Below are 56352 nucleotides of genomic sequence, written 5' to 3'. Positions count from 1 at the left end.
CGTGGCTCTTTATCGGCCTTTCGGTCGCCTTGGCTTATTCTGTCGAGCCGTACCCCGAGTAACTTTTCAACAATTCAGGAGATCGAATCCGGGGCGGAATTCGCAGGTGCCTCCCCGAACCGGGCCAGCGCCAGCGCCCCCGCGACGGCCACGGCGAAGCCCAGCACCGCCACCCACCCCAGCCCCTCCCGCGTACGGTCCCCGAGCCACACCACTCCCACCAGCGCGGGCCCGATCGTCTCCCCGATCACCATCCCGGCGGTCGCCGCGGTCACCGACCCCCGCTGCAACGCCGAGGTCAGCGACAGAAAGGCCGCGCCCCCACCGACGAGAAGCGCGTAGGCCGCCGGATTGGCGATCAGGTCCGGCAGGGCGAGCGAGTCGATCAGCCGCACCGCCACCTCGACCACCCCGAACCCGAACCCCGCCCCCAGCCCGAGCGCCAACGCCCGCCCCCGCTCCGGCAGTCGCCCGCCCAGCAGCCCCAGCCCCAGCACCGCCAGGGCCGTCCCGAGCAGCGCGTACTTCAGGGCCGCGGGCCCGCCCCGGTCACCCTCCGTGCCGGACGCGATCCCCAGCAACGCCATCCCGGCGCACACCACCCCGACGGCGCCCCACTCGCTCCCGCTCAACCGCACCCGCAGCAGCCGCGCCGAGACCACCGCCGTCACCGCAAGACTGGACGCGAGCGCCGCGCCCACCGCGTAGATGGGGACCGACCGCAACGCGGCGATCTGCAACAGAAATCCCAGCCCGTCCAGCGCCAACCCCGCGATGTACCGCCACTGCCGCACCGCCCGCAGCAGCAGCGTCACCGCGAACGCCGCTCCCTCGCCGGCACCGTCGCCTTCGCCCGGACCCGCCTCTCGCGTCGCCATCGCCTGCAACACGGTGGCCGTACCGAAGCAGACCGAGGCGCCCAGGGCGCACACCATTCCAAAGAGCACAAAGCGACCTTAGGCGAGGCGGTGAGGGCGGGCCTGCCTCGGGGTGCACTCTTACTGATCTCTAGGCTGTCCGCCGGACAACTGCACACCAGGCCCACGGCCTGACCAACGGGGAGACACCACCATGGCGGACACACGCCGGCAACTTCGCTCGGGCACGGTCGCACTCGGCGGGGTAGGGCTGCTCGCCGCGGCCCTCACCGCCTGCTCCTCCGACCCCGACAAGCGGTGCGTCGACCGCGACAGCTACACCCTCGGCAAGGGCTACCAGGTCGTCGCCGACAAGAACTGCAAGTCCTCCACCGCCACCAAGGGCTCCTACTACTACGGCGGCAAGAAGAAGGGCAGCTGGGTCTCGGGCGGCTCCTTCAGCAAGAAGTCCGGCAAGGGCTCCGGCAGTTCCTCGACCAGCGGCGGCAGCGGGAGCGGCGGCGTCGACCGCGGCGGCTTCGGCAGCAGTGGCGGCAGCGGTGGTAGCGGCGACAGCGGCATCAGCAAGGGCAGCTCCGGCGGCTGACCATCATGCGGCGACACACCATCACCCCACGTCCTGGCTGGCAGCAGACCGTCGAGGCCCAGGGCCTCGTCTACCCGCTCACCCGCCACCCCGACGACTCCCTGCGCCCCTACTGGGACGAGAGCGCCTACTACGCCTTCACGCTTCCCGAGGTGGAGGCGCTGGCGGAGGTCGTCGAGGACCTCCACCGCAGGTGCTTGGCGGCCGCCGAGCACATCGTCACCGAGAACCGCTTCGCCGACCTCGGCATCACCGACCCGCGCGTGGCCGAGGCGGTCGCCGAGGCCTGGCACCGGCGCGCCGAACTCCCTTCCGTCTACGGCCGCTTCGACCTCCGCTACGACGGCACGGGCCCGGCCAAACTCCTGGAGTACAACGCCGACACCCCCACGTCCCTCGTCGAGGCCGCCTCGCCCCAGTGGTTCTGGATGGAGGAGCGCTTCCCCGGCGCCGACCAGTGGAACTCCCTCCACGAACGCCTGGTCACCTCCTGGAAGAAGCAGGCCGCCCTCCTCCCGCCCGGCAGCCCCCTGTACTTCGCGCACTCCTCCGCCGACGAACTCGGCGAGGACCTCATGACGGTCGCCTACCTCAAGGAGACCGCCGAACAGGCAGGCCTGGACACCGACTGGATCTCCATGGAGGAGATCGGCTGGGACCCCCTCTCCGGCCGCTTCGTCGACAACCAGCTCCGCTTCATCCGCAGCTGCTTCAAGCTCTACCCCTGGGAGTGGCTCACCACCGACCGCTTCGCCGACCACGTCCTCGACACCCTCGACAACGGCGGCGGCACCGGCAGCACCCTGTGGATCGAACCCGCCTGGAAGATGCTCCTCAGCAACAAGGCCCTCCTCGCCATCCTCTGGGAGCTGTACCCGGACCACCCCAACCTCCTCCCCGCCCACCTGGACGGCCCCCGCGACCTGGCGTCGACGACCGGTTACGTCTCCAAGCCCCTGTTCGGCCGGGAGGGCGCGGGCGTGACGGTCCACGCCCCGGGCTCGGCCCCCGCGCTTCGCGAAGAACCCTGCTGCTACCAGGAGTTGGCGCCCCTTCCCGACTTCGACGGCAACCATGTCGTCCTCGGCGCCTGGGTGGTGGAGGACGAGTCGGCGGGATTGGGGATCCGGGAGTCGTCCGGATTGGTGACGGATGAGTACGCGCGGTTTCTGCCGCACGTGATCCTTTAGGCGGGGTGGCTCCAGGGGCAGTCGGGACGGCTCCAGGGGGCGGCGGCCCGCCGCTGAAAACACGTTGCCCCGCCCCCACCCACCCCGCTACGTTCCCCTCACTCTGAAGCACACGCTCTCTGGAACCATCGCCGCAGAACGGGAGCAGGTCCGCGCACAGCGCGTGGCACCACGGAGGGGCGGCACCGGATCCGGCCGACCGGCGGATCCCGTACGCCCTCCGGAGGACACTCCCCATGAACATCGGCCTCGGCCTTCCCGTCGACGACCCCGCCCTGCTGCTCACCTGGGCCCGGCGCGCGGACGCGGCCCCTTTCCGCACCCTCGGTCTGCTCGACCGCCTCGTCTACGACAACCCCGAACCCCTCGTCACCCTCGCGACGCTGGCCGGTGCCACGTCCCGCATCCGCGTCCAGACCGAAGTGCTGCTCGCGCCCCTCCACAACACCGCCCTGCTCGCCAAGCAGACGGCGACCCTCGACCGCCTCTCGGGCGGCCGCTTCACCCTCGGCATCGGTGTCGGAGGCCGCGAGGACGACTGCCTCGCCGCCGGTATCGACCTCCACCGCCGGGGCCGCCGCCTCGACGAACAGCTGGCCCTGCTCCGCCGCACCTGGTCCGGCGAGCCCTACGGCGAACACGTCGGCCCCATCGGTCCCGCCCCCGCGACCCCCGGCGGCCCGGAGATCCTGTTCGGCGGCTTCGCCCCCGCCGCCCTCGAACGGGTCGGCCGCTTCGGCGACGGCTTCCTCGGCGCCGCCCTGCCGCCCACCTACATGGCCAACCTGTTCCACGACGCCGAAAGGGCCTGGGAGAAGTACGACCGCCCCGGCCGCCCCCGCCTCGTCGCCCAGGCGAACGTAGCCCTCGGCCCGGACAGCACCCTGCACCGGGCCCGCCGCAACCTCCGCGACTACTACGCCTTCAGCGGCCACGTCGAGTACATGGAGGCCGGCCTGCTCACCACCCCGCGAGAGATCCGCGAGGCCACCGACGCCTACTTCGGCATCGGCGCCGACGAGGTGATGCTCTACTGCTGGGCCTCGGACCCCGACCAGATCGACCGCCTCGCCGACGTCCTCTTCTGACATCGCCCGCATCGCCCGCACCGCCCGCATCGCCCGCACCGACCGCCTCGTCCGCCGACGCGCCCGTCTGTCCTGACCACCAGGTCCGTCAGCTCGCTCGCCCGTCCCGCTGCCCGTCCGCCATGCCCACCCGTCCGCTCCGAGGCCCGGAACCCTGAGCCGGGCCTCGGAGCCCGGCTCGCATGGTGGACTCGCCCCAGCCGCCACCGGGCGTGCCCGGTACGCTGGCCGGCAGGCCGTGACTGGCGCGCTGGGATGGGACGGACCATCGGGGAGCGGCCTGTGAATGACCGAGTGCCGTGCGCCTGGGCCGAACCGTGAACCCGTGACCGCTTCAAGCCACGCAGCCCGGAGGCCGCCATGTCAGAGCAGCAGCCCCTGTCCACCGAGTCCACGGCCTTCCGCGCCGCCCTCGACGTGATCCGTGCCGTCGAGCCGCGCGTCGCCGACGCCATCGGCCAGGAGGTCACCGACCAGCGCGAGATGCTCAAGCTGATCGCCTCGGAGAACTACGCCTCCCCGGCCACCCTCCTCGCGATGGGCAACTGGTTCAGCGACAAGTACGCCGAGGGCACCATCGGCCGCCGCTTCTACGCCGGCTGTCGCAACGTCGACACCGTCGAGTCGCTGGCCGCCGAGCACGCCAAGGAGCTCTTCGGCGCCCGCCACGCCTACGTCCAGCCGCACTCCGGCATCGACGCCAACCTGGTCGCCTTCTGGTCCGTCCTCGCCCAGCGTGTCGAGGTACCCGCCCTGGAGAAGGCCGGTGTCCGCCAGGTCAACGACCTCTCCGACGCCGACTGGGCCGAGCTTCGCCAGGCCTTCGGCAACCAGCGCATGCTCGGCATGTCCCTGGACGCGGGCGGCCACCTCACCCACGGCTTCCGCCCGAACATCTCCGGCAAGATGTTCGACCAGCGCTCCTACGGCACCGACCCCGCCACCGGCCTGGTCGACTACGAGGCCCTGCGCGCCTCGGCCCGCGAGTTCAAACCGATGATCATCGTCGCCGGCTACTCCGCCTACCCGCGCCTGGTGAACTTCCGGATCATGCGCGAGATCGCCGACGAGGTCGGCGCCACGCTCATGGTCGACATGGCCCACTTCGCCGGTCTCGTCGCCGGCAAGGTCCTCACCGGCGACTTCGACCCGGTGCCGCACGCCCAGATCGTCACGACCACGACCCACAAGTCGCTGCGCGGCCCGCGCGGCGGCATGGTGCTGTGCGACGACTCCCTCAAGGACCAGGTCGACCGCGGCTGCCCGATGGTCCTCGGCGGCCCGCTCCCGCACGTCATGGCCGCGAAGGCCGTCGCCCTCGCGGAGGCCCGTCGCCCCTCGTTCCAGGACTACGCGCAGCGCATCGTCGACAACTCCCGCGCCCTGGCCGACGGCCTGATGCGCCGCGGCGCCACCCTGGTCACCGGCGGCACCGACAACCACCTCAACCTGATCGACGTCACCTCCTCCTACGGTCTCACCGGCCGCCAGGCCGAGGCCGCCCTCCTCGAGTCGGGCATCGTCACCAACCGCAACGCCATCCCGGCCGACCCCAACGGCGCCTGGTACACCTCCGGCATCCGCATCGGCACCCCCGCCCTCACCACCCGGGGCCTCGGCACCGCCGAGATGGACGAGGTCGCCGCCCTCATCGACCGGGTCCTCACCACCACGGAGCCCGGCACCACCAGCAAGGGCGCCCCCTCCAAGGCCCAGCACGTCCTCGACCCGAAGGTCGCCGACGAGATCTCCCACCGGGCCACCGACCTCGTGGCGGGCTTCCCGCTCTACCCCGAGGTCGACCTGGGCTGATCCACGCTCTCTGTTGAGTTGTCAAAGACCGGCGACTCTCAAAGATCGATGAGTTCCTGTCGTGGCTCCTCCCGCGGCGGTCCGGCTCCCGGCCGGGCCGCCGCGCGGCGTATCAGGCGGGTGCCGCCGACCCCGGCCGCGAACCCCACGGCCAGCCCCGGCACGGCCCACCAGGCGCCGCGCCCCAGTCCCGCAGGGCCCTCGGCCGCCCCGTCCCGCTCCTCGTCGGCGCCCAACAGCCCCAACCGGTCCGCCCGGTCGAAGACCGCTCTCGGTGCCCGGTGCCAGCGGATGTCGTCGTCCTCCGACTCCGGCGCCGGATCGGTACGCACCCACGGTGTGCCGTCCTGAGCCAGGACCAGCTGGTCCTGCCGCTCCACGGCCACGTCACCACCCGGCGCCTTGTTCGTCTGCGGCCAGCCCCCGACACCCGTCAGTCCCCACATCACGGTGACCCGCACCGACGGATACCGGCCCTCCTCCCAGGCGTCCGGCACCCGCTCCGTGCCCAGGTACATCGGCTGGAACAGCTCCCACAACCGGGCGAACTCCGGATCGCCGGAACGTACCGCCGCCGTCCGGCCCGCGACACCGGTGACGACCATCGCCAGATCGGGCCTGTCGACGCCCACCGCCCGCACCGGCTCCACCGCGGCCTCGGCCCCCGGAGCGCCGGGCACGGTCACCGCCGCTGCCACCGCCAGCGGCGCGAAAACTGTGACCGCCCTGAACGCCGCGACCACCCCAAGAGCTGTAACCACCCCGAGCCGCGGCCCTGCACGTCCCTTCCGCACTGCCATCCCCCTCCGACCTCGACCCCGTCTCACACGTCGCGCAGTTCCTGCCGCGGCCCCGACTCCCCGCGCAGCTGCCCCCAGCTCAACCGCAGCGCGAACGGCCGCAGCACCAGCGCCAGTACGGCCCCGGCCGCCAGGCCCGGCAGGGCCCACCACCACTCGGTGCCGTCGTCCGCCGTTGCAGCGGTGACCGCGGGCGCCGGAACCTCGGAGGGCCCGGCGGTCTCCCTCTCCACCGCGCCCGCGTCGGGCACCGCCTCCTGCTCCGGTGCCGGGAAGACGGCATGCCCTTCGCCGGAGACCTTGCCCATCACTCCCAAGTCCTTGAGTAGAGCGCGTAGTTGGGCCGGATTCTTGGTGCGGTGCCAGGTGCCGTTCATCGACTCCGGCATGTTGTTCGTGGTGTGTATCCACACCGCGTTCCCCTCGCTCAGCGGGAAGACCTGGTCCAGCCGCCAGGGCGAGACGTCATGGACCAGCCACGTGACGTTGATCTGGCGCGCTACCTGAAGATTCGCCTCGGGCGGCTTGACACGGGTGCCCACGCCCAGCGGACCGAGCAGCCGCTCCAACTCGCCGTACTCCTCGTCGGAGAAGTAGAGCGACGCCGTCTCCCCGCTCTCCGGCGAGACCACGAGCACGCTCGTCGGTCCGCCGGCCGACGCTGCGGGCGCGCCCCACACCATCAGGGAGAGCGCCGCCGCCAACGCGCCCGCCCCTGCTGTCAGTTCACGACATCGACTCCTGCCACCGGTCCCATGCCTTGTCATCCGAACCCCCAACAGACGATCCCCGTGCGGCCCGTCCGCGAGCCGCTTGTCACTTCTGGTACACCGCCCGGCCCGACGGGGTTCCCACCCCGCGCGCACTATTTCGGGGACTCCTCCGCCGGGTCGCCGAGGGACCTCGCGATCTCCAACGCCCGCCCCTTCGACGCCACGCCCTCCAGCCGGAGCGTCACATCCGGCACGCCGGACACCCCCGCCCCGTGCATCCACAGCAGCGTCGGCCCGGCGGTGCGCTGCTCACGCGTGTACTGGGAGCCCTCCGCGTCCACCAGCCAGAAACTCAGCAGATGCGGCCGGGGAAACCACAGAGCCGTGTCATTGACCCCACCGAGGTCCGAGGAGTCCCCGCTCAGCGAGAGCCACTCCGGCTTCTCCCGCACGGTCTTGGTGAAGCCGATGTCCAGTCGGGCCGAGTACTCGTCGAGCCGGATCGTGTCCCCGCGCTCCCGCCAGCACAGGCTCACCAGGGACCGGCCCCGGGGCTCCGCCGACACCGTCACCACATCCGGAGTGCCGAGCGCCGACGGCACCAGAGGCGCGAACCCCGCCCGCCGCTCGGCCTGCGCCGACGACACCGAGCGCCCGCAACCAGGCACCTCGGCGCCCGGAGAGGGCACCGCCGTGGGGTCGTGGCGCACCTCGACCCCGCCGAAGTCGAACCAGTCCAGCACTGCCGCCCGCACCGGAGGCGTGAGCGCGAGGACCGTCAGCAGCCCGCACAGCGTCGCGGTCAGCGAACGCCACCGCACTCGTACCCACCGCCGCGCAGCCCGCAATCGCTCACCGGCACCCGGCGGCTCGGCCACCGGCACCGGCACGTGCTCGGCCAGTATCTGGCCCAGCACCCGCTCGACCATCGTCTCCGAGTCCACGGAACCCTCGGCGCCCCCCAGGGACCGGCCCAGCGTCCGCAGCTCGTCCGGCAACCCGGACTCACCGCCCCCGCGCGCCCTCCCGCGCTCACGTCCCCGCGCTCCCGGACCCCGGTCGCCTCCCGAACTGCCCCGGCCGCGCGGCCCCCGCCCTCCGGCGCCCTCAGGACCCCGGCCGCCCTCACCCTCGTACGGACTCCTCCCGTCACCCACGCTCCTCACCCCCTCTCCCGGGCTCGAAATCAGGCAGCAGCTTCTCCAGCTTGCGCAAGGCGCGGTTCAGCCGGGACTTCACCGTGCCCCGGGGCCAGCCCAGCGCCTGCGCCGTCTCCGGCTCGTCCATCTCCAGCAGATAGCGGTAGGTGACGACCAGGCGGTGCTCCTCGCTCAGCTTCTCCAAGGCGGACTCCAGTGCGGCGCGGCGCTCTATCTCCACGGCCGCCACCGCCGGGTCCGCCGATTCCGGTATGAGCGGCTCGGCCTCCACGAAGGCCGCCTCCCGGCCGGCGAGCGTGCGCTGGCGCGCCGCCGTCCGCACTGTGTTCCTCGTCTCATTGGCCACGATCGACAGGAACCACGGCTTGAACGCCGAGCCCTCCTTGAAGCGGCCCAGCGCGCAGTACGCCTTGACGAAGGCCTGCTGCACCACGTCCTCCGCGTCCGCCCCCGCCCCGAGCGCGGTGGCCGCTCTGATCGCGATGCCCGTATGGGCCCGCACCAGCTCCGCGTACGCCTCCGGCTCTCCGGCGCGTACGCGTGCGATCACCGCGGCCTCATCGACGATGCGGCCCCCCTCCCGCGTCCTCACACGATTGGTACACCGCCCGGACCGAATCGGTTCCCACCCGTGGCACATCTGTTTCCGACTGGTTCCGGATCGGCCGCCGACACCTGAGAGAATGGTGAGCATGGCCTCTGATCGACCCCGTGTGCTCTCCGGAATCCAGCCCACCGCAGGCTCGTTCCACCTCGGCAACTACCTCGGCGCCGTCCGCCAGTGGGTGGCCCTCCAGGAGTCCCACGACGCGTTCTACATGGTCGTGGACCTGCACGCGATCACGGTTCCGCAGGACCCGAAGGAGCTCACGGCCAACACCCGCCTGGCCGCCGCCCAGCTCCTCGCCGCCGGTCTCGACCCGGAGCGCTGCACGCTCTTCGTCCAGAGCCACGTCCCCGAGCACGCCCAGCTCGCCTGGGTCATGAACTGCCTCACCGGCTTCGGCGAGGCCTCCCGCATGACCCAGTTCAAGGACAAGTCCGCCCGGCAGGGCGCCGACAGCGCCAGCGTCGGCCTGTTCACGTACCCGATCCTCCAGGTCGCCGACATCCTGCTGTACCAGGCCAACGAGGTCCCGGTCGGCGAGGACCAGCGCCAGCACATCGAGCTGACCCGCGACCTCGCCGAGCGCTTCAACGGCCGTTTCGGCGCGACCTTCACGATCCCGAAGCCGTACATCCTCAAGGAGACGGCGAAGATCTACGACCTTCAGGACCCGACGATCAAGATGAGCAAGTCGGCGTCCACGCCGAAGGGCCTCATCAACCTCCTCGACGAGCCCAAGGCCACCGCCAAGAAGGTCAAGAGCGCGGTCACCGACACCGACACCGTCGTCCGCTACGACACCGAGAACAAGCCGGGCGTCAGCAACCTCCTCACCATCTACTCGACGCTGACCGGCACCGGCATCCCGGAGCTCGAGCAGCAGTACGAGGGCAAGCTCTACGGCGCGCTCAAGACGGACCTCGCCGAGGTCGTCGTCGACTTCGTGACGCCCTTCAGGGAGCGCACCCAGCAGTACCTGGACGATCCGGAGACGCTGGACTCCATCCTGGCGAAGGGCGCGGAGAAGGCCCGCGCGGTCGCCGCGGAGACCCTCTCCCAGACGTACGAGAGGGTGGGCTTCCTGCCCGCCAAGCACTGATCGTCGCCGCGGACCGGCGGCCCCGGCCGCCGAGGCGTACCACCGCACACGAGCACCACCGGGCAGAGCGCTGCACATCACTACGCCTGCGCCTGCCCACAGCACAGCCGTGGCCGTACAGTCGATAGCCGGACGGCTGGGAACGAATCCGACAGGACGACAGGGACGAACAGGAGACGACGTGGGGACCGTAACGATCGGCGTGTCGATCGCGGTCCCGGAGCCTCACGGCAGCCTGCTCCAGGAGCGGCGCGCGGGCTTCGGCGACGCCGCGGCTCACGGCATTCCCACCCATGTCACCCTGCTGCCGCCGACCGAGGTCGAGGCCACCGCGCTGCCGGCCATCGAGGCGCACCTCACCGAGGTCGCCGCGGCCGGCCGGCCCTTCCCGATGAAGCTGTCCGGCACCGGCACCTTCCGGCCGCTGTCGCCGGTCGTGTTCGTCCAGGTCGTCCAGGGCGCCGAGGCCTGCACCTGGCTCCAGAAGCAGGTCCGTGACGCCTCCGGGCCGGTGGCGCGCGACCTCCAGTTCCCGTACCACCCGCACGTCACGGTGGCGCACGGCATCGAGGAGGCGGCCATGGACCGCGCCTTCGCCGAACTCGCCGGGTTCGAGGCCGAGTGGCCGTGCACCGGCTTCGCGCTCTACGAGCAGGGCCCCGACGGGGTGTGGCGCAAGCTGCGCGAGTTCACCTTCGGCGGGTCGGTCGTGCCGCCCCAGGCGGGGCATGTGGAGCGCGGTTCGCTGCCGACGGGCCAGCTGTAACCGCGGCCACGCAGTCTGTACCTGTAGTTACAGGCCGCCGTACCTGCAATCACAGCTCGCCGTACCTGTAGTTACAGCTCCTTGTACCGATAGTTACAGCGGGCCGCCGTCACACGTCACAGCGGCAGCCGCCGGAACAGCCCCCGCGGCACATGCCGCACCGCCGACATGACCACCCGCAGCGCCCCCGGCACCCACACCGTCTCGGAGCGCCGTCGCAGCCCCAGCTCGATCGCCGTCGCGACGGCCTCCGGAGTGGTCGCGAGGGGTGCCTCCTCCAGTCCGGCCGTCATCCTCGACCGTACGAACCCGGGGCGTACGACCATGACGTGCACACCGGTGCCGTGCAGGGCGTCGCCGAGGCCCTGTGCGAAGGCGTCGAGGCCTGCCTTGCTGGAGCCGTAGATGAAGTTGGCGCGGCGGGCGCGCTCACCGGCGACGGAGGAGAGCACGACCAGCGAGCCGTGCCCCTGGGCCTGCAACGCGCGCGCGGAGACCAGTCCGGCCGAGACGGCGCCCGTGTAGTTGGTCTGGGCGACCCGCACCGCGGCGACCGGCTCGCGCTCGTCGTGGGCCTGGTCGCCGAGGATCCCGAAGGCCATCAGCACCATGTCGATGTCGCCCTCGGCGAAGACCTTGCCGAGCACGGCCTCGTGGGATTCGGGGTCCAGCGCGTCGAAGGCGACGGTGTGCACGTCCGCCCCCAGGGCGCGCAGTTCCGCGGCGGCCGTCTCCAGAGCGGGGCAGGGGCGCCCCGCCAGCCACACCGTGCGGGTGCGGCGGACGACGAGGCGGCGGGCGGTGGCCAGCGCGATCTCGGACGTGCCGCCGAGGACGAGCAGGGACTGGGGGATGCCGAAGGCGTCCTTCACGAGCAGCTCCTGGGGTGATCTAGAGGTTGAGTCGGCGGGCCAGGTCGGACACGAACACCCCGCGCGGGTCCAGCTCCGCGCGCAGCGCACGGAAGTCGTCGAGCCGCGGGTACATCGCGGCCACCAGCTCCGGCCGCAGCCGCGAGTCCTTGGCGAGGTAGACCCGCCCGCCGGCCGCGGCGACCTCCTCGTCCAGTTCGTCGAGGAGAGCGCCGAGGCCGGGCAGCGCGGCCGGGACGTCCAGGGCGAGGGTCCAGCCGGGCACCGGGAAGGAGAGCCAGCCAGGGTCGGCGTCCCCGAACCGCTTGAGGACGGCGAGGAAGGACGGGCACCGGTGCTCCGCCACCCGCCGCACGATCCGGTGCAGGGCTTCCTCGTGGCCGTACCCGACGACGAACTGGTACTGCACGAAGCCGCCGCGGCCGTAGACCCGGTTCCAGTGCGGCACGCCGTCCAGGGGGTGGAAGAACGCGGAGATCCGCTGGAGTCGGCCGGTACGCGCGTGGGGCGCCTTCCGGTACCAGAGCTCGTTGAACAGCCCCACGGTCGTGCGGTTGACGAGCCCCTCGGGAAGGAGCGCGGGCGGGGCGGGGAACTGCCGGGTCCGGAACGCCAACGGGTTCCCGCGCGCACGCGTGCCGCCCTTGAGCGCGTCCAGCGGTGCGTGGTCCCCCCGCGTCAGCACCGCCCGTCCCGTCGCGGCCCCGCGTGCCGTCAGGTCGATCCAGGCGACCGAGTACCGGTACCGGTGGTCGCCGGCCTTCAGACGGGCCATCAGATCGTCGAGGTCACGCGCTCGTTCCGTGTCGACCGACATCAGCGACGTCTCGACCGGCAGCAGCTGGACCGTCGCGGTGAGGATCATCCCGGTGAGTCCCATGCCTCCGCAGGTCGCGTCGAACAGCGGCGTGCCGCGGCCCACGGTGCGGATCTCGCCGTCGGCGGTGAGGAGTTCGAAGGACAGCACATGGCGGGAGAAGGAGCCGGACCCATGGTGGTTCTTGCCGTGGATGTCCGCGCCGATCGCCCCGCCGACGGTGACATGGCGGGTGCCGGGCGTCACCGGCACGAACCAGCCGAGCGGCAGCAGCACCTCCATCAGCCGGTGCAGGGAGACGCCCGCGTCGCACAGCACGATCCCGTTGTCCGCGTCGACGACGTGCAGCCGGTCCAGGCCGGTCATGTCGAACACCGCGCCGCCCGCGTTCTGCGCCGCGTCCCCGTACGCCCGCCCCAGGCCCCTGGGGATGCCGCCGCGGCCCCCGCAGCCCCGGACGGCTGCCACGGCCTCCTCGTAGCTCCGTGGACGGATCAGACGGGCCGCTGTGGGCGCGGTGCGGCCCCATCCGGTGACGGGAACGGTGTCGGCAGACATGCCCGTGACCGTATCGCCGCTTTGATCACGATTAGTTTTGAAACATCCTCACTCTCCCCGAAATGGGTGATTAATGGGATGTCGCTCAATATGGGCGGAGATCCCGTCACGCCGCCGTGAACAGTGAGTCCCCATGGATCGCATGGACCACCAGCTTCTCTCGGCACTCCGGGCGTACGGCGGCGAGCCGTACGTCGCCGGGGCCGCGCGCGCCCTGTCCCGGGCCGGTGAACACGGTGCGCTGTGGCTCGCGGCGGGGCTCGCAGGAGCCGCCGTGGACGGCGCGCGGCGCGGTGCCTGGTTGCGCGGTACGGCGCTCACCGCTGGCGCGCACCTCGTGAGCATGGGCGTGAAAAGGGTGGTGCGGCGCCCCCGCCCCGCGCATGTCGAGCCCCTGGTGCGCACGGCGGGTCGGCACTCCTTCCCGAGCTCCCACGCGACCTCCGCCGCCGCGGCGGCCGTCGCCTACGGCACGCTCGGCGCGCGCGTGGTCCCGCCGCTCGCCGCCGCGATGTGCCTCTCCCGTCTGGTCGTCGGCGTCCACTACCCGTCGGACGTCGTCGCGGGCGCGGCCCTTGGCGCGCTCACCGCGCGTGTGGGAGCGCGCTGGATGACCGACGACATGCAGCACTGGACGACCGATGGCGTAGGGCGCCGGACGACCGATGGCGTAAGGCGCCGGACGACCGGCGACGTACAGCACTCGACGGCCGACGCAGTACGGGACGACAGGAGGCGCGCATGACGGAGACAGCGCCCCTCACCAACAACGCCCGCCCCGCCCTCCTGGAACAGCGCACACCTCCCCGCCCCACCCCGCCACCGGCGCCCGGCACCCTCACCGGCGTCCTCCAGGGCCTGCTCAGGACCGCCCGCCCCAAGCAGTGGGTCAAGAACGTCCTGGTCATCGCCGCCCCCGCCGCCGCGGGCCGGCTCTTCGACCCGCACGCCCTCACCCGACTCGCCCTCGTCTTCGCCCTGTTCACGGCCTGCGCCGCCGCCGTCTACCTGATCAACGACGCGCGCGACGTCCACGCCGACCGCGCCCACCCCGTCAAGCGCCACCGCCCCGTCGCCGCCGGACAGGTCCCCGTCCCCGTCGCGTACGCCGTCGGCGGCGCTCTGGGCGTCCTGGCACCGGCCGCCGCGCTCTGGCTGGCCTCCCCGGTCGTCGCGGCGCTCCTCGCGGCGTACATCGGCATGCAACTGGCCTACTGCGTCAGCCTCAAGCACGTCCTCGTCGTCGACCTGGTCGTCGTCACGACCGGCTTCCTGATGCGCGCCACCGCGGGCGGGCTTGCGCTCGGCATTCCGCTCTCGCGCTGGTTCCTGATCACGACCGGGTTCGGTGCGCTGTTCATGGTGTCGGCCAAGCGGTACTCCGAAGCCGTCCAGATGGCCGGGAAAGCGGGCGCCACGCGCGCGTTGCTCACCGAGTACACCACCGGCTACCTCCGCTTCGTCTGGCAGCTTGCGGCCGGTGTCGCCGTGCTCGGCTACTGCCTCTGGGCCCTCGAAGCGGACCACGACACGCCCGCGTGCCCGCTGCCCTGGCGGCAGCTCTCCATGGTCGCCTTCATCCTCGCGATCCTGCGCTACGCCGTCTTCGCCGACCGAGGCACCGCGGGCGAACCCGAGGACGTCCTCCTGCGCGACCGCGCCCTCGCCCTCATCGTGCTGACCTGGCTCGCGATGTACGGCCTGGCGGTGGCCCAGTGGTAGCAGGTCACCGCGAACCCGTCGGCACGGCCTACGCCACCACCCCGGGTTTTCGGGGTACCCGTACATCGGTCTTCCGCACGGAGGGCAAGATCCGATCATGGACTGGCTGAAGAGACTCCCCGTCGTCGGGCCCCTCTGGGTGCGCCTGACGGCCACGCACGCGTGGCGGTCGTACGAGCGACTGGACCGCGTGAAGTGGACCAGGCTGGCGGCGGCGATGACGTTCACCAGCTTCGTCGCGCTGTTCCCGCTGCTCACCGTGGCCGCCGCCGTCGCCGCGGCCACGCTCAGCACCGAGCAGCAGAACGAGCTCCAGGAGAAGATCGCCGACCAGGTGCCCGGCATCTCCGAGCAGTTGAACATCCACGACCTGGTCCAGAACGCCGGCACCATCGGCCTCATCGCCGGTGCCGCCCTGCTGTTCACCGGCATCGGCTGGGCCGGCTCCATGCGCGAGTGCCTGCGCGCGGTGTGGGAGCTGCCCGACGAGGAGGAGAACGCGGTCCTGCGCAAGGGCAAGGACCTGGGCATCCTGATCGGCCTCGGCGGCGCGGTCCTGGTCACCCTCGCCATCTCCACCGTCGCCTCGGCGCTGGTCGACAGGATCGGCGGCGAACTCGGCCTCCAGGAGGGCGGCGCGGGCCGCGTCCTGCTGCGGATCGCCGCGTTCGCCATCGCCGTACTCGCCGACTTCCTGCTCCTGCTGTACGTCCTGACCCTGCTGCCCGGCGTCGAGCCGAGGCGTCACCGGCTGGTCGTCGCCGCGCTGATCGGCGCGGTCGGCTTCGAACTGCTGAAGCTGCTGCTGAGCGGCTACATGCAGGGCGTCGCGACGAAGAGCATGTACGGCGCGTTCGGCGTCCCCGTCGCCCTGCTGCTGTGGATCAACTTCACGGCGAAACTGGTGCTGTTCTGCTCCGCCTGGACGGCGACGGGGAGCAAGGAGCAGGAACTCACTGACGAGTCGAGCGACGACGTACCAGATCCGGCAGCGGCCAACGGCGGTTGACGAGGAACGCGGCGCCCGCGAGCAGCACCAGGAGGCCGCCGGTGACGGCGAGCGCGGTCCCGACGCCGCCGGAGCCGCCGTTCGCCGTCGAGGACGCCACCGGCTTCGCCGAAGACCCCGCCCCCGAGCCGCCGGAGCCGCCCCCCCCCTCGCCCGCCTCACCGGAGGCACCCGGCTGGGCACTGGCCCGATCGGCGCCCTTGGGCGGCACCAGCTCACCCACCGGCTCCACCTTGCCGGCCGCCTTGAAGCCCCAGTCGAAGAGCTTCGCGGTCTCCTTGTAGACCTCGTTGTGCTCTTCCTTGGAGGGGTTCATCACGGTCACGAGCAGCACCCGGCCATTGCGCTCGGCGACCCCGGTGAAGGTCGAACCGGCGTTGGTGGTGTTGCCGTTCTTGACGCCCGCGATGCCCGGGTACTGCGAGATGTCGTAGTCGCCGCTCAGCAGCCGGTTGGTGTTCTGGATCTCGAAGGGCTTGCGGACGGTCTTGCCCTTCTTGTCCTTCTTCGTCTCGCCCGGGAACTTCGCGGTGACCGTGGAGCAGTACTCGCGGAAGTCCTTCTTCTGGAGCCCGGAGCGCGCGAACAGGGTCAGGTCGTAGGCGGAGGAGACCTGCCCGGGGGCGTCGTAGCCGTCCGGGCTGACCACGTGCGTGTCGAGGGCCTGGAGCTCCTCGGCGTGCTCGTTCATCTCCGTGACCGTCTTGGCGACGCCCTTGTTCATCGCCGACAGGACGTGCACGGCGTCGTTGCCGGAGCGCAGGAACACCCCGAGCCACAGGTCGTGCACGGTGTATGTCTCGCCCTCCTTTATGCCGACCAGGCTGGAGCCGGCGCCCATGCCCGCGAGGTCGGAGGGGACGACCTTGTGTGTCTCGGTCTTGGCGAACTTCGGCAGCACGGTGTCCGCGAAGAGCATCTTCATGGTGCTCGCCGGAGGCAGCCGCCAGTGCGCGTTGTGCGAGGCGAGCACGTCACCTGACTCGGCGTCGGTGACGATCCAGGAGCGCGCGGTGATGTCCTTGGGCAGTACCGGCACGCCGTTCGCGAGATTGACCTGCGTGCCCGCCTGGCCGAGCCGCGCGCCGCCCACCTTCGACATGTTCGCCGGGGGAGTGGCCGAGGGACTGGTGCTCGGCGACGGACTGGGGGCCGCGAACGCGACGGGCGTGGTCAGCGCGAGGGACGACAGAGCGGCGGCGGAGGTGACCAGCAGGGATCGCCCGGCGGTCTTCTTGTGGGGTGCGGACACGCTCAGGAACGTACATGCCGCCGGGTGCGAAGTCCCACCGCCCTCCCCACCCCGGCGGCCGAAGCGGACAACGGTCCGCGATACTGGACCCATGAAGCTCAGCCGCCCCGTCTCCTGGTTCCTGCTCGCCTTCGGGGTGTGGAGCTGGATCATCTGGGTCACTTTCGTCAAAAATCTAGTCGCGGACGCCAGCGGGCTCGCCTTCGACGACGCGGGCGACCCGACGGGGTACTTCTGGGTGCACCTGCTGCTGGCCGTCGTCTCCTTCGTATTGGGGACGGTCGTCGGGCTCATCGGGTTGCGTGGAGTGCGCGCACTGCGTGGGAACTCATAGCCGACCGCGGGAGTTGGCACATCGTGATCGTCGTCTTCGCGCTGCTCGCCCTGGCCGTCCTGGTGACGGCCAACTGGTACCTGTGGCGCCGCCTGTTCCGTGACACCACCCGCGGTCCAGGACGGGCCCGCAGGGTGGGCGCGGCCGTCATCGGCGGCGGCTGGGTGCTGGCGATCGGCGCCCTGGTCGCGGAGCGCGCGCACGCGCCCTTCTGGCTCCAGCGCGTGCTGGCCTGGCCCGGCTTCCTCTGGCTGGCGCTGTCGGTCTACCTGCTGCTCGCGGTCGTGGCGGGTGAGGTCGTACGACCCCTGCTGCGCCGTTTCCTCGAACGCCGGGACGGGCGCGGCGAGCCGGCGGCCGTGACCGCCGTACCGCATCCGGAGCGGGTACCGGCGGGAGCGCCGGCGGAGGAGCGCCAGGAGGCCGTGAGCCCGACCCCTGGGCCCCATGAGCCCGGCGGGGCCGGACCGCAGGGGCCCGCTGCGCCCGCCCTCGCGAACGGCCCCTCCCGCCGTCTGTTCGTCTCCCGCGTGGTCGGGGGCGCCGCCGCCGTGCTCGCCGCGGGGACCGTCGGCTATGGCACCTACGGCGTGCTGCGCGGGCCCAGGGTCAAGCGGGTCACCGTGCCGCTCGCCAAGCTCCCGCGCGCGGCGCAGGGCTACCGGATCGCGGTCGTCAGCGACATCCACCTGAGCCCCGTGCTCGGTCGCGGCTTCGCCCAGAAGGTCGTCGACACCATCAACTCCACCCAGCCCGACCTGATCGCGGTCGTCGGCGACCTGGTCGACGGCAGCGTGAAGGACCTCGGCCCGGCTGCGGCCCCCCTTGCCCAGCTCCGGGCCAGGCACGGCTCGTTCTTCGTCACCGGCAACCACGAGTACTTCTCCGGCGCCGAGCAGTGGGTCGACGAGGTACGGCGCCTGGGCCTGCGCCCGCTGGAGAACGACCGTACGGAACTGCCGTGGTTCGACCTCGCCGGTGTCAACGACATCGCGGGCGAGAGCGAGGGCCAGGGCCCCGACTTCGCCAGGGCCCTCGGTGACCGGGACACGGCACGCGCGTGCGTGCTCCTCGCCCACCAGCCGGTCCAGATCCACGACGCGGTCGACCACGGCGTCGACCTCCAGCTCTCCGGCCACACCCACGGCGGCCAGCTCTGGCCAGGCAACTTCTTCGCGGAGGCGGCGAACCCGACCGTCGCAGGCCTGGAGCGCTACGGCGACACCCAGCTCTACGTCAGCCGCGGCGCCGGCGCCTGGGGCCCGCCCACGCGCGTGGGTGCCCCGTCGGACATCACGGTGATCGAGCTGGCGTCGAAGCAGGCCTGAACACGAGACCTTCGGCGGGAGACCCTGTGGAAGCCCTGTGAAACATGGCCGAAACTCCTTGCGGTAACGTCTTTCCCAACTCGACAAATCCCTCTTCCCCCAGGTGAAACACCTGTGGTTAGGTGATCCGCGCCACTAGGGGGTGGCATGTGCACTGGGACCCGTAGGGGTCCGGGGAGGGCAAACCGATGCGATCGGTTCGCATGCGGATTCTCGCGACGCTGCTCGTTCTGGGAGTCGTGGGGGTGGGCGGCTGGCAGCTGCTGCCGTCGCAGGAGGACACCGGGAAGACGATCAAGGTGGGGACGACGGACGCCGTCACCTCACTCGATCCGGCGGGCGCCTATGACGCCGGCTCCTGGGCGCTGTTCAACAACGTGTTCCAGTCGCTGCTGGCCTTCGAGCCGGGCAGTGCCACTCCGGTGCCCGACGCGGCCGAGAGCTGCGGTTTCGAGGGCACCGACCTGCGCACGTACCGCTGCGAACTGCGCCAGGGCCTGAAGTTCCCGAGCGGCCGCGAGATGACCGCCCAGGACGTCAAGTACTCCTTCGACCGGGTCAAGAAGATCAACTCCGACGTCGGCCCGGCCGCCCTGCTGGACACCCTCCAGTCGGTGAGCGCCAGCGGCCGTGACGTCACCTTCCGGCTCTCCTCGCCCGACGCCACCTTCCCGTTCAAGGTGGCCACGGGCGCCGGCTCCATCGTCGACAGCTCCAAGTACCCGGCGAACTCCCTCCGCAAGGACAGCGGTGTCGACGGCACCGGACCGTACGAGCTGACCTCGTACACCAAGGAGAAGAAGGCGGTCCTCGCGCCCAACGGCAGCTACAAGGGCATGATCAAGAGCGCCGGACGCCCGGTCGAACTCGACTACTACACCGACTCGACCAAGCTGAACAACGCCTGGAAGGGCAAGCAGCTCGACGTCGCCTACCGCCAGCTGCCGCCGGACGTCCTCGCCGGACTCAACCCGAGCGACCCGGGCCAGCGCGTCTCGGAGGCCGACAGCTCCGAGATCCGCAACCTCTACCTCAACACCCGCGCGGGCAGGCCGCTGCACGAGACCAAGGTGCGCCAGGCCATGGCCTGGCTGATCAACCGCGAGCAGCTGGCCGCCTCGGTGTACGAGGGGACCGTCGACCCGCTCTACTCGCTGATCCCGACCGGCATCACCGGCCACACCACGTCGTTCTTCGACACCTACCCGGAGCCCAGCGTCAAGAAGGCGCGCGCCCTGCTCACCGAGGCCGGTGTGACCACGCCGGTCAGCTTCACCTACGGCTACGGCCTCAACAGCGGGTCCGCCGAGGCCGAGGCGAAGCAGCTCAAGAAGCAGCTGGAGGCCGGCGGCCTGTTCAAGGTGACACTCAAGGGCTACGAGTGGACCGACTTCCAGAAGCGCTGGGCCTCCGGGAAGCTGGACGCGTACGCGGTCGGCTGGGTGGCCGACTACCCCGACCCGGACACCTACGGCGGCCCGCTCGTCGGCACCGAGGGCACCATGAACACCGGCTACAGCAGCCCCGAGGTCGACCATCTGATTCAGGACAGCCAGCGGTTCGCCGACCGTGGTGAGGCCGAGCAGGACTTCCGCGATCTCCAGGCGTCGGTCGCCAAGGACGTCCCGGTCATCCCGCTGTGGCAGGCCAAGGACTACGTCGTGACCAGTGAGGACGTCGGCGGCGGCCAGTACCTCTCGGACGGCACCGGGGTGTTCCGGCTGTGGCGCCTCGACTGGATCTGATCCCGACGCGATCGCGCCGTATCTGACGCATTTCCATGGAACTGACATTCGCCCGAGTGACGCCGGGCAGCCACTCAACGCAGCACCATGTGACGGAGGTGTGCGCGGGGTGAGGAGTAAACGTGTTGAGACGCAACTCCTTTCGGCTGCCGCGGCACCCGGCCTCCGTCGGCCTGGCCCGGCGCCGGGTCCGGGACCATCTGGCCGACTGGGGGCACGGGCCTGACGATCAGGCGTTGGCCGACGCGGTGCTGCTGGTGTCGGAACTGGCCACCAACGTGGTCCGCCACGGACCGCTCCTGGAGCGCGAGTTTGAGGTCGCGGTGACCGCCCTCGCCGACGGCTCCTGCCTCATAGAGGTCTCCGACGAGGGCCGGCTGGAACCCCGGCTGCGGGTGGTAGGGGAGTGGGAGGAGACCGGCCGGGGCCTGCATCTCGTGGAGAACATCGCGGCCGCGTGGGGGGTGTGGAGCCGCGGCCGGCACGGCAAGACCGTGTGGGCCCTGGTACTGGCCGACTGAGCGGCCGTAGAAGCGCGTCCAGCGCGTCCATGACCTCTACGACCGTACGGGCGCCTCTACGACCGTACGGGCGCCCGGGACGGCAGCGTGACCGTCACCGCCAGCCCCTCGCCCGGCGCCGTGCGCACCGCCACCTCGCCGCCGTGGGCCCGCACCACGCCCTGCACGATCGCCAGGCCCAGACCGCTGCCCGCGCCGCCGCCGGTCCGGAAGAACCGGTCGAAGACCCGCGCCGCGTCCTCCGCGGGCAGCCCCGGCCCCTCGTCCGCGACACACAGCCGTACGACCCCGTCCTCGCGCTCCACGCCCAGCCGCACCGGCACCTCGGCGGGTGTGTGCGTGCGTACGTTGCCCACCAGGTTGCCCAGCACCTGTCTGAGCCCCGACTCGTCGGCCCGCACCAGCAGCGAGCCCTCGGCGGCGACCTCGACGGGCCGCTCGGGCTGCTGGACCCGCAGGTCCTCGGCCGCGTCCCGCACCAGACGGCTCAGGTCGACGTTCCTGAAACGCAGTTCGGGCTGCTGGTCGAGGCGGGCGAGGGTGAGCAGTTCGTCGACGAGCCGCCCCATGCGGTCGGTCTCCGCGAGGACCCGCTCCCAGGCCCGCTTGCGCTCGTCGAGGTCGCGCAGCATGCCCTTGTCGTACAGCTGGAGGTAGCCGCGTATCGCGGACAGCGGGGTGCGCAGTTCGTGCGAGGCGTCGGCGACGAAGCTGCGCAGCTGGGCCGCGCTGCGCTCGCGCGTGCGGTACGCCGACTCGACCTGGTGGAGCATGGAATTGAGGGCGACCCGCAGCTGCTCGACCTCCAGGGTGGCCTCGCGGCTGGAGGGCACGCGCCGGGTCAGGTCGCCCTCGGCGATCGCCGACGAGGTCTCCACCATGTCCTCCAGCGGCCGCATCCGGCGCCGGACGCTGAACATCGTGAGACACGCCAGCAGGGCGAGCAGCAGGCTGCCGATCGCCAGGTCGAGCCGGACGGCCTTGGCCACGCCCTGGTGCAGGACGTCGGTGGGCGCGGCGAGCAGCGCGTAACTGCCGTCGCCCAGGCGGGCCGCCGTGGTGCGGTAGGTGGAGCCGTCCAGGGTGACGTCACGCGGCCCGGAGTCGGCGGCGAGCGCGCGCGGGTCGCCGACCGCCCGCGCCAGGCCCCGCTGGGCCTCGGTCGGGTCGAAGCCGAGGATCCCGATCGGCTCGCCCCGGCTGTCGACGGCCGCGAAGACGGTCTCGCCCGAGCGCTCGTCGCTCGACTCCTGCTTGTCCGGCATGAGCCGGTCGCGCACGAAGCTCAGCATGCTCAGCGAGTCGATCTCCCGCAGGGTGAGCTGCGAACCACCCAGGGAGTCACGGGTCTTGATGAGCTCGCGGTCGATCTGGTCGAGCAGGTAGTACCGCATGCCCATCACGCTCACGACGGTCGCCGCGACGATCCCGATCGCGAGCAGCGCCACATTGGCCAGCGTCAGCTTGCCGCGCAGGGAGTGGATGCCGTGGCCGCAGCGCACCTTCAGGTTCATGCGAGCCCGTATCCGACACCCCGCCGGGTGGTGATCACCGGCGGGCCCAGGACGTCCAGCTTGCGCCGCAGATAGCTGATGTAGGTCTCGACGACGGTCGACTCGGGCGGGGTGTGCTCGTACTGCCAGACATGGCGCAGGAGTTGATCCTTGGGCACGATCCGGCCGCCGTTGCGCACCAGGAACCGCAGCAGCGCGTACTCGGTGGGGGTCAGCTCGACCGTACGGCCGTCGCGGTGCACCGAGTACGTCGTCTCGTCCAGCTCCAGATCGCCGTAGCGCAGCAGGGGGCGCTGGGGCAGGACGTCGGCGGGGCGGGTGCGGCGCAGGACCGCGGTGATCCTCGCGACGACCTCGTCGATGTTGAACGGCTTGGTGATGTAGTCGTCGCCGAAGCCGAGGGCGCCGACGATCTCGGCGGGGGAGTCCCGCGCGGTGAGGAAGACCAGGGCCAGGTCGGGCCGCCGCGCCCGCAGTTCGCGGCCGAGGGCGCGGCCGTCGCCGTCGGGCAGCATCACGTCGAGCAGGGCCACGTCCGGCCGGGTCCGCCCGGTGAGCGCGAGCGCCTCGCGGACGGAGCCCGCCACCATCACCTCGAAACGGTGGTAGCGCAGGGCGATGGCCAGGACGTCGGCGATGCTCTCCTCGTCCTCCACCACCAGCACCGTGCCCGGCTGTGCCGTCTCTCCCCCAGTCATGTCCCCAGTATCGGCCGGGCCACTGACAGTCGGGCCGGATCCCGCTTTGGAGTTCCTTGAGAGTCATGGGCGTCTCATGTCCACGCGCGCGTGCCGCCGCCAATCCTGTTGCCCAGGACCTGGGGGACCAACCGACCGACCTACTGAGGAGAGTTGAGCGTGGCGGCATTGGCACGCTGGTGCTACCGGCACCGGCTGGTGGTCCTGTTGCTGTGGGTGGGGGCGCTGTTCGGGCTCGGCGCGGCGGGTTCGTCCGCGGGCACGAACTACGCGGACGTCTTCTCACTGCCCGACACGGACTCCAAGACGGCGTACGACCTGATGCAGAAGGCCTTCCCGGAACGCGCGGGCGACACCGACACGGTGGTGTGGAAGGTCGACGAGGGCTCGGTACGGGACGACTCCGTACGGTCCCGGATCGAACCCGCGCTCAAGGAGATCGGCGCTATGAAGGGCGTCGGCGAGGTCACCGACCCGTACGGGGCGCGCGGTGCGGCACAGATCAGCGAGGACGGGCGGATCGCGTACGCCCAGGTCACCTTCGCCGAGCAGGCGAACGCCGTACCGAAGGACCTGGTGCAGGACGTCGTCGACACGGCGGAGCACGCGCGCGGGGACGGCCTTCAGGTCGAACTCGGCGGACAGGCCATCACGCGCGTGCAGGAGCCGCCCACCGGGACCGCCGAGATCGTCGGCATCCTCGCGGCGGCCGTCGTGCTGTTCCTGGCCTTCGGCTCGGTCTTCGCGATGCTGCTGCCGATCCTGGTCGCCCTGTTCGGCGTGGGCACCGGCGTGTTCTCCACGACCCTGCTCAGCCATGTCACCGACGTGCCCGAACTCGCCTCGCTGCTCTCCACGCTGATCGGCCTGGGCGTCGGCATCGACTACGCGCTGTTCATCGTCACCCGGCACCGCAAGGGCATCCAGCGCGGCCTCGACCCCGAGGAGGCGGCGGTCACCGCCCTCGACACCTCCGGGCGGGCCGTGCTGTTCGCGGGCGGCACGGTGTGCATCGCGCTCGCCGGCATGCTGGTGACCAACCTGCGCTTCCTGGACGGCGTGGTCATCGGCACCTCGCTGACCGTCGTGCTCAGCGTCCTCGCGGCCGTGACGCTGCTGCCGGCGCTGCTGGGCCTCCTGGGCCACCGCGTGCTCAGCCGCCGCCAGCGGCGCAGGCTCGCCGCGGGCGGCTCCGGCACCCAGCGCCCGAGCGGTCTCGCAGCCCGCTGGTCCGCGACCGTGGAACGCCGCCCGCGCGCGGTGGCCGTTCTCGCGGTCGCCGTCATGGCACTGCTCGCCGTCCCGCTGCTGTCACTGCGCCTCGGCACCGTCGACCAGGGCAACGACGAGGCCTCGTCGACCACCAGGAAGGCGTACGACCTGCTCGCCGAGGGCTTCGGCCCCGGCTTCAACGGGCCGCTCCAGGTCGTCGTGAAGGGCGACGCCGGCCCCTCCCTGGTGACGGCGATCCGGCAGACGGACGGCGTGGCCCAGGCGGCCTCTGCGCCCCCAGCAGGCGGCGTCACGGTCATCCAGGTCGTTCCGACCACCTCACCGCAGGCCAAGGAGACGGACGAACTCATCGACACCCTGCGGGACCGGGTGATCCCAGCCGCGGGCGTGGAGGGGCACGTAGGGGGCGTGACGGCGGTCTCCAAGGACTTCGCGTCGGTGACCGCCGACCGGCTGCCGCTGTTCATCGCGACGATCATCGGCCTGGGCTTCCTGCTGCTCCTGATCGCCTTCCGCTCCATCGTGGTCCCCCTGACGGCCGCCCTCATGAACCTGATCGCGGCGGCGGCCTCCTTCGGCGTCCTGGTCGCGATCTTCCAGTGGGGCTGGGGCCTGGACCTGCTCGGACTCGGCAAGGAGGGCCCCATCGCGGCCTTCCTCCCGATCATCATGCTGTCGCTCCTCTTCGGCCTCTCCATGGACTACCAGGTGTTCCTGGTCAGCCGTATGCACGAGGAGTGGGTCCACACGCGCGACAACGCGCGCGCGGTACGCGTCGGCCTGGCCGAGACCAGCCGCGTCATCAACAGCGCCGCCCTGATCATGGTCTGCGTCTTCCTGGCGTTCGTCCTCAGCGGCGACTACGGGGCCGCGATGGCGGGCGTGGGACTCGCCGCGGCGGTCGCCCTGGACGCCTTCATCCTGCGTACGGCCCTGGTGCCGGCCGCGATGCATCTGCTCGGCGACTCCAACTGGTGGCTGCCGCGGTGGCTGGAGCGGCGGCTGCCGCATCTCGCCGTGGAGCCCAAGGAGGAGGCGGTCGCTGCGGCGCCGGTGGCGAACGGCCCGGCCTCCGTCGTCCACGGCTTCGTCCGTACGGCCGACGGTGATCCGGTGGCGGGCGCGGCCGTCAGCCTGCTGTCGGGCGGGGGACGCCAACTGGACCGCGTGGTGTCGCTGGCCGACGGCTCGTACATCGTCTCGGTCCCGGCGCCGGGGACGTATCTGCTGGCGACCACGGCCGCGTCGTACGGCTCCCGCGCGCGGCACGTCGTCGTGGGCGAGGGGCCGCTGGTGTACGACGTCGAGCTGGCGGAGGTCTCCGAGGGCGAGGTCGACGCCGTCAACTGAGCGGACGCCGTCGGGTTGGGCAACTACGGCTTCCTGCCGGGGTCCGGGATCATCTTCGTCATCCCCGGCAGGAAGTCCGTGAACAGCTCGTGGACCTCCCGTACGAGCGGCCGCAGCACCCGGAACCGGGCCAGCGTCACCCCCCGCGCGGTGAGCCTGGCGCCCCGCTCGGCGAGCCGGTAGCTCCGCTCCCGCCCCTCCGTGCGGTCGAAGATCCAGTACAGGACGAGGCCCATCTGGGAGAGCCACATCAGTTCGGGCAGGACGTCCCGCAGCTCCTCCGGCACCTTCGTCCGCGTCGCGCCCCGCAGCACCTCCCGGTGCACCGAGATGGCCTCCACGCGCGCGTGCTCCGACTCGGGCGAGAAGGGGCTGAGCGGGCTGTCGGGGTCGGCGGCGTTCTTGAAGAACTGCACCGCGAACTCGTGGTACGGCTGTGCGATGTCCAGCCACGCCTTCAGTACGCCCGCGAGCCGTGCCTCCAGGTCGCTCTCCCGGGCCAGGACCTCGCGGACCGCCACCTGGTGCTCGGCGGCGATCCGGTCGTAGAAGCCCTGGATCAGGTGTTCCTTGCCGGCGAAGTAGTAGTACGCGTTGCCGACCGAGACCCCGGCCTCCTGGGCGATGGCCCGCATGGTGGTCCGGTCGTACCCGCGCTCCTGGAACAGCCGCATCGCCGTCTCCAGGATCAGCGCGCGCGTCTGCTCGGACTTGCTCGTCGGCTCGGACTTGCTGGGGGTACCGCCCTCACCGGGGCCGTCGTTGTTCGCGGGCACGCACGAAAGCCTAATCAGTGGCGCGGTCGCCGTTGTCGCGGCCCGGTGAGGCGGGGGAGCCGCTTCAGGCTCGGGGCTCTCGGGCCCGTCGCGCTCAAGCCCGTTGTGCCTGGGTTCGCCTGGCCAGCTGTGGCCGCTTGGTGTAGTCGGTGAGTCCTACGACGTTCCCCCAGGGGTCGGCGGTCTCGACGGTCCAGCCGGTCGCCACCGAGAAGGGCTCGTCGAGCAGCGCGATGCCCGCCGCCCGCACCTCCCCGGCGGCCGCCTTGGCGTCCGGTACCTCCAGCCACACGCGTGTGGCGGGCCACGGCGGTGGCCGGTGCCCGAGCCCGTCCTCCTGGCGCAGCAGGATCCCGGGGGTCTCGGCGCCGACCTTCAGCAGGGCGATCCCGGCCTCGTCGAGCCGGAAGCCCACCGTGAAGCCCGCGCGCTCGTAGAAGGCGACCGCCTCGCCGAGGTCCCCGACGGGCAGCAGCACGTTGTCGAATCCGAGCAGTTCGTACGACTGGTCATCTGACATGTCGTCAGATTAAGCCGGGTGTCACGGAACAGGCTTCTGCGACGCGGTGTCCGTCGTGCATGATGACCGGGCTCATTGTCGTCTTTTCGCGGGTCCGCCCGCTTCGGTCCCCAGGAGCAGTCCCCCTTGAGCGAGCAGCAGGGTCACGAGCAGTACGGTCACGAGCAGCGGGCTCATGAGAAGCAGGGCGGTCAGCAGGGTCCCCCGCCCGGCCCGCCGCCCGGTCCTCAGCAGGGATACCAGCAGCAGGGATATCCGCCGCCGGGGTACCCGCCTCCCGGATTCCCGCCGCCCGGCTACTACCCGCCGCCTCCGGGGACGTACACGGGCGACCCCAACGCCCCCTACGGCTACGACCCGTACGGACGCCCGTACTCCGACAAGTCCAAGGTCATCGCGGGCATCCTCCAGCTCACCCTCGGCGGCTTCGGCGTCGGACGCTTCTACCTCGGCAACGTCGGCATGGGGCTCGCCCAGCTCTTCACCTGCGGCGGCCTCGGCATCTGGTCCCTCGTCGACGGCATCCTCCTGCTCACCGGGAACGACCACACCGATGAACACGGCCGGGTCCTCCGCAGCTAGGGCGGAGGGCGCCGGGGCCGGGGCGTCGCCGGGCGCCGGGCCCGCAATCGGGACGCCACCGGTCGCCGGGCCCGCCGCCGGGGCGTCGCCGGGCACCGAGTCCACCATCGGGACGTCACCGGTCGCCGAGCCCGACGTCAGGACGTCACCGGCCGCCGAGTCCTCCGTACGGCGTTCCCCGCTCCGCCACCCCGCGGCGGCGCCCGCGGCCATGCTCACCGCCGCGGCCGCCGGTGCCGTGTACCTCTACCGCACCGACCCGCACGAGCCCGGCCACCTCCTGCCGCAGTGCCCGTTCCGGATGCTCACCGGGCTGCTCTGCCCGGCCTGCGGCGGCACCCGCATGGTGTACGACCTGATGCACGGTCACTTCGCCGAGGCCTGGCTGGACAACCGGGTCCTCCTGCTCGCCTCCCCGTACGCCCTCGTCCTGCTGGGCCGCTGGGCGTGGGCGGGGCTGCGCGGCCGCCGCTGGCGCCCCACCCTGAGCCCCCGGGCTCAACTGCTCGTGCTCGCGGTCGCCGTGACCTGGACGGTGGTCCGCAACCTCGTCTGATCGCCGGGGCAGGGGCCGTTGTCAGTGGCGGCTCGTACTGTTTTGGCATGGGAATCGTGATGTTCGTCGACGAGACGACAAGCGGGAGCCGCAGCGACGGCTGGGGGCTGGAGATCGCCGAGGAGCGGCTCGCCGTGCGCGAGTTGATCCGCCGCCGGGTCTTCCAGGAGGTCGCCGAGTACAACGCGCGCACGCCCGCCGTCTTCCAGGGCCTGGTCCAGCCCGAGGACACCGAACGCGTGCTGAACGGCTACGCGTTGCGCACGCCCCGCCGCATAGACCCCGAGACCCAGACCGAGCTGGCCCTCAAGGCCTTCGCGGGCAACGGCTTCCTGGTGCTGGTCGGCGACCGCCAGGCCACCGAGCTCGACGAGGAGATCGACCTCGTACTGGGCACCGAGGTCACCTTCCTGAAGCTCGTCCCGCTGGTGGGTGGCTGACCATGGGCGAGATCCAGAAGTACAAGGACCTGATCGGCCGCCGCGTCGCCGACGGCGACCTGGAGCAGCTCGCCGTCGACATGCTCAAGGCCGCCTGCGTCAACAACGGCCACTGGGGCGGCCTGTGGACCGGAGTCCTGGACCGGCTGCGCGAACTGCCGCCGGAGACACGCCAACTGCTCGTCGACGGCCTGGTCACGCAGTACCACTCGCCGGAGGCGGGCCCGGTCGCCCGCGGCAACGCCCTCACCCTGCTGGGGATCGTCTCCCGCGACCTGCCCGACGCCCCGCTCGTCGCGGAGCGGCTGCGCAGGCTCGACGAACTCGCCCGGCAGAACTGCGTCTACTACACCTCGCGTCACGAGACCCTCGCCGAGGCCGAACTCGTCGCGGGCCGCAGGCTCGCCCCCGCCGTGGTGGCCGTCTTCCGCCGCTCGGCCGTGAGCACACACTGGGAGCCGACCCTGGCCGAGCTGGCCAAGAAGCTCACCGAGCCGCCCCTCAACGTCGGCGAGGAATGGGCCGAACAGGCCCTGCGGGACACCGAGTCGGCAACCGGCCCCGCCTGGAAGGACCTGCTCGCGCACACGGCGACCGCCACCGCGGCCAAGCCCTCCGCCAAGTGGGACCAGCAGGCCACCGCCCTGATCGCCGCGCTCGGCGCCGACCACGTCCGCGAGACCGCGCTTCCCTGGCTCGCCCTCGTCGGCCGCCCCCGCACCTTCGAACTGGAACGCGGCCCGTACGAACCGGACGTCAACAGCGCCTACGACCCCTACAACGCGAACGCCCTGCGCGGTCTCGCCTGGCTGCTCTCCCTCCTCCCGCCGCACCCCGGCACCGCCCGCGCCCTCGGCACCCTCGTCGAGACCTCCCTCAAGAAGGTCGCCGGCCTGGGCCCGCGCAACCCGAAGGTCGCCAACGCCGGGGTCAACGCCCTCGCCCGCATCGACAGCGAGGCCGCCCTCGCCGAACTGGCCCGCCTGGCCACCCGGGTGACGTACAAGAACACCGCCAAGCTGCTCGACGCGGCCCTGGAGACCCGCGCCGCCGCCCTGGGTCTCAGCCGCGAGGAGATCGAGGAACTCGCCGTGCCGGCGTACGGCCTCACCGAGGTCGGACGCGCGGAGCACCGGCTCGGCGAGGTCACCGCCGTCCTCGAAGTCCAGGGCTCCAAGGCCGTGTTGACGTGGAGCAACGCGAGCGGCAAGCCGGTGAAGAGCGTCCCCGCCGCCGTACGCCGGGATCATGCCGAGGAGCTGAAGGAGCTCAAGGCGGCTGTCAAGGACGTCGACAAGATGCTCTCGGCCCAGAGCGAGCGCCTGGACCGCCAGTTCCTGGCGGACCGCACCTGGCCCTACGCCGCCTGGCGCGAGCGCTACCTCGACCACCCCCTGGTCGGCACCCTCGCCCGCCGACTCCTGTGGACGGTCGACGGCACGACGGTCGGCTTCGCGGACGGCGCCCTGCGCACCCTCGCGGACACCCCGGTCACCGAAGGCACCGAAGTCCGCCTCTGGCACCCGGTGGACCACGCCCCCGCCGAGATCGTCGCCTGGCGCGACTGGCTGGAGCGCCACACCGTCACCCAGCCCTTCAAGCAGGCCCACCGCGAGGTCTACCTGCTCACGGACGCGGAGCGCGCCACCGACACCTACTCCAACCGCTTCGCGGCCCACGTCCTGCGCCAGCACCAGTTCCACTCCCTGGCGGCGGCGCGCGGCTGGACCAACAGACTCCGCCTGGCCGTCGACGACGAGGCACCCCCGGCCACCCGCGACCTCCCGCGCTGGGGCCTGCGAGCCGAGTACTGGATCGAGGGCGAAGGCGGCGAGGACTTCTCGGGCATCACCGACTCCGGCTCCTTCCTGCGGCTGCGCACCGACCAGGTCCGCTTCTACCCGATCGACGCCCCGCAGAACTCGGCGCACTGCTGCGGCGGCGAGTACCGCATGTGGCTGCGGGACGGCGCGAACCCGGTCGACCCCCTGCCCCTCTCCGCCGTCCCGCCCCTGGTCCTCTCCGAAGTCCTGCGCGACGTCGACCTGTTCGTCGGCGTGGCCAGCGTCGGCAACGACCCCACCTGGCAGGACGGCGGCCCCGGCGGCCGGTTCCGCGAGTACTGGACGTCGTACGGCTTCGGCGAGCTCAACCAGAGCGCCGAGACCAGGCGCCTGCTGCTGGACCGTCTGATCCCCCGCCTCGCGATAGCCGACCGCTGCACCCTGGAGGGCCGCTTCCTGCACGTCAAGGGCGACCGCCACACCTACAAGATCCACCTCGGCTCGGGCAACATCCTCCGTACCCCGAACGACCAGTACCTCTGCATCGTCCCGAAGTCCAACCCGTCCGCACCGCAGGCCGGTTACCTGCCCTACGAGGGGGATCGCATGCTGGCGGTCATCCTGAGCAAGGCGATGATGCTGGCGGCCGACACGAAGATCACGGACCCGACGATCCTGAGTCAGTTGTGAGAGGTCGTGAGGCTGCGAGGCAGGGCTGCCGTGACCTGGTCTGGGCGTCCTGAGGTCTCCCGAGGAGCCGTCACGCGTACGCGTACCCGTCCCTGATGATCTCCCGGCCACGGCCCGGCGCGGACGTTCGTCTCGGACTCCGGGCGGCCCCCGCGTCGGCCAGGTACTCACCACGTCCGCGATCAGCCAACGAGGCAGGAAGTAGAGGAGGTTGACGACGAGTTCGAGAGAGTTCGGGTCCTCGGTGGGCTGGACGTAGTAGTGCCAGGTGTCCCCGCTGGTGAAGTGACCGAGCTCGTGGCCCAGCAGGGCGATCCGCTCCTGCGGGGTCAGCACTTCCCACAGCGGCAGCCCCAGCGTCAACAGCCGGCAACGGACACCGAGATGCGTGTACGCCGAGGGCGAGGGCGTAGGCGAGCGGACCGGAAGCGCTGAACCGCCGCCGTCCGCCACCGTCTTCACCTCTTTCGCCCCCGCCGCTCAACTCGGTGAAGAGCCACTCGCCGTACCGCCGCGCCAGCGCACGGCGCACCCGGTACAGCCCGCGCACCACGTGGTGAACCGTCTGTCCGTACGGATCTCCACCCCGCAAACGACACGGCCTCTTCTCCAACGGCACGCACCACTGCTCCCTGCCCCTCCCAGGGACCCTCCGCTCAAGACCGCCGAAGTGGATCGCACTCCGCGCACGGGCACAATCCCCGGCTCAGCTCCTGTTCGCGTTCCCGTCCCCGCAGCCGCCCACCCGCCGGGTGCTGAGCGCGATGTCGTCCATCCGGATGTCGTACGACGACGGCGTCGGGTTCGCCTGATAGAGCTGCCAGCCCAGCTTCAGCTTGTCGAAGCGCGGGAAGACGAAGTCGTCGGACGTTCCGCCGTGCACCTTGGTGGACACGGTCAGGTCGCTGCGCTCCACGCCGTCGAGGTACACGCTGACGCGGTTGTCGGAGGCGTCCAGATGGAACTCGACACACTGCCAGGCCCCGGCGACGGCCGGCGACGACGTCTTCCAGGACGTCCAGTCCCCGGTGGGCCCGAGATCCGACCCGGCCCCCCAGAAGTTGCCGTTGTCGGTGGGCGCGTACTGGCCCCCGAGCGGCCGCACCAGCGTCGGCGAGTCCGCCCCCGACGCCTCGGCGATCGTCCAGTGCGCCCAGTCGGGAGCGATGGGAAACCCACCGACCCGCAGCCGCACCCGCCCCCAGAAGCTGTTGCCGGGCGGGGCGAGCTCATCGAACACGAGGAAGGCCCGTCCGTTGTCCTCGGTGCGGATGCGCAGTTCCCGCCCGTGCCCCTTCGCACCGGGTACGACGGTCAGCGTGCCGCCTGCCGAGTCGGTGGTCCAACCGCGCCCCTCGGTGACCGGCCCGAGGGGAAGCCGATCGAAGTTCTCCCGGACGAACGTCTTCCTGTGCGCGGTCCCTGACGTGGGTGCGGCCGAGGCAGTGGGGGGTATCACGAGCAGCGCGACCGCGGCGGTGGAGAGCGCGACGGCTTTTCTCAGGAGTGCCATGGCGGCAGTCTGCGACCGCGACCACACAAGTCACAACAGCCGCATAGGACTTGGCCGGCCTTGAGCCTCCGCCTGTCTTGATCACGCGGTCGATACTGAACGACTCGTGCATTGGATCACTCGATGAGGTGAGGCGGCTGCCGTTCTCGCTGGCTACGCTGAACCGAATGGCGAGACTCCGTCCCATGGGAGCACCGATGAGCGCCGCAACCGACGACGGCATGGACGACGAGCCGGCGTACCGCTGGCCGATTCCGCCTGCCGAAGGCTGGACTGCGGACGACCTCGACCGGATTCCGGGACTCCCCCCGCACACGGAGTTGATCGACGGGAGTCTCGTCTTCATGAGTCCGCAGACACGCTTCCACAGCCGGACCATGCGTCTGCTGGACAACGCCTTGTTGCGGCAAGCACCGGACCACCTGGACGTGGATCGTGAGATGACGATCAGGCTGGACTCGAAGAACCGTCCAGAGCCGGACATCGTGGTCTTCCCGGTGGACGCGGTGACCGGCCCGAACCAGACCTGGTACGAGCCGGAAGACATCCTTCTGGCCGTCGAGGTCGTATCGGCGGACTCCAGAGAACGCGACCGCGAGGTCAAACCTCACAAGTACGCGGCCGCCGGCGTACCGCACTTCTGGCGTGTCGAGCAGGACGACGACAAGGGCTTCCCCGTCGTCTACGTCTACGAACTCGACCCGGCCACGAAGTCCTACGGGCTCACCGGCATCTTCCACCAGCGCCTCAAGGTCTCGGTACCGTTCGACATCGAGATCGATCTGACAGGGATTGACCGACGAGGTCGATGACGACGAGCCCGTGTCCCTTCCCCGCGCCGTACAAAACGTCAAGGCCTGTCCAGAACGCGAGTGTCTAACTCATACTTGTGTTCCGTCAGGATGCGTTGGGGAAGGTCGGGCTTGGTGCGACGGCTGCTGGCAGTCAACTTCGTGCCCAGTGCGCTTTTCGTGACCTGTGCATGGGTGTTGAGCAGGGCGGGCAGCTTCGGCGGGCGCAGCGACTGGGCAGTGGTTCTGCCGACGGCTGTGCCTGGCCGCATCGAAGCCGTGCTCGGCATAGCGTCGTGCGCGAGCGTGTTGGCCATGCTTCTGTCACCGTTTCAGGTCCGAGCGGTTCGGGCTCTGGAGGGGTACTGGGAGCGCTGGAGGATCACTGCTCAGCTGGCGGGAGTGTGTACTGAGATTCAGCGACGGAAGTGGGTGGCGCTGAACGCGAGGGCACGCCAGGCTCCGTCGAACGAAACAGTCGTACGGCTCTCAGCCGATGCCCAACGGCGCCTCGCGATGAAGCCGTCCCCGGATGTCCTGCTCCCCACCGCGCTCGGCAATGCCTTGCGTACGGGAGAGATCACCGCAGGAGAGCGGTACGGCCTTGACACTCTGATCTCCTGGCCGCGCATCTACATGCAGCTCCCGCCCCGCATGCATCGCACACTCCAGTCGGCGCGAGACGCCCTGGACTCGGCGGCCAATCTTTGTTGGAGTTTCCTCGCCTCGGCCTTGCTGTCAGGGGTTTCCTTCTACGACGAGCCGCGTGTGCTCTGGATTCCGGCAGCAATGTTGGTCGTTGCCGCACTTGCGTACAAGGGGGCCGTGGTCGCGGCTCAGAGCTATTCGTCCCTGATGCGCGTGGCTTACGACCTGCACCGCTTTGACCTGCTGGACGCGTTGCACCATCGCCTTCCTGACAAGGCGAACGAGCGTGAAGTCTTCGAGCAGGTGACGGACTCGTTGGCAGGGGAGTGGATCGCGGACCTGCCCTATAGACACGGCTCACTGCGGAAGTCAGCCGTATGCGATGCTGACCGCGCTGCAGACAGCCAATAGGTGTATGTCGACGTCGCCCTGATGTATGGCTGATTCAGGTGTCCTGTCCTGTCCCCGCCCTTCGGTGACTCGGGTGAGCAGCTTGCCGGACGTATGGAGCCTGACCCGCCAGAAGCGTGGCACCAGCAGATGGACGTGGCCCGCGACAGCAGTGATGTGCACAGCCGAAGGAACTGTCGAGGTGTCGGCTGCGGTGAGATCCGCGCGGAGTTCACCACAAACGGCTCGGAAGACGAGCAACTCGTCGCTGTTCAGCGGAACACGCACCCGCCCGGTGGAGAAGACGCGGCTCCACCGGTTTCGTCGATCACCTCGACTGGCGCTCAGGAGCAAGGCAAGCCCGAGGCCGGCCAAGAGGAGCGGGGTGCCCAGAGCCACAACGGATCGCACATCCAGGTTGCGGGACAGGGCAAGGCCACACAAGGCGGCTGCCGCAAGGACGGCCGGGCCGATCAGAGAGCTGATGGAGATCGCGGAGCGCAGCAGATTGAAGGCCGCGAGTACCAACAAGGCCCAGGGCCACCACTCACCTACGACGTGGAGAGCCGCCCGGATTCGATGAAAGGCATCCCCGAGCAGGAAGCATCCAACGGAAAGCGCGGCCGAACCAGCCCATATTCGAGGCCGCGTCGCCGCGCCCTTCCCGTTCTCGCCGTCCCTCACCGCGACCTGTCTCCGGTGTTGTCTCTCCGTCAGGCCGTCATGTTACTCACGCCGTCGGGGGTGTTCCTCCGGCGGTGCCCCCGAAGTACGTCTGCTGGATCTTCAGGGCCTCAGCCTCGGCTTTGCGCGGGTCCGGCTCATTGGCCAGGACGCATCCGGGAAGAAAACGGCCGGGGCAGGTCGTGGGTTTGTGATTGACGGTGCTCTTGGCGTCGAAAAGAAGTGCGGCGACAGCCGCCGGACCCTCCTTTTGTGCCTTTTTCCATCGTTGTTTGGATATCCAGCCGTACATGCCAGTGAACGGGGCCCGGCAGATGGGGCAGTGGTGCGTCACCCCCTGACCCGGCAGGACGACTTCATGCATCATCGTGGGCCCTCCTTTCGACCGGAGTCCCGGGCGCAGAGGCGTCTCCGCCGGGACCCTCGACGTGTACAGGGGCAGTCGGCGAACCCTCGAGGGGAGGGCTCATGGCGGGGGTGTGGGGCACGTTCAGCTTCAGGGCCCAGACCAGCTCTCCGAGCGTGAGAGCCAGGGCCACCGCCATCGCCGCCCAGCGGACACCGGATTGTTCGGAATCAGGCTTCGGCATCAGACAGCCTGCGAGTCCCAGGCCGAGAAGCACGGTTCCGACGTTGTAGGTGTACACGGCTGGACGAACCTTGATCTCCCATGTGTTCCGGGCCACCGCCAGTGTGTGCACCTTGCTGTCGCTGCCCTCGGGATACGGATCCGGGGCGGCCCCGACGAACCAGTGATCGAGTTCGTCCTCTGTGAACCGGTACATCTGGGCCCGGAATCCGAACTGCACGCTGGCTATGAGACTGGCTGCCGCCAGCATGAGGCAGAGCATGGCCGCACCGGGCCAGCGGAATTTGATCTCGTCAGCAGCGACCACGCCGGTAAGAGTCACAGCAGCGGCGGCCAGCATGGGAGCTGCCACGTTCACGGCCGAGTGGACGGATGCCGGATAGCCCGCTCCCGGAACGGCTCGTGAGGTCTCGCTGTCTTCCGGATCATGAGGCCGGGCACCGCGCTTGTCCATGCATCCGCCTCTCGTGTGCCACGTCGTCGGATGTGCCTGGATCGCACCGATCCGGAGTGTGACAGGCGGAACGAAGTATTCAGTAGAGGGCGAAATTTCGTCAGAAACGCATGAGGGCCCCGTTTCCGAAGTGACGGAAACAGGGCCCTGATGTGGAAACGGGGAAGATCAGAAGCGTCGAGTGATCAGCGCTCGCTTCACTTCCTGGATCGCCTTCGTGACCTCGATGCCGCGCGGGCAGGCGTCCGTGCAGTTGAAGGTCGTGCGGCAGCGCCAGACGCCGTCGCGGTCGTTGAGGATCTCCAGGCGCTGCTCGCCCGCCTCGTCACGCGAGTCGAAGATGAAGCGGTGGGCGTTGACGATGGCCGCCGGGCCGAAGTACTGGCCGTCGTTCCAGAAGACCGGGCAGGAGGAGGTGCAGGCGGCGCAGAGGATGCACTTCGTGGTGTCGTCGAAGCGCTCGCGGTCCTCGGCCGTCTGGAGACGCTCGCGCGTGGGCTCGTTCGTGTCCTTCGTGATGAGGAAGGGCATGACGTCCCGGTACGCCTGGAAGAACGGCTCCATGTCGACGACCAGGTCCTTCAGGACCGTCAGGCCCTTGATGGGCTCGACCGTGATCGGCTTCGACGGGTTGAGGTCCTTGATGAGGGTCTTGCAGGCAAGACGGTTCTTGCCGTTGATCCGCATCGCGTCCGAACCGCAGATCCCGTGGGCGCAGGAGCGGCGGAAGGTCAGGGTGCCGTCCATGTCCCACTTGACCTTGTGGAGGGCGTCGAGGACACGCTCCTTCGGGTCGATCTCCAGCTGGAAGTCTTCCCAGGTGGCCTCCGCCGAGACCTCCGCGTTGAAGCGGCGGACGCGCAGGGTGATCGTGATGTAGGGGGAGTCGGCGAAGCCGGGCTCGGGCTCGCCGGCCGCGTCCGCCTTGTCCAGAACTGGGGTTGCCATCAGTACTTACGCTCCATCGGCTGGTAGCGGGTCTGGACGACCGGCTTGTAGTCGAGACGGATGGACTCGGCGCCGTCGTCGCCCACCTCGCGGTACGCCATGGTGTGGCGCATGAAGTTGACGTCGTCGCGGTTCGGGTAGTCCTCGCGGTAGTGACCGCCGCGGGACTCCTTGCGGGCCAGCGCGGAGACCGCCATGACCTCGGCGAGGTCCAGCAGGTTGCCGAGCTCGATCGCCTCCAGCAGGTCCGTGTTGAAGCGACGGCCCTTGTCCTGGATCGAGACGTTCTTGTACCGCTCGCGCAGCTCCGCGATCTTCTCGACCGCCGTCTTGATCGTCTGCTCGGTGCGGAACACCATGACGTTCGCGTCCATGGTCTCCTGGAGCTCGCGGCGCAGCACCGCCACGCGCTCCGTGCCGGTCGACCCTCGCAGCCGCTCCACCTGGGAGACCACCAGCTCCGCCGGGTTCTCCGGCAGCTCCACGAAGTCCGCCTTCTGGCTGTACTCGGCGGCGGCGATACCCGCGCGACGGCCGAACACGTTGATGTCCAGGAGGCTGTTCGTGCCCAGACGGTTCGCGCCGTGCACCGACACGCACGCGACCTCGCCGGCCGCGTACAGGCCCGGGACGACCGTGGTGTTGTCCGACAGGACCTCACCCTCGACGTTCGTCGGGATGCCGCCCATCGCGTAGTGCGCGGTGGGCTGGATCGGGATCGGGTCCGTGTACGGCTCGATACCGAGGTACGTGCGCGCGAACTCCGTGATGTCCGGGAGCTTCGCGTCCAGCTGCTCCGGCGGGAGGTGCGTGAGGTCGAGGTAGACGTGGTCGCCCTCGGGACCGCAGCCGCGGCCCTCACGGATCTCCGTGTAGATGGAGCGGGACACGACGTCTCGGGACGCGAGGTCCTTCATCACCGGCGCGTACTTCTCCATGAAGCGCTCGCCGTCCTTGTTGCGGAGGATGCCGCCCTCACCACGGGCGCCCTCCGTCAGCAGGATGCCCATGCGCCAGATGCCGGTCGGGTGGAACTGGAAGAACTCCATGTCCTCCAGCGGAAGGCCCCGGCGGTAGACCGCCGCCTGGCCGTCGCCCGTCAGCGTGTGCGCGTTCGACGTCACCTTGAAGAACTTGCCGGTGCCGCCGGACGCGTAGATCACGGCCTTCGCCTGGAAGACGTGGATCTCGCCGGTCGCCAGTTCGTAGGCGACGACGCCCGCCGACCGCTTCACGCCGTCGACCTCGGTGATCAGCTGGTCCAGGACGTAGAACTCGTTGAAGAACTCCACGCCCTCCTTGACGCAGTTCTGGTACAGCGTCTGGAGGATCATGTGGCCGGTGCGGTCCGCGGCGTAGCAGGACCGGCGGACCGGCGCCTCACCGTGGTTGCGGGAGTGCCCGCCGAAGCGGCGCTGGTCGATCGTGCCGTTCGGGGTGCGGTTGAACGGCAGGCCCATCTTCTCCAGGTCGAGGACCGAGTCGATGGCCTCCTTCGCCAGGATCTCCGCGGCGTCCTGGTCGACCAGGTAGTCGCCGCCCTTGACCGTGTCGAAGGTGTGCCACTCCCAGTTGTCCTCCTCCACGTTGGCCAGCGCGGCGGCCATGCCGCCCTGCGCGGCGCCCGTGTGGGAGCGGGTGGGGTACAGCTTGGTCAGCACCGCGGTGCGGCTGCGCTTCGTCGACTCGATGGCCGCGCGCATGCCCGCGCCACCGGCGCCGACGATGACGGTGTCGTACTTGTGGATCTTCATGATTCTCGCAGCCCCGTGCCTAGCGGATGTTCGGGTCGAAGGTGAAGATCACCAGCGTGCCCAGCAGGATGGTGAACACCGTGGCGGTGTAGAGCAGGCCCTTGAGCCACAGCCGGGTGTTCGCGCGCTCGGCGTAGTCGTTGATGACCGTGCGCAGACCGTTGGCGCCGTGCAGCATCGCGAGCCACAGCATCAACAGGTCCCAGACCTGCCAGAACGGGGAAGCCCAGCGGCCCGCGACGAACGCGAAGCCGATCTTCGACACACCGCCGTCCAGCACCAGCTGGATCAGCAGGTGGCCGATGACCAGGACGACCAGCACGACACCCGAGAGCCGCATGAACAGCCACGCGACCATCTCGAAGTTGCCGCGGGTCGAGCGAGGGGTCTTCTTCGTGCGCTTGCGGGGGGCCTCGATCAGCGGCGCCGGGTTGTCGGCGTCGTAACCGGAGGGGCCCTCGACGGGGCCGATGCCGGAAGCGGTGGTTTCAGTGGTCGCCATCAGTCTCAGCTCCCGAACAGTTCACGAGCGGCGTGGCCGAGGACGGGGTAGATCGCCCCGATCATGAGTACGACCCACAGGCCCACGACGGACCAGAGCATCTGCTTCTGGTAGCGCGGGCCCTTCGACCAGAAGTCGACGGCGATGACGCGCAGGCCGTTGAGCGCGTGGAAGAGGATGGCGGCGACGAGGCCGTACTCCAGGCACGCGACGAGCGGGGTCTTGTACGTGGCTACGACCTTGTCGTAGTCCTCGGGGGAGACACGGACGAGAGCGGTGTCCAGCACGTGAACGAACAGGAAGAAGAAGATGAGGACGCCGGTGACTCGGTGAGCCACCCAGGACCACATTCCTTCCCGGCCGCGGTACAGCGTTCCAGCCGGCACGGAAGTCCCTCCGGGAGCGGGGTATTGGGGCCGCGCCGGCTTGTGCTTTGTCGGACGGGCCCGGCCGGGTACGGTCCACCGGCCCCCAGCATCGTAGCGAGACGCTAGCGCTGGGCTTACGCCGGGCCTACCGGTGTGATCAAAGTGGCACGCGGATGGGTGAGCGTAGGCGGCATCTGGGGTGGTCTCGACTGTTATGTGCCGGGTGCGGGGTGCGTGTGGCTTGTCGCGCAGTTCCTCGCGCCCCTCAGGGAAGACATCAGACGTTCCTTTGCCAGGCGCCGTAGCTCCTCCGCCGCCACCACCCGTTCGTCCTCCGGATCGTTCGTCAAACGTGACCGGATGCCCTCCAGGACGTGGTCCAGGGCCTCGGCCGGGGCCAGGCCGTCCAGGCAGATGACGAAGGCGTGGCCGAAGCGGGCCTCGTAGGCGGCGTGGGCCGCGTCGAGGGCCAGCTGGGCGGCGGAGTAGCCGCCGTCGGGGAGGGCCGGCAGTGACTCTCCCGCCAGTGCTTCCGAGAGGTCGGCGGTCGTGAGGTCGTAGGCGGCCTCGTCGGACGCGGCCAGCAGGGCGTCCACGGTGGGGTAGGGGCGGTGGGTCGCGATCCGGTCCGCCCAGCGCAGGCTGCGGAGACAGGCCGACAGCAGCGCGCGGGCCTCGTCGGCCGGGGCGGAGTTGAAGGCGTCCAGCACGGTGGGCAGGGACGGTATGGCCGGTCGGCCGGAAAGGTGTGTGGGCGTCACGTGTGTTTCGACAGGGGAAGCTGTGAGCGGTGTGACCTCACGCTACCGAGAGTGGACATGACCTGTCCGACGGATGCCCGAATTTCACCCGCACGGGAGAGTTTCGGAACGTGTGGTGGACGCACGTCTTCGCCCGAGGCCCTAGCGTGGGCGGTGTGAGCCAGCACAGGAAGCGACCGGAGCGGCAGGCGCGGGGGCTGATCGCCGGGGCGGTCGCCGTCACCGTCGCCGCCGGGGTGGGGCTCGGGCTGTGGGCGGGCGGCGACGACAGCGCGCCCGCCGGATCGGCGCGGGCGCAGGCGCGGTCCACGGCGCCCGACGAAGCCGGGTCCGCCGCCTCCCGGCCGCAGAGCCCGACACCCAGTCCCACCCGCTCCTACCCGCTGTCCAAGACCCCGCGCACCATCCCCGCCGTCCGCGCCCACACCCCGGCCCGCGGCCCCGGCTGGCGCCCGGCCGCCGGGCTCCGGGTGGTCGTGAACGACGCCGACCTCGCCGACGAGGGGCGGCTGGTCGCCGGTGAGCTGGGGCTGACGTACGCCGGGCAGAAGGACGACGTGCGCGCCGGGGACGTACGGCTGACGCTCAACGACGACGAGGGGGCGGACCCGGAGTCGTACGCCATGACCGTGCGCGGCGGGCGGGTCGTGATCAGTGCGGCGGACGACGCGGGGGTGTTCTACGGCACCCGCACGCTCAAGCAGGAGGTGCACGGCGGCGGTACGGCGCCGGAGGGCGTCGTGCGCGACGAGCCGGCCAAGCCGGTGCGCGGGTTCATGCTGGACATCGCGCGCAAGCACTTCACGGCCGGGTGGATCGAGGACCGGGTCAAGGAACTCGGCGATCTGAAGTACAACCAGCTGGGCCTGCACTTCTCCGACGACCAGGGCTTCCGGATCGAGTCCGACTCGCACCCGGAGATCGTGTCGCGGCAGCACCTCACCAAGACGCAGGTGCGGCAGATCCTCGCGGTCGCGGCGCAGCGGCACATCACCGTCGTACCGGAGATCGACTCGCCCGGGCACCTGGGCGCGGTCATCGCCGCCCACCCCGAGCTCCAGCTGCGCAGCGCGGCGGGGACGGCGGCGCGGGGTGCCGTCGACATCTCCAAGCCCGCCTCCGCCAAGATCGTCGACGATCTGCTGAACGAGTACGCCGAGCTGTTCCCCGGCGCCGACTGGAACCTCGGCGGCGACGAGTACCGCGCGCTGACCGTCTCCAGCCCCGCCACGACCTACCCGCAGCTCGCCACCGCCGCCCGGGAGACCTACGGCTCAGGGGCCTCCGTCGCCGACCTGACGACGGGGTGGCTCAACGACCGCGCCGACACCGTCCGGGCCCACGACAAGGTCCCGCGCGCCTGGAACGACGGCTTCTTCCGGGGTACGTCCGTCAAGCCCGCCGCCGACCTGCGGGTCGCGTACTGGACAGGCAAGGAGATCGGCGCCCGGGTGCCGGTGGAGTACCTGAGCGCCGGGCGCAAGGTCATCAACTACAACGACGAGTTCCTCTACTACGTCCTCGGGGAGCCGAACACCTTCGTCTACCCGACCGGGCAGCGGATCTACGAGTCCTGGACCCCGAGGGTCGTACGCGGCACCGCGGCCGTCCCCGCCAGCTACGACGACCAGATCCTCGGCGGGTCCTTCGCGGTCTGGTGCGACCTCGCGGGCTCGCAGACGCAGGACCAGGTCGCGGCCGGCATCCGGATGCCGCTGCGGGCGACCGTGCAGAAGCTGTGGGACCCGGACCGGCCCGAGCTGTCCTGGACGCAGTTCAAGGCGCTCGGCGACCGGCTGGACTGAGGCCGCCGGGATCACGGGGCTCCGGGATGCCTGGATTCCCGGAGTCCCGTATTCCCGGTGGACGTACGAGGCCGACGAACCGTATGTTCCGCATGCCGCGCGTGAGGCACTGGGGAGAACCCGCGCGGTCTGCTGACCATTCACATCACGGGGGACACACCATGCTCTGCACGCGCTGCCGGCACGCCGAAGCCCTGCCCGACGGGGTGCTGTGTCCCGGGTGCGCCGCGCCCGCCGGCTTCCAGGCCCCGCCGACCGGGGTCGCGCCGAACGCCTGGCTGCGCTCGCCGGTCGGGCTCGGCCGGGCCGCCGCCGCACTGCTCGGACTGGCCGCCGCCGTCGACGTGTTCGCCCTCGGGGCCGACTACTTCATGTACGACGTCACGGGTGACCCCGCCGACTACGCCTCGGACCGGGGCGACCTGGCACACACCCTGCTCTCCGTGGCCGGGGGCGCGCAGGGCTTCGCGCTGATCGTCTGCGGTGTCGTCTACCTGGTCTGGTTCTGGCGGGTCCGGGTCAACTCCGAGGTCTTCAACCCGGTCGGACACCGGATGCGGCGGGGCTGGACGCTCGGCGGCTGGGTCGTGCCGATCGTCAACCTCTGGTACCCGCGCCGGATCATGGTCGACATCTGGGACGCGAGCAGCGCGGGGAACCGGCCCGAGGGGCGGGCGCTGCTCAACGCCTGGTGGGCGCTGTGGCTCGTCTCCACCGCCGCCGGGCAGGTCCTGTACAACGCGTACGACGACGCCGACACCTCCGCGGAGATCCACGACGCGATGTCCCAGGTGATGATCGCGGACACGCTCGACCTGCTGGCCGCGCTGGTCGCCGCCGCGCTGGTGCTGCGAGTGACCCGGATGCAGGACCGGAAGGCGCACGCGGGACCCGGGGTGGCCGTCGCCGTGTGACGGATTTGGTCCATCCTGCTGCGAACTGCCGTACGAATGTGGTGTATTCGGCCCCGAACCGTACCGAGCAGCCAGGGGGGCCGGGGATGGGCTACTGGGGTTACTTCGTCGTGGGCCGCGGGGAGCGGCCGCTCGCCGAGCTGGACGCGCTGGCCGGTGCCGAGGGCATGGTCCTGCGGGAGTCGGCGCCCGGCGGATGGCAGGTCTGGGAGTACGCGAGCGGCGAGGGCGACGTCGGGAACATGAACTCCCTTGCCCTGGAGACCGGTTCGCCCGCGCTCTTCGGCTACGTCATGGACAGCGCGTCGGTGGTGCTGGAGGCGGCGGGGCCGGAGAGCGGGGCCTGGACGACCTGTCTGGCCCGGACCGCCATGGCCGAGTACCTGGAGGGCGGCGCCGAGGGGCTCACCCTGGACGACTACTTCCTCGAACCCCGGGACGCGGCCGCGCGAGCCGTCGCCTGGGCCGCCGAGGCGGGTTGCGAGGTCCCCGAGGAACCGCTCCTGGACGTACTGACCTCCGAACCCGACCCGTTGGCCGAAAACCTCTTCTTCCGTATGCTCGACCGGCTCGGTGTGGTGCCCCTGTGACACGGTCGGGCCATCGCACGCAGTAAGGGGAAGTGCGGGTTCCGTAAGGGGACACCGCCCGGCGAGGGAGGCGTGGATGAGTCTGGTGGAGCTGATGGGCCAGGCCGACGAACGCGGACTGGCCGCGAGCGGGTTGGCTTGTTTGGATCGCTGTGTACCGCTGCTGGGTGGCGACGACGAGGTCCTGCGCCCGCTGTGGGCCGGGCTCGCGGACGACGCCGGGACCGGGGAGTGGGGCGAGCGGCTCACGCAGGTGCGCGGGAAGCTGCCGAGTCCCGTCGCACCGCAGCCGGGCGGCGCCGGGGCCGAGGACGAAGCCGTGGTGCTGGCCCGCCGGATGCTCGCCGAGGCGCCGGCCGGACGCTCCGCCGGGGAGGTACGGGAGTGGGCGGACGCCTGCTCGGTCGCCGCGCTGCGGATCCACCGGCTGCTCGAACCGCTGAAGTCCGCGGCCGCCCCGGTCGACGCCTGCCGAGAGGGCCGTACGGAGGGCATGTCACCGCTCGTCGCAGCCGAACTGCGCCGCCAGATCGCCGTCCTGGAACTCCTCGCCGACCACGGCCCGGCCGGTCTGCGCCCCGCCCTGGAGGTCTCGACGGAGGGCCGCCGGGTGCTGCGCGCGGTGGTGTCGCGGAGGAGCCGGCGGCGGGGGTGAGGGTGCGGTGACCCGCGGTCGCGGTCAACACCCTTGCCGCAAGGGTCCTGTGACTGTCCGGAGGCGGTTGCGGTGAAGGTGGGGCGGTCCTGCGCCGGTCCCGGTGAAGGGCCCCGAATCGTGTGACGAAACCCCGTCCCACCACGCTTTTCCCCATGTGACGACTGATGTGACGACTGATGTGACGGCTCAAGCGACAGCCCATACGACCGCCCATCCGCCCGCCCACTCGCCCGCCCCCCATCCGCCCGCCCCCCGTCCGCCCGCCCACTCGCCCGCCCCCCGTCCGCCCGCCCACTCGACGCCCCGTACGACCGCTTGGCCGCCCGCCGGTGCGACCGCGCGTGAGCACCCCCGCCCCTCCGCCGCCACGAAACCCGTGCGCTGGGCCGCCGACGCGGCGGCGGCTCTCCGTGAGGGCGCCCGGGTGCGGCTCGACTACTCGGCGCAGAGCCTGTGGCGCGTCGACCGGCTGATCGACGAGATACGGCGGGAGGGCGCGCCGTACGCCGCCGTGGAGACCGTGCTGCGCGGGCTCGGCGCCTACGCCGGTGAGGTCGTCGTGCGTCAGACCGGTGCCGAGTGGTGGGCGAGCGGTGGCGAGCACTGGGTGCGTACGCCCGACGGCCGGCTGTGGGACCCGGTGGACGAGGCCCGCCGCTGCTTCCTGGGGGACGGCTCGCTGCGGCTGCTGTGCCGGGACGCGACGAGGTCGTAGGACGGGGTTCGGCAAAAAGGCCGTAATAAGAGACGCTGCCGTTCCCAAAGGTGTGGCGGTGGGCGCACGATGGGGTCATGGCCGACAACCGCCGCTGGTGGGCTCTCGTAGTCATCGCACTCGCCCAGTTGATGGTCGTGCTGGACATGACCATCGTCAACATCGCCCTGCCGTCCGCCCAGGCCGACCTGAACATGTCGGACGGGAACCGGCAATGGGTCATCACCGCGTACACCCTCGCCTTCGGCGGGCTCCTGCTGCTCGGCGGCCGGATCTCCGACCTCGCCGGGCGCAGGACCACGTTCATGATCGGGCTCGTCGGATTCGCCGCCGCCTCCGCGCTCGGCGGGGCCGCGACCGGCGAAGGCATGCTGTTCGGGGCCCGCGCCCTCCAGGGCGTGTTCGCCGCGCTGCTCGCGCCCTCCGCGCTGTCGCTGCTCGCGACGACGTTCACCGACCCCAAGGACCGCGCGAAGGCGTTCGGGGTGTTCGGGGCGATCGTCGGAGCGGGCGCCGCGATCGGGCTGCTCGCGGGCGGACTGCTCACCGAGTACCTGGACTGGCGCTGGTGCCTCTACGTCAACGTGCCCGTCGCGCTCGTCGCGTTCGCGGGCGCCTGGGCGATCCTCGCCCCCGGGGAGCGCCATCCCGACGCCCGTCTCGACGTGCCCGGCGCGCTGCTCGGCTCGGGCGGCATGCTGTCGCTGGTCTACGGCTTCTCCGAGGCGGAGTCCAGGAGTTGGGGCGACGGACTCGTGGTGACCCTGCTGGTCGCCGGAGTCGTCCTGCTCGCCGTGTTCGCGGTGTGGCAGACCCGGGCGCGGGTGCCGTTGCTGCCGATGTCGGTGATCAAGGACCGGCAGCGCGTCGGCGCCTTCCTGACCGTCCTGTTCGTCACCGTCGGCATGTTCGGCGTCTTCCTCTTCCTGACCTACTACCTTCAGGGCGTGCTGGGTTGGTCGCCGCTGAAGACCGGGCTCGCGTACCTGCCGATGACGGCCGCGATGATCGTCGGCTCGACCCAGATCGCCGCACGGCTGCTGGGCCGGGTGGCGCCCCGTCTCCTCATGGTGCCCGGACTCCTGCTAGCCGCGGGCGGGTTGGCGGTCATCGCGCAGGTCGGCGTGGAACCGGCGTACGCCTCGCACGTCCTGCCCGGCATGCTGATGCTCGGCCTCGGCATGAGTACGGCGATGATGACCTCCGTCTCGCTCGCCACCGGAAGCGTCGCCCCGCGCGACTCGGGCGCGGCCTCGGCGACCTTCAACACCGCGCAGCAGGTGGGCGGTTCGATCGGTACGGCGCTGCTGAACACGATCGCCGCGAGCGTGACCGCGACCTACCTCACCGCGCACGCGGGACCCGGTGTGGACCGGCGGCTCCTCCAGGCGGAGGCCACCGTGCACGGCTTCAACGTGGCCACCTGGTGGGCGTTCGGCGCACTGCTGCTCGCCGCGCTGATCGCCGGGGTCGTGGTGAACGCGGAACGGGCGCCCACTCCCCAGGGTGCGGGGGAGCGGACGCCCGAGCCGGTGGATTCGGCGCTCTAGAGGGTTACTTGACGTACACCAGGCCGTCCGTCGTGATCGTCGGACGGCCGCTGGTGCCGGCCACCACGATCCTCACGGTGTGCTTGGCGCTGCTCGACCAGGACTTGGTCCAGATGGCCTGACGGTAGGCGGTGGCCGAGGACTTGAGGTCCACGGTCGCGACCCTGGTGCCGTCCACGTAGACGTACGCCTGCCCGGAAGTGGCCGCCCGCGAGACCACCCAGGCGGCGGACCGGCCGGTGAAGGTCCAGGTCAGGCTCGCGTTCTTCGAACCGCTGGAGTACGACTTCCCGCCGAGGTAGCTGCTCGACGAACGGGCGCTCCAGCTGCCGGACTTCGTCGCCGAGGTCTCCTGGAGGATCATCGGCGTGTACGACGGCGACGACGTACGCGTGTTGCCCGCGACGTCGTACGCCCTCATCGACCAGGTGCTCGCGGAACCGGACTTGACGGTACGGCTAGAGCTGGTGGTCGTCGGGCCGAAGGTGGCCGTCGTCGGCGAGAGCAGGCCGACCTGCTTGAGGGCGGTGTTGTCGGTGGCCTTCCAGCCGAGCGTCACCGGGACCGCGGTGGTGCTGACCGTGCCGGTGCGCAGGGAGATCCTCGGCGCGGTGGAGAAGGCCGGGGCGGTGGTGTCCGCGACCACGGTCAGCGCGGCGGTCGCCGCACCGGTCCTCCCGGACTGGTGCACGGCCCGTACGGCGACCTTGTGGCTGCCCGCCGCCAGGGTCGTGCTCACCGAACCGGTCGTACCCGCGACGGACGCGACGACCTTGCCGTCGACCAGCAGCTCGACCTTCGAGATCAGCGAACTCGGCGTGGTCGCCGACCACTTCGCCGTGATCGCGCCCTTCGTGTAGTACGTCGACCCGGACAGCGCCGCGCCGGTCAGCGAGGTCAGCTTCAGGCCCTGCACCGGGCCGGCCGCCCAGGCGCGGATGGTCCCCAGCTGCCCGTAGAGCGAGGTGCCCGGGCACTCCGTGGCGTAGCCGTCGCGGTGACCCGAGATCCGGTCGAAGGGGTACGCGGTGCCCGAGGTGAAGCTCGTACCGGCGAGGTTCTTCTGCGTCGCGCCCGCCGTGAGCTGCACCGTCGAGGCGGGGTCGGCGCCGTACTGGCCGAGCTTCCAGGCGGCGACGCGGGCGACCGAGGTGAGCGCGGCGGTCGAGGCGCCCGCGGCGGTGTAGTCGCCGAGCACCGCGATGCCGGTGGACTCACGGTTCCAGCCGAAGGTGTGCGCGCCGAGGACCGGCAGGTCCCCCCCGCCCTTGCGGCCCTCGAAGACGGTGCCGCACTTGTCGACCAGGAAGTTGTAGCCGATGTCGTTCCAGCCGTTGCTCTGCACGTGGTACGCGTAGATACCGCGGACGAGCGCCGCCGAGTCGGTGCAGGAGTAGTCGTTGCTCCCGGCCGTGTGGTGGACGAAGACCGCCTTGACGTCGGTGTTGTACTCCGAGGGGTCCGGGCTGATCGTCTCGTCGGCGCCCCAGTCGGCGCGCGAGGTGATCGGCGGCTGGGGGACCGTGGAGGCCGGTGCGGTGGGGGTGTCGGCGGCGAGGGCCGTGGTCACGCTCCGCGCGTACGCGGCGGGTTCGGGTGCGGTGGGCTCGGCCTCGGTGGGCCGCGTCTCGGCCTCGGTGACCACGCCCGGGTCGACCAGGTTGACCTCAAGTCCCTTGGGCAGCCCGGAACTTGTGGTGCCGTCCTCGTGGACGACCTGTACCTCGACGCCGTCCGAGGGCCCCACCCACAGGGGCTCGGACGCACCGCGCGCACCGGCTCGCTCCTGCGGGTCCTCGACCGGGTCGGCGTCCGTCTCCAGGTCCTGCCAGGACGTCCACGCGCCGGTGTCGAGGCTCCGGGTGCGCACCTGCGCCCTGCCGTCCAGCTGCCTGGTCGCGCCGGTCCACGAGACGCCGAGCAACGAGAACTGCCTGGTCTCGGTCCGCGGCAGCTCCCGCTCGCCGGTCTCGGGTGCCTTCAGCGCGAGGTCGTAGACCTTCACCGGCCGCTTCTCGATCGTGTCCGCCGAGTTGTCGGCCGGGCCGGCGGTGGCGTACGTCGTCACACCACCGCCGGTCACGACCACCGCGCCCAGCGTCAGCCAGGCCCGTCGCTTCATGCTGAGCGGTCTGTACGCGCGCGTCTTTCGACGACTCAACTACCCCACCCCTGAGATCAGTCACAGAAACACCACCCGTCACAGGGGTGGCACTTACACAGCGTCCGAACCTGTCCAGGCGTCACAGCGGCCCGTCCGCGGGGTGCCGGCCGGCTGTGACACTTCTGTGCGGTCCGGCGCTGTTGCCCGTGGGGGACGAGGGCAAGGGCGACGGCGCCGGACGGCGTGGGCTCGCCATCGACCGGCGGACGGGACGGTTCTTGGGCCAGGGAGGCGAGTCCCGACGCGGCGCGGCGTACGACGGGGAGCTGGGCGCGGCCGTCGCACGGGCCCAGCAGGGCGACGAGGCCGCCTTCGCGGTCGCCTACCGGCTGGTGCAACCCGGACTGCTCGGGTATCTGCGCGGGCTGGTCGGCGAGGACGCGGAGGACGTGGCCTCCGACGCCTGGCTGGAGATCGCCCGGGACCTCGGCCGCTTCAAGGGCGACGGGGCCGGGTTCCGCGGCTGGAGCGCGACCATCGCCCGGCACCGGGCCCTGGACCATCTGCGGCGGCTGCGGGTACGGCCCCGGGCGACGGCCCTGGAGCAGGACATGCTGGATCTGCCCGGCCCGCACAGCACCCACGACCAGGCCCTTGAGTCGCTCTCCACCGGGTTCGCCCTCGACCTGGTCCGCGGCCTGCCCCGCGACCAGGCCGAGGCGGTGCTGCTGCGGGTCGTGGTCGGCCTGGACGGCCCCACGGCGGCCCGCGTCCTCGGCAAACGCCCCGGCGCGGTGCGCACCGCGGCCTACCGGGGCCTCAAGCGCCTGGCCCAGCAACTCGGCACCGAGGGTGTGACGGATGACGGGCCCCGGACGCTGGGGGAGTCGACATGACAGGCGAGGACGCCACGTCGGACAGGGACGGACACGGCATGGGTGACCAGCGGAGCGAGGAGGGGGGACCCTTCGGAGACCGGCCCGCATGCCCCGGGCGTGTGTATCACGGTGTCTCCGGCGGGAAGCCGGTCCGCGGTGACGGCGGCGGCTCCCGGCCCGCGTCGGCGGACGGTCACCGGACTTCTGGCGGGGCGCAGTCGTCGTACGAGGAGAAGGCGGGGCACGAGTCGGGCAGTGAGGCGGTGCAAGACTCCGGCGACGGGACGGCGCACGACGAGTCGGCCTATGACGACAGCCCCCTCGCCGCCATGCTCGGCGCGGCGATCCGGGGGGAGAGGCCCGACGGGGAGGCGGAGCGGCGGGTGCTCGGGGCGTTCCGGGCCGCCCGGGACGCGGGGGCGCACCGGGCGCGGACCCGGCGACGGGACGACTGGCGGCCGCGTGGGCGGCGTTGGGGCGGACGGTCGTTGAAGGCGACGGGCTCCCTGCTGCTCGCGAGCCTCACGCTCGGCGGGGTGGCCTACGCGGCGATCGGTACCGGGGACGGTGGCCCGGCCAAGGGGGCGGTGGGGGCGGAGCCCGTACGTCCCGGGGTCACCACGGCGAGCGTGCCGGCCGCCGGTTCGCACAGCAAGGGCGAAGCCACCGCGTCCGTCCCCGCCGAACGGCCAGCCACCGCGAAGGACACCCTGGCCCACTGCCGGGCGTACGAGAAGCTCGTGGGCAGGGGCGGGGCGCTGGACTCCACGGCCTTGCAGCGGCTGGCCGCGGCTGCCGGGGGGACGGCGAAGGTGAGCGCTTATTGCGCCGCGCGGGCGGGTGCGGACACGGCCGGGGAAGGCGTGAAGCCGGGGAAGCGGAAGGGCGTCGGCAAGACGAAGGGCAAGGCGGTCGGGAGGTGACCCCGCCCAGGGCGTCGGGGACGGCCGGGGCGGAGCCGGTCAGGAGGCCGGGGCCACGTACGGGAAGGCCGCGGTCGGGCGGGCCGTGACGCTGGACTTGGTCAGGCCGATGTCGAACGGGGTGTTGGTGGCGAGGCTGAACATCACGTTCACCACGTTGTCGGTGAGGGTGCGGCCGTTGCAGCCGGCGAAGCCGTAGCCGGCCGCGCTGCCGACGCGGTAGGGCAGCACGTCGGGGAAGAGGAAGGCGGTCACGGCCTCGCCGTAGGCGCGCGGGTCCGCGGCCGTGTCGTAGGCGGCCACCACGTCGGCGACCCGGCCCGCGATCAGGTCGGTGTACAGCTCCCGGTCCTGGTCGGGCGCCGTGGTGTTGTAGCGGTCGCCGAGCTCCGGGTCGTGCTGGCTGAAGATCGGGTGGAACATCGGGTGCCCGGCGCGCTGGATCTGCCGCCAGCCCCCGGCGTCGGTGGCCAGGACGCTCACCGCCCAGATGCCCAGGGCGTGCGCGCCGCCGGTCTGCCGCAGCAGCTCCTCGTCGGAGAGCTCCAGGACGATCGAGTGCACGGTCTGGCCGGCGAACACGTTGGTGGCCTTGCTCCGGTCCCAGGCGGACAGGTCCGCGCGCTCACCGTGGCCGAACGCCTCGCCCACGGCGGCCAGGACGTCGTGGTCGATCCAGAACGGGTCCCCGGCACGACCGGCCCAGACTCGCTCGCCCGCGCTCCCGGTGACCTCGCCGCCGGTGACGCCGGTGGCGATCTCGGTGCCGGTGGCGTGGTCGTCGCGCGACTGGTCGCCGGTCAGCCGGTGCAGGACCCAGGGCTGGCCGCCGTCCGCGCCGGGCTCGCCGAAGGTGAAGCGGTAGGCGAGGTCCTGGCGGGCGTCGCCGTCGGTGTCGACACGGAACTCGTAGCGGCCCTCGTGGTGGAAGCCCTGGGGGGCGTCGGGGCCGGTGATGGAGTTGTTGACGTTGAGCACGAACACGGTGCCGCGCTCGCCGCGGAAGACGTAGAGGTCGGTGATGTCGAGCCGGACGTCCTGGCGGGCTGCGGGGGAGTCGAGGTGGTGCGACATGAGGGTTCCTTCGCTGGTGAGGTCCGTGGCCACGAGCCTCTGCCGGACACCGGCCCCATGTCGTGAGCAGTTCTGCTCAACGGCTACCCATTTCGGCGCCCCGCCCGTGCTGTGGGGGACCGTGCGTCGCCGGGGGCGGGTGCCGGGTGCGGGGCCGGTACGCGAGGAGACATGAGAGGGTTTCTGACGTGACCAGCGTGACGCGCCCGATGAGTGGCCTGCCCGCCGCCTTCACCAGCTTCGTGGGGCGGCAGCGTGAGCTCGCCGAGGTGCGCCGGCTGCTCGGCAGCGCGCGGCTGGTGACCCTGACCGGGGCCGGCGGGGTGGGCAAGACCCGGCTCGCGCTGGAGACGGCCGCGGCGTCCGCCCGGTCCTTCCCCGGCGGGGTGTGGCTGGTGGACCTGGCTCCCGTGCGCGATCCGGCGCTGGTGGTCGAGGCGGCCGCGGTGACGCTCGGGGTGGTGGACCAGGGGACCCGGCCGGTGCTGGAGCTGCTGGCGGCGCAGGTGTCCGGGCGGCGGCTGCTGATGGTGCTGGACAACTGCGAGCACCTGGTGGAGGCGTGCGCCGAACTGGCGCAGGGCCTGCTCTCGGCCGCCCCCGAGGTGCGGATCCTCGCCACCAGCAGGGAGACCCTGCGGCTGACCGGCGAGCACGTCATCGCCGTGGCGCCGCTGGCCCCGCAGGACGCGGCCGAGCTGCTGGTGCAGCGGGCGGCCGCCGTACGGCCCGGTTTCCGGCTCACGGAGACCAACCGGGCGGCGATCGACCGGCTGTGCGCCGGCCTCGACGGGCTGCCGCTGGCGATCGAACTGGCCGCCTCCCGGCTGCGCACCCTGTCCGTGGAGCCGGTCGTCGAGCGACTGGAGGACCGCTTCGCCCTCCTGACCGCCGGCAGCCGCACCGCCCAGCCCCACCAGCGGACCCTGCGCGCGGCCATCGACTGGAGCTGGGAGCTGTGCGGGCCGGCGGAACGGCTGCTGTGGAGCCGGCTGTCGGTGTTCGCGGGCAGCTTCACGCTGGAGGCGGCCGAGGAGGTCTGCGCGGGGGAGGTCTGTGCGGAGGAGGGGGTGGGTCCGGTGGGTCTGGGTGGGGGCCGGGGTGCTTCGGGTGTGGGGTTGGCGGGTTTGGGTGACGGTCCGGGTGTTCCGGGTGTGAGGCCGGCGGGTTCGGGCGATGGTCCGGGTGCTCGGGGCGAGCGTCCGGTGGTTCCGGGTGAGGGCCAGGGTGCCTTGGGTGTGGGCTCCACGGTCCCGGGCGACGGTGTGGGTGCTCGGGGTGTGAGGTTGGAGGGTTCGGGCGGGGGCCAGGGTGCCCCTGTCGCGGGTTCCGGGGGTTCGGGTGAGGGCTCTGGTGTTTCGAGTGAGCGTTCGGCGGGCTTGGGTGAGGGGCAAGACGCCTCGGGTGTGGAGTTGGCCGGTTCGGGCGACGGTCCAGGTGATCCGGGCGAGCGTCCGGTGGTCCCGGGTGAGGGGCAGGGTGCCCCGGTCGTGGGTTCCGCGGGTTCGGGCGAGGGCTCTGGTGTTCCGGGTGAGCGTCCGGTGGTCCCGGGTGAGGGGCAGGGTGCCCCGGTCGTGGGTTCCGCGGGTTCGGGCGAGGGCTCAGGTGTTCCGGGCGGGCGTCCGGCGGTCCCGGCTGAGGGCCAGGGCGCCCCAGTCGCGCGCTCCACGGCCCCCGGCGACGGTACGGCCGCTCCGGGTGCGAGCCCGGCGACCTCGCAACAAGACCTGGCGAACCTGCAAGACGGCTCGGCGCCCCGGCAAGAGGGTCTGGCGATCCCGCAAGACGGCTCGGCGTCCCAGCAAGACGGCTCGGCGTCCCAGCAAGGCAGCCTGGCGGCCCCGCAAGACGGCCCGGCATCCCCGCAAGACGGCCTGGCGAACCCGCAAGACCGCTCGGCGTCCCCGCAAGACGCCCCGTCGCCCCGGCAACACGGCCCGGCGACCCCGCAAGACCACTCCGCACCCTCTCAACACGACCCGACAACCCCGCAAGACCACCCCGCACCCCGCCAAGACACCCCACCACCCCCACCACCCCCACCCACCCACCTAGCCACCGAAGAAGTACTGGACGTCCTGGACCGTCTGGTCGCCCAGTCCCTCGTCGAGCTGGCCGGTACCGATGAACTCCCGCGCTACCGACTGCTGGAGACCATCCGTCAGTACGGGGCGGAGCACCTGGCGGAAGGCGAGGAGTGGCGGTTGCGGCGGCGGCACCGGGCCTTTTTCCTCACCCTCGCCGAGCGGTGCCGTCAGGACTGGTTCGGTGACTGTCAGGCCGAGAGCCTGGCCCGGCTGCACGCCGACCACAGCAATCTGATGGCGGCCCTGGAGTACCAGCAGGACACGGAGGCGAACACCGCCCCGGACGACGGCACCGGACCCGGCCACGACCTCCGCGCGGACCGGCAGACCGCGCTGGCACTGCCCGCCGCACTGGTCTTCCACTGGATCGCGGGCGGCTGCCTCAGCGAGGGGCGGCGGTACCTGGAGCGGGCGCTGACCGTGGCGCCGGAGCCCACCGCGACCCGGCTGCGCGCACTGCTCGTCGCCACCCACGTCGCCTGCATCCAGCCCGACCTCGCCGCGGCCCACCGCTACCTGGACGAGGCCGCCGAACTCGCCGTACGCCTCGGGGACGCGACCGCCGCCGCCGACGTGCTCGGGCACCGTGGCGTACTGGCCCTGCACGAGGGGCGCGCCGAGGAGGCCGTAGACCTCGTCGGGCAGGCCCTGGCCGCGCACACCGCGCTCGGCGACCGGTACGGCGAGGTCCGCTGGCGGTGTCAGCTGGGGATCGCCCAGACCCTGGGCGGGGACCCGCGCGCGCCCGAGACCAGCGCGCGGGCGCTCGCCGCCGCCGAGGAGCACGGGGAACGCTGGTCCCGGGCCCGGCTGCTGATGGTGCTGGGCCGCCGCGCGTGGGAGCAGGGCGAGCAGGCCGAGGCGCGGGACCAGACGCTGTCCGCGCTGGAGACCCTGCGCGGCTTCCGCGACGCCCTCGGCGTGGCCGACATGGTCGAGCAGCTCGCCTGGATCACCGCTTCCGCGGGCGACCACAGACGGGCCGGCCGGCTCCTCGGCACGGCCCGGTCGCTGCGCGGGAACGTAGGCATCACCCACGTCACGGACGACCGCCACCGCGAGTACCACGACCGGTGCACGGACCTGGTCCGCAAGGCACTGGGCCCGGACGCCTACGACCAGGCACTGGAGGCGGGGGCCGCGGTCAACGGCGTCGCCCAGGCCATCGACTACGCCCTGGGCAACCGGAGCGACGGCAACCCGAGCCGTACGGGTACGGCCGCCGTGCCCCCGGCCCCCGCAAGCGGACTCACCCGCCGCGAGGAACAGGTCGTCGCCCTGGTCGCCCGCGGCATGACCAACCGCAGGATCGCCGCCGAACTGGTGCTGTCCCCCCGTACCGTCGACAACCACGTCAACCGCATCCTGACCAAGCTCGGCTTCTCCTCCCGCGCCCAGATCGCCGCCTGGTGGGCCGCCAAGTAGGTAGCCGTTGAGCAGAACTGCTCACGACGCGGGCGGTGCGGGTGGCCGAGGCTCGTGTCATGGCACTTGTACCGAACAACACGCTGATCACCGCCACCCCTGAGGACGGCCGGGCGCTGGCCGTGAAGATGGCCCGCCTGGTGATCAAGGCGACGCAGCCCGACGACGAGGTACGCGGACGTCTGCGCCCGGTGTACGCCGAGAACCCGGACGCGCTGATCGCGATCGGGCAGGTGGTGGCCCTGGAGTTCGCCACCATCGCCGCCGCGAACGACTACTGGCGCTGACGGTCGTGTCCGCCGTCCCGACGACCCTCGCCGAGGGCTATCTGCTGCCGGAGTCGACGCTCAAGGACGTGGTCGACACCCTGGTGCACCTGGTGGAGTTCGCCGGTGCGCTGGTCATCTTCGTCGGCGCGCTCTGGACGTTCGTGCAGCTGCTGCGCGGCGCGGCGCCCTGGTCCCTGCGGGCCGGTGTCCGGGAGCCGCACTGGGAGTTCAACCGCATCCGGCTGTCGCTCGGGCGGTTCCTCACTCTGGGCCTGGAGTTCCAGCTGGCCGGGGACATCCTGCGGACGGCCATCGCGCCGACGTTCACGGAGATCGGACAGCTGGCCGCGATCGCCGCGATCCGGACCGTCCTGAACTTCTTCCTGGGCAAGGAGATCGAGAAGGAGCGCAAGGAGGTCGAGCAGCCGGCGGGTGAGCGGCCCGCCGCGACCCCTGCGGCCCCGTCATGACCGAGCTGCTGCGTCAGACGGCCCTGCTGGTGACCCTGCTCGGTCTGCTCTCCGCCGTCTGCGTCGGCCTGCGTCTGCGCCGCGTCCAGCCCACGGTCGCCCTGCTGACCGACTTCCTCCTGGCGGCCGGGCTGATCCGGCTCGCCGCGGCCCCCTCCTGGACGTCACTGGCCGTCGCCGCGGCCACCGTCGCCGTCCGGATGCTGGTCAACGCGGGCCTGCGGGCCACGGCCGCCCGCCACTGAACCCCCCACCACCACGATTCAAGGAACGAGCATCATGCCCTTCGTACGCATCGACCTCATCCGCGGCCGCCGCCCCGAGGACATCCGGGCCATCGCCGACGCCGCCCACCAGGGCATCCTGGACGTCCTCCAGGTCCCGGCCCGCGACCGCTTCCAGGTCGTCACCGAACACGACTCCGACCATGTCATCGCCCTGGACGCCGGCCTCGGCTTCGACCGGACCGACCAGCTGGTGATGATCCA

General features: G+C 71.1%; 55 protein-coding genes, 1 pseudogene and 1 riboswitch (1 of these 57 running past the window's edge). Of the genes and pseudogenes, 33 read left to right on the top strand and 23 right to left on the bottom strand.

What is annotated here, in order from left to right:
• Positions 1-74: 74 nt before the first annotated feature.
• Positions 75-935, bottom strand: coding sequence for a hypothetical protein (locus G3I78_RS12315; RefSeq protein WP_164424170.1), 861 nt, complete (start codon positions 933-935; stop codon positions 75-77).
• Between the two features lie 136 nt (positions 936-1071).
• Between G3I78_RS12315 and G3I78_RS12310 the strand changes: the two genes are divergently transcribed.
• The 4 genes from G3I78_RS12310 (at position 1072) to G3I78_RS12295 (ending at position 5554) form a co-directional block, all read left to right on the top strand.
• A complete protein-coding gene (locus tag G3I78_RS12310) occupies positions 1072-1464 on the top strand; it encodes a hypothetical protein (RefSeq protein WP_164423496.1) in 393 nt (130 codons plus the stop codon).
• 5 nt (positions 1465-1469) lie between these two features.
• Positions 1470-2654: a glutathionylspermidine synthase family protein gene (locus G3I78_RS12305; RefSeq protein WP_164423494.1), complete on the top strand. Its 1185-nt coding sequence runs from the start codon at positions 1470-1472 to the stop codon at positions 2652-2654.
• 236 nt (positions 2655-2890) lie between these two features.
• Positions 2891-3742: an LLM class flavin-dependent oxidoreductase gene (locus G3I78_RS12300; protein ID WP_164423492.1), complete on the top strand. Its 852-nt coding sequence runs from the start codon at positions 2891-2893 to the stop codon at positions 3740-3742.
• 228 nt (positions 3743-3970) lie between these two features.
• Positions 3971-4060: riboswitch (ZMP/ZTP riboswitch) on the top strand.
• 42 nt (positions 4061-4102) lie between these two features.
• Positions 4103-5554: a glycine hydroxymethyltransferase gene (locus G3I78_RS12295; RefSeq protein ID WP_164423491.1), complete on the top strand. Its 1452-nt coding sequence runs from the start codon at positions 4103-4105 to the stop codon at positions 5552-5554.
• A 38-nt stretch (positions 5555-5592) separates the two neighbouring features.
• On the opposite strand, the gene G3I78_RS12290 is transcribed toward G3I78_RS12295, so the two are convergent.
• The 4 genes from G3I78_RS12290 to G3I78_RS12275 form a co-directional block, all read right to left on the bottom strand.
• Positions 5593-6297 (bottom strand): hypothetical protein, encoded by a 705-nt coding sequence (locus tag G3I78_RS12290; RefSeq protein ID WP_343243729.1) that lies wholly within the window; start codon positions 6295-6297, stop codon positions 5593-5595.
• Between the two features lie 80 nt (positions 6298-6377).
• Positions 6378-7058: a hypothetical protein gene (locus G3I78_RS12285; RefSeq protein WP_239157778.1), complete on the bottom strand. Its 681-nt coding sequence runs from the start codon at positions 7056-7058 to the stop codon at positions 6378-6380.
• A 161-nt stretch (positions 7059-7219) separates the two neighbouring features.
• Positions 7220-8065, bottom strand: coding sequence for a hypothetical protein (locus tag G3I78_RS12280; protein WP_203614860.1), 846 nt, complete (start codon positions 8063-8065; stop codon positions 7220-7222).
• A 151-nt stretch (positions 8066-8216) separates the two neighbouring features.
• Positions 8217-8777 carry a sigma-70 family RNA polymerase sigma factor gene (locus G3I78_RS12275; protein ID WP_343243728.1) on the bottom strand — a complete coding sequence of 187 codons (561 nt, stop codon included), beginning with the start codon at positions 8775-8777 and terminating at the stop codon, positions 8217-8219.
• 142 nt (positions 8778-8919) lie between these two features.
• Between G3I78_RS12275 and trpS the strand changes: the two genes are divergently transcribed.
• Together trpS and G3I78_RS12265 are read left to right on the top strand one after the other, a co-directional pair.
• Positions 8920-9933, top strand: a complete 1014-nt coding sequence (trpS, locus tag G3I78_RS12270; RefSeq protein ID WP_164423485.1) for a tryptophan--tRNA ligase — start codon at positions 8920-8922, stop codon at positions 9931-9933.
• Between the two features lie 181 nt (positions 9934-10114).
• A complete protein-coding gene (locus G3I78_RS12265; protein WP_164423483.1) occupies positions 10115-10699 on the top strand; it encodes a 2'-5' RNA ligase family protein in 585 nt (194 codons plus the stop codon).
• 116 nt (positions 10700-10815) lie between these two features.
• Here the strand turns inward: G3I78_RS12265 and G3I78_RS12260 are convergent, their stop codons facing one another.
• Positions 10816-11571, bottom strand: a complete 756-nt coding sequence (locus tag G3I78_RS12260; protein ID WP_164423481.1) for a decaprenylphospho-beta-D-erythro-pentofuranosid-2-ulose 2-reductase — start codon at positions 11569-11571, stop codon at positions 10816-10818.
• A gap of 19 nt (positions 11572-11590) precedes the next feature.
• Complete coding sequence (locus G3I78_RS12255; RefSeq protein ID WP_164423479.1) at positions 11591-12946, bottom strand: FAD-binding oxidoreductase; 1356 nt, start codon at positions 12944-12946, stop codon at positions 11591-11593.
• Positions 12947-13079: 133 nt separating this feature from the next.
• Between G3I78_RS12255 and G3I78_RS12250 the strand changes: the two are divergent.
• From G3I78_RS12250 to G3I78_RS12240, 3 genes and pseudogenes are all read left to right on the top strand, one after another.
• Positions 13080-13559 (top strand): annotated as a pseudogene (locus tag G3I78_RS12250) (phosphatase PAP2 family protein); the annotation flags it as partial.
• Positions 13560-13687: 128 nt separating this feature from the next.
• The gene (locus G3I78_RS12245; RefSeq protein ID WP_164423475.1) at positions 13688-14668 is read left to right on the top strand and encodes a decaprenyl-phosphate phosphoribosyltransferase; all 981 of its coding nucleotides are present in this window, start codon (positions 13688-13690) and stop codon (positions 14666-14668) included.
• A gap of 97 nt (positions 14669-14765) precedes the next feature.
• A complete protein-coding gene (locus G3I78_RS12240) occupies positions 14766-15677 on the top strand; it encodes a YihY/virulence factor BrkB family protein (RefSeq protein ID WP_164423473.1) in 912 nt (303 codons plus the stop codon).
• On the opposite strand, the gene G3I78_RS12235 is transcribed toward G3I78_RS12240, so the two are convergent.
• Positions 15622-16929 carry a D-alanyl-D-alanine carboxypeptidase gene (locus G3I78_RS12235; RefSeq protein WP_343243727.1) on the bottom strand — a complete coding sequence of 436 codons (1308 nt, stop codon included), beginning with the start codon at positions 16927-16929 and terminating at the stop codon, positions 15622-15624. The genes G3I78_RS12240 and G3I78_RS12235 overlap by 56 nt on opposite strands.
• Positions 16930-17020: 91 nt before the next feature.
• Between G3I78_RS12235 and G3I78_RS51925 the strand changes: the two genes are divergently transcribed.
• From G3I78_RS51925 to G3I78_RS12215, 4 genes are all read left to right on the top strand, one after another.
• Positions 17021-17263, top strand: a complete 243-nt coding sequence (locus G3I78_RS51925) for a hypothetical protein (RefSeq protein ID WP_164423469.1) — start codon at positions 17021-17023, stop codon at positions 17261-17263.
• A gap of 23 nt (positions 17264-17286) precedes the next feature.
• Entirely contained in the window at positions 17287-18591 is a 1305-nt protein-coding gene (locus tag G3I78_RS12225) for a metallophosphoesterase (protein WP_164423467.1), read from the top strand.
• A gap of 188 nt (positions 18592-18779) precedes the next feature.
• Positions 18780-20336: an ABC transporter substrate-binding protein gene (locus tag G3I78_RS12220; protein WP_164423465.1), complete on the top strand. Its 1557-nt coding sequence runs from the start codon at positions 18780-18782 to the stop codon at positions 20334-20336.
• A 122-nt stretch (positions 20337-20458) separates the two neighbouring features.
• Complete coding sequence (locus G3I78_RS12215; protein WP_164423463.1) at positions 20459-20857, top strand: ATP-binding protein; 399 nt, start codon at positions 20459-20461, stop codon at positions 20855-20857.
• A gap of 56 nt (positions 20858-20913) precedes the next feature.
• Here the strand turns inward: G3I78_RS12215 and G3I78_RS12210 are convergent, their stop codons facing one another.
• Together G3I78_RS12210 and G3I78_RS12205 are read right to left on the bottom strand one after the other, a co-directional pair.
• Positions 20914-22371 (bottom strand): HAMP domain-containing sensor histidine kinase, encoded by a 1458-nt coding sequence (locus G3I78_RS12210; protein ID WP_164423461.1) that lies wholly within the window; start codon positions 22369-22371, stop codon positions 20914-20916.
• On the bottom strand, positions 22368-23069 hold the full coding sequence (locus tag G3I78_RS12205; protein WP_164423459.1) for a response regulator transcription factor: 702 nt from the start codon (positions 23067-23069) through the stop codon (positions 22368-22370). Before G3I78_RS12205 ends, G3I78_RS12210 begins: the two co-directional genes overlap by 4 nt.
• A gap of 168 nt (positions 23070-23237) precedes the next feature.
• Here G3I78_RS12205 and G3I78_RS12200 point away from each other — a divergent pair, with 168 nt between their 5' ends.
• A complete protein-coding gene (locus tag G3I78_RS12200; RefSeq protein ID WP_164424165.1) occupies positions 23238-25652 on the top strand; it encodes an MMPL family transporter in 2415 nt (804 codons plus the stop codon).
• Between the two features lie 23 nt (positions 25653-25675).
• On the opposite strand, the gene G3I78_RS12195 is transcribed toward G3I78_RS12200, so the two are convergent.
• Both G3I78_RS12195 and G3I78_RS12190 read right to left on the bottom strand, forming a co-directional pair.
• Entirely contained in the window at positions 25676-26428 is a 753-nt protein-coding gene (locus G3I78_RS12195; protein WP_164423457.1) for a TetR family transcriptional regulator, read from the bottom strand.
• Between the two features lie 94 nt (positions 26429-26522).
• Positions 26523-26948, bottom strand: coding sequence for a VOC family protein (locus G3I78_RS12190; protein ID WP_164423455.1), 426 nt, complete (start codon positions 26946-26948; stop codon positions 26523-26525).
• A 126-nt stretch (positions 26949-27074) separates the two neighbouring features.
• Here G3I78_RS12190 and G3I78_RS12185 point away from each other — a divergent pair, with 126 nt between their 5' ends.
• The 4 genes from G3I78_RS12185 to G3I78_RS12170 all read left to right on the top strand — a co-directional run bounded on the left by G3I78_RS12185 (position 27075) and on the right by G3I78_RS12170 (position 31000).
• Positions 27075-27530: a TM2 domain-containing protein gene (locus G3I78_RS12185; RefSeq protein ID WP_164423453.1), complete on the top strand. Its 456-nt coding sequence runs from the start codon at positions 27075-27077 to the stop codon at positions 27528-27530.
• A 211-nt stretch (positions 27531-27741) separates the two neighbouring features.
• Positions 27742-28086 carry a DUF2752 domain-containing protein gene (locus G3I78_RS12180; protein ID WP_164424163.1) on the top strand — a complete coding sequence of 115 codons (345 nt, stop codon included), beginning with the start codon at positions 27742-27744 and terminating at the stop codon, positions 28084-28086.
• A 47-nt stretch (positions 28087-28133) separates the two neighbouring features.
• Positions 28134-28526, top strand: coding sequence for a hypothetical protein (locus G3I78_RS12175; protein WP_164423451.1), 393 nt, complete (start codon positions 28134-28136; stop codon positions 28524-28526).
• A 2-nt stretch (positions 28527-28528) separates the two neighbouring features.
• Positions 28529-31000 carry a DUF4132 domain-containing protein gene (locus G3I78_RS12170; protein WP_164423449.1) on the top strand — a complete coding sequence of 824 codons (2472 nt, stop codon included), beginning with the start codon at positions 28529-28531 and terminating at the stop codon, positions 30998-31000.
• 706 nt (positions 31001-31706) lie between these two features.
• On the opposite strand, the gene G3I78_RS12165 is transcribed toward G3I78_RS12170, so the two are convergent.
• Complete coding sequence (locus tag G3I78_RS12165) at positions 31707-32513, bottom strand: hypothetical protein (RefSeq protein WP_164423447.1); 807 nt, start codon at positions 32511-32513, stop codon at positions 31707-31709.
• A 197-nt stretch (positions 32514-32710) separates the two neighbouring features.
• Between G3I78_RS12165 and G3I78_RS12160 the strand changes: the two genes are divergently transcribed.
• Positions 32711-33325, top strand: a complete 615-nt coding sequence (locus G3I78_RS12160) for a Uma2 family endonuclease (RefSeq protein WP_164423445.1) — start codon at positions 32711-32713, stop codon at positions 33323-33325.
• Between the two features lie 114 nt (positions 33326-33439).
• Positions 33440-34363, top strand: a complete 924-nt coding sequence (locus tag G3I78_RS12155) for a hypothetical protein (protein WP_164423443.1) — start codon at positions 33440-33442, stop codon at positions 34361-34363.
• On the opposite strand, the gene G3I78_RS12150 is transcribed toward G3I78_RS12155, so the two are convergent.
• The 8 genes from G3I78_RS12150 to G3I78_RS12115 all read right to left on the bottom strand — a co-directional run bounded on the left by G3I78_RS12150 (position 34322) and on the right by G3I78_RS12115 (position 40402).
• On the bottom strand, positions 34322-34873 hold the full coding sequence (locus G3I78_RS12150) for a hypothetical protein (protein ID WP_164423441.1): 552 nt from the start codon (positions 34871-34873) through the stop codon (positions 34322-34324). The two genes, G3I78_RS12155 and G3I78_RS12150, sit on opposite strands and share 42 nt — an antisense overlap.
• A 199-nt stretch (positions 34874-35072) precedes the next feature.
• Entirely contained in the window at positions 35073-35393 is a 321-nt protein-coding gene (locus G3I78_RS12145; RefSeq protein WP_164423439.1) for a hypothetical protein, read from the bottom strand.
• Positions 35383-36069 carry a hypothetical protein gene (locus tag G3I78_RS12140; RefSeq protein ID WP_164423437.1) on the bottom strand — a complete coding sequence of 229 codons (687 nt, stop codon included), beginning with the start codon at positions 36067-36069 and terminating at the stop codon, positions 35383-35385. The genes G3I78_RS12145 and G3I78_RS12140 overlap by 11 nt, the downstream gene beginning before the upstream one ends.
• A gap of 168 nt (positions 36070-36237) precedes the next feature.
• Entirely contained in the window at positions 36238-37017 is a 780-nt protein-coding gene (locus G3I78_RS12135) for a succinate dehydrogenase iron-sulfur subunit (protein ID WP_164423435.1), read from the bottom strand.
• The gene (gene sdhA, locus G3I78_RS12130) at positions 37017-38771 is read right to left on the bottom strand and encodes a succinate dehydrogenase flavoprotein subunit (RefSeq protein WP_164423433.1); all 1755 of its coding nucleotides are present in this window, start codon (positions 38769-38771) and stop codon (positions 37017-37019) included. Before sdhA ends, G3I78_RS12135 begins: the two co-directional genes overlap by 1 nt.
• 19 nt (positions 38772-38790) lie before the next feature.
• Entirely contained in the window at positions 38791-39273 is a 483-nt protein-coding gene (locus tag G3I78_RS12125; protein WP_164423431.1) for a succinate dehydrogenase hydrophobic membrane anchor subunit, read from the bottom strand.
• Between the two features lie 5 nt (positions 39274-39278).
• Entirely contained in the window at positions 39279-39659 is a 381-nt protein-coding gene (gene sdhC / locus G3I78_RS12120) for a succinate dehydrogenase, cytochrome b556 subunit (protein ID WP_007384241.1), read from the bottom strand.
• A 194-nt stretch (positions 39660-39853) separates the two neighbouring features.
• Positions 39854-40402, bottom strand: a complete 549-nt coding sequence (locus G3I78_RS12115; RefSeq protein ID WP_164423429.1) for a 2-oxo-4-hydroxy-4-carboxy-5-ureidoimidazoline decarboxylase — start codon at positions 40400-40402, stop codon at positions 39854-39856.
• A gap of 155 nt (positions 40403-40557) precedes the next feature.
• Here G3I78_RS12115 and G3I78_RS12110 point away from each other — a divergent pair, with 155 nt between their 5' ends.
• The 6 genes from G3I78_RS12110 (at position 40558) to G3I78_RS12085 (ending at position 46634) form a co-directional block, all read left to right on the top strand.
• Positions 40558-42207, top strand: coding sequence for a family 20 glycosylhydrolase (locus G3I78_RS12110; protein WP_164423428.1), 1650 nt, complete (start codon positions 40558-40560; stop codon positions 42205-42207).
• A gap of 161 nt (positions 42208-42368) precedes the next feature.
• Positions 42369-43121, top strand: coding sequence for a DUF4328 domain-containing protein (locus G3I78_RS12105; protein WP_164423426.1), 753 nt, complete (start codon positions 42369-42371; stop codon positions 43119-43121).
• 86 nt (positions 43122-43207) lie between these two features.
• Positions 43208-43711 carry a hypothetical protein gene (locus G3I78_RS12100; RefSeq protein WP_164423424.1) on the top strand — a complete coding sequence of 168 codons (504 nt, stop codon included), beginning with the start codon at positions 43208-43210 and terminating at the stop codon, positions 43709-43711.
• Between the two features lie 76 nt (positions 43712-43787).
• A complete protein-coding gene (locus G3I78_RS12095) occupies positions 43788-44366 on the top strand; it encodes a hypothetical protein (protein WP_164423422.1) in 579 nt (192 codons plus the stop codon).
• Between the two features lie 379 nt (positions 44367-44745).
• A complete protein-coding gene (locus G3I78_RS12090) occupies positions 44746-45084 on the top strand; it encodes a hypothetical protein (RefSeq protein ID WP_164423420.1) in 339 nt (112 codons plus the stop codon).
• A gap of 77 nt (positions 45085-45161) precedes the next feature.
• A complete protein-coding gene (locus tag G3I78_RS12085; RefSeq protein ID WP_164423418.1) occupies positions 45162-46634 on the top strand; it encodes an MFS transporter in 1473 nt (490 codons plus the stop codon).
• Positions 46635-46638: 4 nt separating this feature from the next.
• On the opposite strand, the gene G3I78_RS12080 is transcribed toward G3I78_RS12085, so the two are convergent.
• Positions 46639-48756: a peptidoglycan recognition protein gene (locus G3I78_RS12080; RefSeq protein ID WP_164423416.1), complete on the bottom strand. Its 2118-nt coding sequence runs from the start codon at positions 48754-48756 to the stop codon at positions 46639-46641.
• 260 nt (positions 48757-49016) lie between these two features.
• Here G3I78_RS12080 and G3I78_RS12075 point away from each other — a divergent pair, with 260 nt between their 5' ends.
• Both G3I78_RS12075 and G3I78_RS12070 read left to right on the top strand, forming a co-directional pair.
• The gene (locus G3I78_RS12075; RefSeq protein ID WP_164424161.1) at positions 49017-49634 is read left to right on the top strand and encodes an RNA polymerase sigma factor; all 618 of its coding nucleotides are present in this window, start codon (positions 49017-49019) and stop codon (positions 49632-49634) included.
• A complete protein-coding gene (locus G3I78_RS12070) occupies positions 49631-50539 on the top strand; it encodes a hypothetical protein (RefSeq protein WP_164423414.1) in 909 nt (302 codons plus the stop codon). The genes G3I78_RS12075 and G3I78_RS12070 overlap by 4 nt, the downstream gene beginning before the upstream one ends.
• A 39-nt stretch (positions 50540-50578) precedes the next feature.
• Here G3I78_RS12070 and G3I78_RS12065 read toward each other — a convergent pair whose 3' ends face one another.
• Positions 50579-51613 carry a DUF4331 family protein gene (locus G3I78_RS12065; protein ID WP_164423412.1) on the bottom strand — a complete coding sequence of 345 codons (1035 nt, stop codon included), beginning with the start codon at positions 51611-51613 and terminating at the stop codon, positions 50579-50581.
• Between the two features lie 188 nt (positions 51614-51801).
• On the opposite strand from G3I78_RS12065, the gene G3I78_RS52825 reads away from it, so the two are divergent.
• The 5 genes in view from G3I78_RS52825 to G3I78_RS12040 are tightly spaced (at most 59 nt apart) and all read left to right on the top strand, a layout consistent with a single transcriptional unit that may run on beyond the window.
• On the top strand, positions 51802-55125 hold the full coding sequence (locus G3I78_RS52825) for a LuxR C-terminal-related transcriptional regulator (RefSeq protein WP_164423410.1): 3324 nt from the start codon (positions 51802-51804) through the stop codon (positions 55123-55125).
• A gap of 59 nt (positions 55126-55184) precedes the next feature.
• A complete protein-coding gene (locus G3I78_RS12055; protein ID WP_164423408.1) occupies positions 55185-55412 on the top strand; it encodes a hexameric tyrosine-coordinated heme protein in 228 nt (75 codons plus the stop codon).
• A gap of 5 nt (positions 55413-55417) precedes the next feature.
• Positions 55418-55864, top strand: a complete 447-nt coding sequence (locus tag G3I78_RS12050; protein WP_343243726.1) for a DUF1622 domain-containing protein — start codon at positions 55418-55420, stop codon at positions 55862-55864.
• On the top strand, positions 55861-56109 hold the full coding sequence (locus tag G3I78_RS12045) for a DUF1622 domain-containing protein (RefSeq protein WP_164423406.1): 249 nt from the start codon (positions 55861-55863) through the stop codon (positions 56107-56109). Before G3I78_RS12050 ends, G3I78_RS12045 begins: the two co-directional genes overlap by 4 nt.
• Before the next feature lie 34 nt (positions 56110-56143).
• Positions 56144-56352, top strand: the 5' portion of a protein-coding gene (locus tag G3I78_RS12040; RefSeq protein WP_164423404.1) for a tautomerase family protein. The gene runs 196 nt beyond the window's last position; only the first 209 of its 405 coding nucleotides appear in the window; it begins with the start codon at positions 56144-56146; its stop codon lies beyond the right edge, outside the window.

Source organism: Streptomyces sp. SID13726, assembly GCF_010548375.1.
In the GTDB taxonomy this organism is placed as follows: Bacteria; Actinomycetota; Actinomycetes; order Streptomycetales; family Streptomycetaceae; genus Streptomyces.
Note: the sequence above shows the minus strand (reverse complement) of the source record. Positions and strands in the feature narration are given on the sequence as shown.

Coding starts and splice junctions, on each gene's coding strand:
- G3I78_RS12170 (WP_164423449.1), top strand. CDS start 28,529: ATGGGCGAGATCCAGAAGTACAAGGACCTGATCGGCCGCCGCGTCGCC.
- G3I78_RS12100 (WP_164423424.1), top strand. CDS start 43,208: ATGGGCTACTGGGGTTACTTCGTCGTGGGCCGCGGGGAGCGGCCGCTC.
- G3I78_RS12145 (WP_164423439.1), bottom strand. CDS start 35,393: ATGATGCATGAAGTCGTCCTGCCGGGTCAGGGGGTGACGCACCACTGC.
- G3I78_RS12105 (WP_164423426.1), top strand. CDS start 42,369: ATGCTCTGCACGCGCTGCCGGCACGCCGAAGCCCTGCCCGACGGGGTG.
- sdhA (WP_164423433.1), bottom strand. CDS start 38,771: ATGAAGATCCACAAGTACGACACCGTCATCGTCGGCGCCGGTGGCGCG.
- G3I78_RS51925 (WP_164423469.1), top strand. CDS start 17,021: ATGAAGCTCAGCCGCCCCGTCTCCTGGTTCCTGCTCGCCTTCGGGGTG.
- G3I78_RS12190 (WP_164423455.1), bottom strand. CDS start 26,948: ATGTCAGATGACCAGTCGTACGAACTGCTCGGATTCGACAACGTGCTG.
- G3I78_RS12255 (WP_164423479.1), bottom strand. CDS start 12,946: ATGTCTGCCGACACCGTTCCCGTCACCGGATGGGGCCGCACCGCGCCC.
- G3I78_RS12305 (WP_164423494.1), top strand. CDS start 1,470: ATGCGGCGACACACCATCACCCCACGTCCTGGCTGGCAGCAGACCGTC.
- G3I78_RS12180 (WP_164424163.1), top strand. CDS start 27,742: ATGCTCACCGCCGCGGCCGCCGGTGCCGTGTACCTCTACCGCACCGAC.
- G3I78_RS12080 (WP_164423416.1), bottom strand. CDS start 48,756: ATGAAGCGACGGGCCTGGCTGACGCTGGGCGCGGTGGTCGTGACCGGC.
- G3I78_RS12240 (WP_164423473.1), top strand. CDS start 14,766: ATGGACTGGCTGAAGAGACTCCCCGTCGTCGGGCCCCTCTGGGTGCGC.
- G3I78_RS12175 (WP_164423451.1), top strand. CDS start 28,134: ATGGGAATCGTGATGTTCGTCGACGAGACGACAAGCGGGAGCCGCAGC.
- G3I78_RS12095 (WP_164423422.1), top strand. CDS start 43,788: ATGAGTCTGGTGGAGCTGATGGGCCAGGCCGACGAACGCGGACTGGCC.
- trpS (WP_164423485.1), top strand. CDS start 8,920: ATGGCCTCTGATCGACCCCGTGTGCTCTCCGGAATCCAGCCCACCGCA.
- G3I78_RS12085 (WP_164423418.1), top strand. CDS start 45,162: ATGGCCGACAACCGCCGCTGGTGGGCTCTCGTAGTCATCGCACTCGCC.
- G3I78_RS12045 (WP_164423406.1), top strand. CDS start 55,861: ATGACCGAGCTGCTGCGTCAGACGGCCCTGCTGGTGACCCTGCTCGGT.
- G3I78_RS12125 (WP_164423431.1), bottom strand. CDS start 39,273: ATGGCGACCACTGAAACCACCGCTTCCGGCATCGGCCCCGTCGAGGGC.
- G3I78_RS12300 (WP_164423492.1), top strand. CDS start 2,891: ATGAACATCGGCCTCGGCCTTCCCGTCGACGACCCCGCCCTGCTGCTC.
- G3I78_RS12315 (WP_164424170.1), bottom strand. CDS start 935: ATGGTGTGCGCCCTGGGCGCCTCGGTCTGCTTCGGTACGGCCACCGTG.
- G3I78_RS12310 (WP_164423496.1), top strand. CDS start 1,072: ATGGCGGACACACGCCGGCAACTTCGCTCGGGCACGGTCGCACTCGGC.
- G3I78_RS12210 (WP_164423461.1), bottom strand. CDS start 22,371: ATGAACCTGAAGGTGCGCTGCGGCCACGGCATCCACTCCCTGCGCGGC.
- G3I78_RS12065 (WP_164423412.1), bottom strand. CDS start 51,613: ATGTCGCACCACCTCGACTCCCCCGCAGCCCGCCAGGACGTCCGGCTC.
- G3I78_RS12160 (WP_164423445.1), top strand. CDS start 32,711: ATGAGCGCCGCAACCGACGACGGCATGGACGACGAGCCGGCGTACCGC.
- G3I78_RS12295 (WP_164423491.1), top strand. CDS start 4,103: ATGTCAGAGCAGCAGCCCCTGTCCACCGAGTCCACGGCCTTCCGCGCC.
- G3I78_RS12055 (WP_164423408.1), top strand. CDS start 55,185: ATGGCACTTGTACCGAACAACACGCTGATCACCGCCACCCCTGAGGAC.
- G3I78_RS12070 (WP_164423414.1), top strand. CDS start 49,631: ATGACAGGCGAGGACGCCACGTCGGACAGGGACGGACACGGCATGGGT.
- G3I78_RS12140 (WP_164423437.1), bottom strand. CDS start 36,069: ATGGACAAGCGCGGTGCCCGGCCTCATGATCCGGAAGACAGCGAGACC.
- G3I78_RS12165 (WP_164423447.1), bottom strand. CDS start 32,513: ATGGCACTCCTGAGAAAAGCCGTCGCGCTCTCCACCGCCGCGGTCGCG.
- G3I78_RS12205 (WP_164423459.1), bottom strand. CDS start 23,069: ATGACTGGGGGAGAGACGGCACAGCCGGGCACGGTGCTGGTGGTGGAG.
- G3I78_RS12245 (WP_164423475.1), top strand. CDS start 13,688: ATGACGGAGACAGCGCCCCTCACCAACAACGCCCGCCCCGCCCTCCTG.
- G3I78_RS12135 (WP_164423435.1), bottom strand. CDS start 37,017: ATGGCAACCCCAGTTCTGGACAAGGCGGACGCGGCCGGCGAGCCCGAG.
- G3I78_RS12220 (WP_164423465.1), top strand. CDS start 18,780: ATGCGATCGGTTCGCATGCGGATTCTCGCGACGCTGCTCGTTCTGGGA.